This is a genomic window from Paenibacillus sp. BGI2013 (genome assembly GCF_002843485.1).
In the GTDB taxonomy this organism is placed as follows: domain Bacteria; phylum Bacillota; class Bacilli; order Paenibacillales; family Paenibacillaceae; genus Paenibacillus; species Paenibacillus amylolyticus.
Window position 1 is genome coordinate 288,358 of the sequence record NZ_PJFA01000007.1, and the last position, 57,671, is coordinate 346,028.

Sequence of the window (57,671 nt, forward strand, 5' to 3'; positions counted from 1 at the left end):
CATGGCCAGATACACCGGAGGAGTCCGTAAACCGAGCTTATGAAACGGTATTACAACAGGTGTATCGAGAGATTTACCGATTAGGCACACCAGAGACACGATACCAGATTGAACAAAGTACATGATAAGCACAAAGGAAAAGGAGCGCGATGACGAATGTATGCCATTCAAGATGCCAAAATACGCAGATTAACCGAGGTGGATGGATTGTCTTGTGCAGAGGTTGAAGTGCAGCCTGGAAATGCCGGAGATCCGTCGTTACTTGTATACGTGGCTTCAACACAGCCCGGAAATTCGCTGGAAGTTGTTCGAATTGTACGCAATCACTCCGATTCGGCGATCGACTGGTATAACAATAATATGCATACTGCGTTTGAAGAGGCGACAGATACCGCATTTGAGAACAGCGAAGGTATGACAGTAGAAGAAGATAAAGCTCGGTTTCAAAGTGAGTTGTTTTCCTTTGGTTTGCTTGGTCCAACACTTCAGCGTTATCTGATCGGGCAGGCTTAACAGGTAACGCTCCAGCAACACATGTGGCGGATAGTGGGATAGAGTTCGATGTTGAGCTACATGTAGATGTGACCTGTTGCTGTTGCTGGTTGCTCTGACTGTATCTGTAACTGGAAAAACCCGCCGTTGTTGAACGGCGGGTTTTGTTATGCGATGGTCAGATCAGGTGGAGATGTGATCAAGCATACTCGCGCAGCACTTGAATCCCTTTAACCACATTGTACACAAAGCTTAATCCGTAAATCACAAAGAATAGAATGACAAACCCAACGGCGGAACCCAGACTATGCGCAGTCACGAAGAAATAAAATAACGGAATGGCAGCGAGAAAGGGGAATACATGTGAGAATAAGGCGCGTTTTGCATGTCCCTCAATGTAATCATCCTTGGCAACAATCCATATAATGATCGGAAACAGGAACGGGGCAAAGAAAATACTGAAATAGGATAGGGCTGATAAAAGCTGTCTCATGACGATTCTCTCCTTCAATGGATCATTGAAATGTATGTATGCAAAAGATTACCCAGCAATTCTGACATTGAAAATGTCTGATGTTAATCTTACTCTAAATGTCCCAATCTCCTCAATATAACCTGGTTCAAGCTATCATATTCTCAAAGGGGCTGGATTATGAGAATAACACCGAAAAGTACATTTATCGCCTTTGATTACGAATGATGCCTAGTGGCATCATCAACATCGAATATGGAATTCAGCCGAAATAAGAGGATGCTTACGAAGGTTGTTTCCTTTGGAAACAATGTAGTTGCTCACGTAGTTTGCCTACGCTCCGCTACTCCATTTCTAGCTTTATTCCATCTTCTCGGTACTGAAAACCGGAGTTTTTGAACCCGCATTTAAGTATAATTATTAATTTTTTTATAAAACTATTGAAAAATATAGAAATCAGAGTATAATAAGAACCGCGCCGAAAATTTATTATACATATTTGTCTCAGTAGCTCAGCTGGATAGAGCAACGCCCTTCTAAGGCGTCGGTCGGGGGTTCGAATCCCTCCTGGGACGTATTAAAAGAAAACTTCCTTCGGGAAGTTTTTTTTGCGTTCAGGGGAAGAGAACCCCAATGGTTCGTCGGAGCATTCGCTTCGTTAGCGCTACTTCGCAGTCTCGACTGGAAGGAGAGCATCCCTCCTGGGACGTTTTAAAAAGAAACTTCCTTCGGGAAGTTTTTTGCGTTCAGAGGAAGTGTTCTATTGGTTATACCTATAAATAATATAGAATTTATATATTTAAAGAATAAACAATTCTATGCCACAATGAGGACATCAATAACGAAAGCGACGGTGGTATCTATGAAATCATTAAATCAATGGCAAGCAGATGAGTATGACAACAAACTGGCTTTTGTGTCCGGATACGGCAAAAACTTGATTTCGTGGCTTCAACCCCAAAAAGGGGAATACATCCTTGATCTGGGTTGCGGGACGGGGGATTTGACGCATGAAATTTCTCTGGCCGGAGCTGAAGTTATTGGCATGGATGCATCGACGGACATGATTCGCCGTGCGAGGGAGAAATTCCCTGAACTTGAGTTCGTGGAAGGAGACGGTCATCAGTTTGAGACGAATAGACTATATGATGCCATCTTCTCCAATGCAGCCCTGCACTGGATGCGAAGCCCGCGATTAGTGGTGGATAGTATATGGAAATCTTTGAAGCCTGGAGGACGTTTTGTCGCAGAATTTGGTGGTAAAGGGAACGTGCAGACCATTGTGAATGCATTAGAGCAGGTTATGGAGCGAAACACGGGCATTCGTGCATCGGAACGCAATCCTTGGTACTTTCCTTCGATCGGAGAATATAGCCATATTTTAGAGCAAAGTGGATTTATGGTGCGTCATGTCTATCACTACGACCGTCCTACCAGACTGGCAGATGGTGAGCAGGGTATAGTAGGCTGGTTGGCTCATTTTGGAGGCGACTATTTTGCAGGTCTCAGTCATGAAGAGATACAACAAATATGCCATGAAACCAGTCAGATCGTGATGTCTCACCTTTGGAAAGATGATGCGATGTATGCCGATTACAAGCGCCTGCGTATTGAAGCCGTGAAGCCAGAATAAAGTGAAATTTCGCGATAATTAGCAATTTTATCGATGTTAGACGAACTATCACGATCCTTTGTATACTAATCACGCTTCCCCTATATACCAGGAATCTCTTTCGGATAAAGAGGCTCTTGGTCTTTTTTTGATGCATTATTTCAAAAATGAAATATTCAAACGACAAATAATTACAAATGGATATTTTTATCATACTCAAGACCCATATAAGTAATTTCTATATCATATTTGTAAGTATTTAGAAGGAAAATGTGGTATTTTGATAGAATAATTTACCAAGGGTCAATCTTCTTGCAGATAGGCGGTGAAATTGGAGTGCGTATTGCAGTACGCACAAACACAGCAGGAACCCATCATTTGGTGACGTATTCACATTTAAAAGGAGGGGCAAAGCCTTGAGTAAACGATTGATATCCACGTTATTAAGTGTTCTGATGGTCTTTTCCATTATTCTCCCCGCGGCTGGAGCCGCTCCCGCAGATTCAGTTATTCAGCTTGACAACTTACCCAGTACAGCCGAAGCCAAACAATGGAGAGAGATTCTTGCAGGACGGGAAGCAAAACTTGCCGCAGATCCATTTTTGGATAAAAGCTTGGAAGGTCTGGGTGGCGAGAACACCCGAGTGATCGTTGAGCTTTCCAATAAACCTGTTGCAGTAGCGCAAGGTGAATCAACCCTCTCCGGAAAATCTTTTACCTCCTCTATGGAAACAAAGGCTGTGACTCAAGTTGAGCAACAACAACAGTCATTTGTACATAGCCTCACTCAGAAGAAAATCAAACATGAAGTATTGGAAGAATATGCATATGCCCTGAATGGTGTAGCGATTGAGCTTAAAGGAAACCAGGTGGGACAATTGCTTCAAATACCTGGCGTGGTCAGCGTATATCCAGACCTTGAAGTTACAATAGCGCCCGAGACAGATGAAGTGAACCCGTACATGAAAGACACAGCGCCTTTTATTGGTGCACCTGAAGTATGGGATCTGGGTTACAAAGGAAATGGCATTAAAGTCGGCGTCATTGATACAGGGATTGACTATGAACATCCTAATTTGCAAGAAGCCTACAAAGGTGGATGGGATTTTGTTGGAAACGACAATGATCCGTATGAAACAACATATCAAGAATGGAAAGGATCGGGCGAGCCTGAGCTTAACGAGCTTGGAAGCCCCTATTACACATCTCACGGTACACACGTAGCGGGTACCGTTGCTGCTCGCGAAGCGGGGGACTACGGTATTGTTGGTGTTGCTCCTGAAGCAGATATCTATGCTTACCGTGTACTTGGACCGTATGGTAGTGGTCAAACCTCATGGGTACTCGGCGGAATTGATCGTTCTGTTCAAGATGGCATGGACGTAATTAATCTCTCGTTAGGTAACGCCGCCAACGACCCGAGTTATATCACTTCGGTTGCCCTGAACAATGCGATGTTGTCTGGTGTGACAGCGGTTGTAGCAAGTGGTAACAGTGGACCTAACCGTTATACACTCGGTTCTCCGGGTGCGTCTGCAATGGCCATTACGGTAGGTAACTCTACAGGACCTAGCCAGCTGATTACAGCCGATACTCACTTCTGGATTGGTGAGGAAGGCGAAGAGGCACAACCTGAACAACAACCGGTGCCAGAGGTTGAACAATCTCCTGAACTGGGGACGGCACCTGGAACAGAAGCACCAGAAGTTTCAGAGCAAGTTGTACCCGCAATTGCTGATGAGGAAAGTGCAGCAGCTGTGGAGGACACAGTTTCTAACAAAGCTGAAGATCTGAATGTAGAAGAAGCTACAACGGAAGAAAATACTCCATCTGCATCACCTTCTGCACCCGTTGAAGCTTCTCCTGAAGCTGCTCCTGTGGAAGAAGAGTCTGTAATTGCTCCGACTGAAGCTCCACTGGCTATTACAGAGTCGGTTTACCGTCTGGATCTGATGGGATGGAGCCTGTCGGCAGACCCTGAAACTGTTTTGACAGGGAAATATGAGCTGGAATTTGCAGCACTGGGTAAGCCAACTGATTTTGAAGGTAAAGATTTTACAGGTAAAGTGGCATTAATACAGCGTGGTGAAATCGCATTTGTAGAGAAAATCGCCAATGCTAAAGCGGCCGGAGCCGTGGCTGTTATTGTATATAACAACATTCCTGGCCCAATTGGTGTAAGTCTGGGCGATAACTTTGAACTCATTCCAACACTGAGCATGTCCAAGGAAGATGGAGATGTGATCAAGGCTGAGCTGGACGCAGGCCAAGCCGTTGAAGTGAGCTTTAGTGATTTTGAACGTTCCCAAACTCCGGGCGATGAAATGAGTTCATCCAGTTCACGTGGACCTGCAAAGGTAACACTGGACATCAAACCGGATATTGTTGCACCAGGTACAAGCATTTTGTCTACGATTCCTGCCTACGGCAAGGATGAGCCAGACGCAGATTACGCACAAGCTTATGATCGTAAATCAGGTACAAGTATGGCTACACCTCATGTAGCTGGTTTGATTGCGTTGCTGATCGAGAAGCATCCCGAATGGACTCCATTTGATATCAAAGTTGCACTGATGAACAATAGTAAGGTGCTGGATACAACCAAGTTTGATGTATTTGATCAAGGCGCTGGCCGTATTCAGGCTGTAAATACCATTGATCCTGCTGCTTTTGTCAAAGTGCTTGATGTAACTCAATACACAGAAAGTGGCTCTGTTGTTGAAAAGGAGAATATCACCGGAAGTATCAACTACGGTAATTTCCTGAGCACAGATGAAAAGACGATTACCAAAACAATTAAAGTTGAAGCGCTGAATGGGAGTGGCGGGGATTACACCGTAAATGTGAATCCAACTCGTAATGTCGCTGGTGTATTCGTTGCCGTGGACAAGAGTTCCTTCACATTGAATGGTGAGGAAGAACTTGCAGTAACAATCACCGTTCCACGAGGGGTTACTGCAACTACAGAAGCACAAGGATACATTGAGTTCTCAAACGGAACCAATACTTTTACTGTGCCATATGTTGCTCATTTCAACGTTACGTTGAGTGGAGTTAAGTATATCGAAACCGTAAAAGGCACTGAGAAAAATCCATTCCACTATCCATTGAAGGCTGATGGTACGTTGGATACGCTGAATGTTGCGATGGAATTCTATAATCCGATGACATTTGCCCTGATTGAGATCTATGATGGTCTTAATCCGGAAGGTGGATATTATCAAGATGGTTATATCGGCTCCATCTTTGGTAACTATTTTAACTTCAATGCCAATGCAAGATACAACCTTGCTTGGGACGGCTCATATGCAGATTACACAACCGATGAAGTGACTGAGATTCCGGATGGTTTATATACCGTAGACATCACTACTATTGGTACGGACGGCAAAACCTATAAGGAAGACACTTCGCCATTTTTGGTGAAAAAGACAGCTCCGGCTGTAACTGCACCAGAAGCGTTGGAGTTCAAAGAGGATGAGTCTGCTGTCCTTAACGGTAGCGTGGAAGACTTGTACTTCCGTGTAGCTCCTGCGCTTGCCAGCGGATGGGACATCACGTTTGATCCGGCCGCTTCTCTGGAAGCAACGTATGTTGTGAAAAAAGAGGATGGATCGGTTTATAAAGAAGGAGTCTTTGAAGTACAAGCTGATGGTACCTTCAACCTTCCTTTGGAGGGAATTGAAGCAGGCGAGTATGCTGTTGAACTTACAGTAAAAGACCAACAGGGGCTTTCGGGTACAGCCAATACGGCACTGAAATTGGAAGCAGTGGAGACCGAACCTGAAACTCCGGCAACCAAGGCCCCAGGTACGCCTGTATTGTCTCACAATAACTGGGTAGGCAACGGCTTACCAGAGGGCGCGTATATCGTTACAATGAACCTGTGGTGGGGCGAGAACGCAACTAGCTACAAGTTATATGAGGACGGGGTTTTGGTAGATACGCAGAAGTTGACTTACAACGCGCCTTGGGCGCAGTTTGCTCAGACGAAGATCACGGGCAAAGCCAATGGCACGTATACGTACGTGGCTGAGCTGACCAACGACAAGGGAACAACGCGTAGTCAGACGTTGACTGTTCGGGTTACCAACGCAACGCCAGGCAAAGCGGTTATTTCTCACGATAACTGGGATGGCGACGGCCATTATAAGGTGACCATGAACCTATGGTGGGGGACCAACGCTACAGAGTATCGTCTCTATGAAAATGATAAGTTGATCGATACGCAAGAACTCCGTTCGGCTACACCTTATGCACAAAGTGCTGTGACTACACTGTCCGGGAAAACATCGGGCACGTATACGTATCGGGCAGAGTTAATTAACGCAGGCGGTGTTACCAGCACAGACACGATTAAGGTAAAAGTGAAGTAAGTTCATTCCTCATTGAAATTGATTAAAATGGATTCAATTAATGAAGGAATTGTTCTATGCATAAACGGCCTCCATCCTGATTTGCAGGATGGAGGCCGTTTTGTTTTTTTATAAATGAATTGTATGACTAACCGATCATTCTATTTTTGCTGGCCTGAATCCCTGCGATTAACAAAGCGATGGCCAGAATGACCTGTATTAGCAACGGCAGGGTCCATCCTTTTGTCCAGTCATGAAGCATACCGAACAGTAAAGGTCCAACTGCCGCTAGCATATATCCGAAGGACTGGGCCATACCGGACAGGCTGGCAGCTTGTCTGGCATCTTTTGTGCGAAGGACGAAGAACATTGTTACCATGCCAAATGAAGCTCCAGCACCTATTCCTGCCAACGTGACACCAATGGTAACGAGCGAAGCGATGCCACTTAACAATAAAGCATACCCGACAATTAAAGAAGAGCACGTTATCGCGGTTAGAACACGCTGATCTCGCGTTCGGCCGGCGAGGATTGGAACGATAAAGGTAGCTGGTACACTAACCATCTGCATCAGGGAGAGCATCCACCCTGCTGAGGTGGGGCTGAATCCTTGCTCAGCAAGAATTTCGGGAAGCCAGGTAATCGTTGTATAGAATATTAGAGATTGCAGACCCATAAATAAAGTAATGAACCAGGCCAGGGAAGAGGTCCGTAGACGTACAGGTGTCCCTTCACTCTGTGTGGCTATGAATAACATTCGCTGACGTCCTGCGGCGATCTGGGGGAGCCACAAGAGAAGCGCCAATATGGACAACAAGGCCCACATGCCTAACGAAGCACGCCAACCCATAGATGTGGCTCCTGCTACGGGCACACTCACACCTGAGGCGATGGCGCCAAATATGTTCATGGATACAGAGTATAATCCGGTGACGATACCTACCCGTAATGGAAAATCACGTTTGATCAAACTTGGCAAAAGCACGTTGCTTAATGCAATGCCGCACCCCAAAATTGCGGTTCCTGCATATAAGGAGAGAACGGAAGGCAACAAGCGTAAGGCCACCCCAATGGTTACGATCATAACAGCCAATAGCAGAGCAGATTCGAGTCCTAAACGTTTGGCAAGACGTGGTGCAAAAGGAGAGACTGCTGCAAAGGCGAGCAAAGGAAGTGAGGTCAGAAGCCCGACCATCGTATGGCCGATACCTGTATCTGAGCGGATCATCTCCACTACAGGTCCGGTTGCTGTAATCGGTGACCTCATGGTAGCGGCGATGACGATAATGCCTGCTAATAACAGGCCGAATCTTTTGGATGTCGAAGAATGTTCTTCCTCGGTATGGATCGATGAGTGTTGCTGTATTGAAGATGACATTGATAAAATCTCCTGTTTTCTAAGAAGTTAATATGTATGGATTGTTACATAATCCACTCCGTAAGCATAACATTCTATGTCAATATTGAGCAATGAAATGAAAAAACACCTAATGGACAATGGGTGCCTTGACTAGCCTGTGAACTCTAACGAATCCACGAGGTCTTATAATGGGTAAAATCGCTATTTTCAGATTCTAACGAACCTCAGCGACGTTAATCAGGCTATGAAGCGCAAATAAGTGAGTTAATACCCCGGAATGGTGAAATAAGCTCTCTAAGATTCGTTAGAATTCCACAATGCTGAATTGGGAGCAAATAAAGTGTCCTATGTTCGTTAGAACGTCGGTACTTTCAACGCGTTGCTTATAGAGTGAGCAAACGCGGACGCTCCAATGCAGCGACATAGAGCATGTAACGAAGCGAATGCTCCGACGAACTGTTGGGGTTCTCATCCCTAGAACGCAAAAAAAGCTTCCCGAAGGAAGCTTCTTTTTATACGTCCCAGGAGGGATACTCTCCTTGCAGTCGAGACTGCGAAGTGGTGCTAACGAAGCGAATGCTCCGACGAACCATTGGGTTTCTCATCCCTAGACGCAAAAAAAGCTTCCCGAAGGAAGCTTCTTTTAATACGTCCCAGGAGGGATTCGAACCCCCGACCGACGCCTTAGAAGGGCGTTGCTCTATCCAGCTGAGCTACTGAGACATGAATTTTTTCAAGCAAAATTGATTTTATCATATGCATACAGGAATATCAAGCGTTTTATTTTGAATTATTTTTCGTATATGATATTTAGCGGCAGTAACGTTTTTTTCATTATATTTAAGGTTATGTTAGAATATCAGGAGAACTCAGAAAATAGATCAACAATCGTTTTAATATATACATCTATTTATGTTGATTCCGACTGGAGATTCAGGATATAGAGGAGGTGCTCCCATTAAGGAATCCACGACCCCGGAAACCGAGCATAACAACAATATTGTGCTGTTTCCTAAGACGCTGGACTATTACCAGATTCAATTGACAGTTATGCTTGAAAATGAACGGTATGGTGAAGCGATGAAATTGCTTCACTTTTTGCTGCAATGTCAGGGACAGGAAGAGCGCCATTATGATGAATGGCGGGCTCTGCTCGAATGGCTTCAGGCTGCGTTTCCTCAATATGAAGAAACCTCGCCTGCCGTTCTTGAAGAACGAGAAGAGGAAGAAGAGATTAGTGAGGAAGACATGGCACGGCAACATGCCCGAATGAAGCTTGAACAGGATGATGGTTATGCAGATAAGATGCTTCGCACAGTAATGGAGGAGCCGCTGTCTGAACAGACGATGCTGGCTTTGGAGCAGCTGGCCTATCTTGATCTACCGAAGATTGACGAGGCACTTACGAGTTGGTTAAAAGATAAGTCGCTTCACCCTCTGCTTCAATTTCGGGTGTTGCAAACCTTGCGTCGACGAGGTGTTCAAGGTATGATCCTGTTTACGAGAGGCGAAGAGCAGGTTGAAGTCGAGATCGACACCGTGCCTCTTAGACCAGAGGAATTCCCGCTCCAAATCGTTCAGATTCTGGAACGAGTGGCAGATCAGACGGAGGTTCATGAACCTACGCTCTTTTATTTTGCCCAGGAACTGTGGATACAATATGTCATGGCGGTGTATGGAACCCGTGATTATGTATCGATGCTGGAAGAAAATGATTCCATGACAGATATATGGGCAGCAGCTCTACATATGACCGTTGCAGACAGTCTGGGTGGTTCGCATGATGAGGAAAATACCCGCTCAATGTATGCTGTGACAGGCGCGATGCGCTTTCGACTGGAGCAGGCTTATCGTTCCATGAAACAGTTTGTATCTGCCGGTTTGGATGGTTAATCGAGGCCGGAAACGTTTTCCTTAAACTGTATCAAGGGATTCCCCTTGAAAAAGAATCTAATCTTGTTTATACTAAAATGGTTATTTTGTACGTGATTGCCTACGTGAACATGTGAATTTTGGAGGGGAAAGTATACAATGAAAGCAACTTGGGAAAAGATAGAGAAGAACCTTGGGGTTCTTGAGGTTGAAGTGGATGCAGATCGTGTAACTGCAGCACTCGACAAAGCTTTTAATAAAGTGGTTAAACAAGCAAACGTACCTGGATTCCGTAAAGGTAAAGTACCACGTTCCATTTTCGAAGCACGTTTTGGTGTAGAGAGCCTTTATCAAGAAGCAATCGATATTTTGCTTCCTGAAGCTTATACAGAAGCAATCGACCAAACGGATATCTTCCCGGTTGATCGTCCTGACGTAGATGTTGAACAATTTGCTAAAGGACAAACATTCAAGTTCAAAGCAAAAGTAACTGTGAAACCAGAAGTTACTCTTGGTGAGTACAAAGGAATCGAAGTTGCTGTAGCAAAAGGCGAAGTAACTGACGCAGAAGTGACTGAAGAACTTGAGCGTCTTCAACAACGTCACGCTGAACTCGTTGTAATTGACGAAGGTTCCGCTGCTAACGGCGACGTTGCAGTAATCGACTTCGACGGTTCCGTTGATGGTGTACCTTTCGAAGGTGGACAAGCTGAGCGTTATTCCCTGGAACTGGGTTCCAACACATTCATTCCTGGATTTGAAGAACAAGTTGTGGGTCTGTCCACAGGTGACTTCAAAGACGTAGAAGTGACTTTCCCGGAGAGCTACCATGCAGCAGAACTTGCTGGCAAACAAGCGATATTCAAAGTGAAAATTCACGAAATCAAACGCAAACAACTTCCTGCATTGGATGATGAGTTTGCTAAAGATGTTAGCGAATTCGACACACTTGAAGAGTACAAAGCTGATCTGAAAACACAATTGGAATCCCGTAAAGCTGACGAAGCCAAAGCTGCTCAAGAAAATGCAGTTGTAGAAAAAGTGGCTGAGAACGCTGAAGTGGACATTCCTTCTGCAATGGTAGAGAGCGAAGTACAAAACATGATGCGTGATTTCGACAACCGTCTGCGTAACCAAGGTATGAACCTTGAAATGTTCCTGAGCTTCTCTGGCCAGACTCAAGCTGACCTGAGAGGGCAAATGCAAGAAGATGCTTCCAAACGTGTTCGCAACAACCTGGTGCTTGAAGCTGTAGGTAAAGCGGAAAACATTGAAGTATCTGATGAAGAAGTGAATCAAGAACTCGAGAAAATGGCTGAATCTTACAAGCGTCCTGCTGATGAGATCCGTGGCATCCTCGAAGGTAATGGTTCCTTGGACAGCCTTCGCGATGAAGTTAAACTGCGTAAAACGATTGACGTTCTCCTTGAGAACAGCACAGTTGTTGAACCGGTTGAAGCTCCAGCTGAAGAAGTTGTTGCAGAAGCTGACGAAAAATAAGACAAGCTGTTATCAACTTGTCAGTTGAATAAACGATAAGGCACGTGAATTATTGCGTGCCTTATTTTTAAATTATGACATCCATTTTATAGAAAATGAAGTAATTATATGGATGAACACTAATTTTATTGATCCGCGTACACTTTTTACATACCTATGTACTTCATGCAAATAAAAAACGGCAAGACGGCATAGGATGGCTTCAATTTGCACATACATAGAAAACATGGTTAAATATGATCAGGCTAAAAAAGTAAACAAATTGATGTCTCACCCCTCTTGTGAAAAATGACATTGTCACAGGAAAGTGTTAGAATGAATTTGGGTTTGCTTTACAGGTGGCCTATGTCTAATTACATGTAGAAAAGAGGTTGGTCTCATGAGTCTGGTGCCAATGGTTATAGAACAAACCAATCGAGGCGAGCGGTCTTACGATATATATTCACGTTTGCTGAAAGATCGCATTATCTTTCTAACCAGTGCGATTGATGACGATGTAGCCAATCTTGTCATAGCACAGCTTTTGTTTTTGGCAGCCGACGATCCTGAGAAGGATATCAGCTTGTACATTAACTCACCTGGTGGTTCTGTCACCGCAGGGATGGGTATATACGATACGATGCAATTTATCAAGCCGGATGTATCTACCATTTGCGTAGGGATGGCAGCAAGCATGGGCTCGTTATTGCTGACAGCCGGTGCACCTGGCAAGAGATATGCGCTGACAAATAGCGAAGTAATGATTCATCAGCCGCTTGGCGGCATTCAAGGACAGGCTGCGGATATTAAGATACACGCAGAATGGATTATTAAAACACGTCAGAAACTGAATCAAATATACGTCGATCGTACGGGTCAGCCTCTTGAGAAAATTGAGCGGGATACCGACCGTGACTTCTTCATGAGCGCTGAAGAAGCTAAGACGTACGGCATTATTGACCAGGTGCTCAGTAGACCGATCAATTCCTAAAGGGGTGGTTTCATGTTTAAATTTAACGATGAGAAAGGGCAGTTGAAATGCTCTTTTTGCGGTAAATCTCAGGAGCAGGTACGCAAGTTGGTCGCTGGACCAGGCGTGTACATCTGTGATGAATGTATCGAACTTTGCACCGAAATCGTTGAGGAAGAACTTGGTCATGATGAAGAAGTAGACCTGAAAGATATTCCGAAACCAAAAGAAATTCGTAATATTCTGGATCAATATGTTATTGGACAGGAACAAGCGAAAAAATCATTGTCTGTTGCGGTGTATAATCACTACAAACGGATCAACACGCAAAGCAAGATCGAAGACGTTGAATTGTCAAAGAGTAACATTTTGCTGTTAGGACCAACAGGTTCTGGTAAAACGTTGCTTGCGCAAACGATGGCAAAAATTTTGAATGTTCCTTTTGCTATTGCGGATGCTACGTCATTAACAGAAGCGGGTTATGTAGGTGAGGATGTAGAGAACATCCTGCTCAAACTTATTCAAGCTGCTGATTATGATGTGGAAAAAGCAGAGCGTGGCATTATTTATATCGATGAGATTGATAAAGTAGCGCGTAAATCCGAAAACCCATCCATTACTCGTGATGTATCGGGCGAAGGTGTGCAACAGGCTCTCTTGAAAATTCTTGAAGGAACTGTGGCTTCTGTACCACCACAAGGTGGCCGTAAACACCCTCATCAAGAATTCATTCAGATCGATACAACAAACATCCTGTTCATTTGCGGCGGTGCCTTTGATGGTCTGGAGCAAATGATCAAACGCCGGATCGGTAAAAAAGTCATTGGCTTTAATACCGTTTCTGAGCAAAAAGATCTGAAACCAGGTGAATACCTGGGTATGGTATTGCCGGAAGATTTGCTGAAATTTGGTCTGATTCCGGAATTTGTAGGCCGTCTGCCAGTCATCTCCACTTTGGAGCCGTTGGATGAAGATACGCTGGTACGGATTCTTTCCGAACCAAAAAACGCGCTTACCAAACAGTACCAAAAACTGCTTGAACTGGATAATGTGAATCTGGTCTTTGAACCAGCTGCATTGCTTGCGATTGCAAAAGAAGCAATTAAACGTAACACAGGTGCACGTGGATTGCGTGCCATCATTGAAGGTATCATGCTGGAAATCATGTATGAAGTGCCTTCACGTGAAGATGTTACGAACTGTGTCATTACCGAGGAAGTTGTTGAGAAAAGAGTCGTGCCTGAACTAAGCCAATCGAAGGACGATAAGCAGGAAGAGAGCGCCTGATATAGGCCTCAATCCCGTTGAACTCTGAAATATAGACTTGTCAGTTCTCCACTTTGGCAGAAGGCGAATTCATGTCTCTGTCAGGGTGGAGCTTTGACGTTGTGGGGAGAGAAATCACTCATGTATTTAAGACAGGATACACGTCCCGTGAAAGTGGGAAACGTAACGATCGGTGGCAGTAACGAAGTCATTATCCAAAGTATGTGTACAACCAAAACAGCAGACGTTGAAGCAACGGTTGCAGAGATTCTGCGGCTGGAAGAAGCGGGTTGTCAAGTGGTACGTGTAACGGTGAATAATGAGGAAGCTGCCGCAGCCATCAAGGAAATCAAAAAACGCATTAATATACCGCTCGTAGCGGACATTCATTTCAACTATAAGCTGGCTTTACTTGCGATTGAGAACGGCATTGATAAAGTTCGGATTAATCCAGGTAACATCGGTAAACGTGCTAAAGTGGAAGAAGTGGTTAAGGCTTGTAAAGACCGCGGTATTCCGATTCGGATTGGAGTAAATGCGGGGTCTTTGGAAAACCATCTCCTTGAGAAGTATGGGTATCCTACGGCAGATGCTATGGTAGAAAGTGCATTGTATCACATTGGTATTTTGGAAGAGCTTGATTTCCATGATATCATCGTGTCTCTCAAAGCATCGGATGTGCCGATGGCAATTGAGGCGTATACCAAAGCAGCTCAAATCATTCCGTATCCGTTGCATCTCGGGATTACCGAAGCGGGTACATTGTTCTCCGGTACGATCAAAAGCTCCGCAGGTATGGGAGCCTTATTGTCCATGGGTATTGGTTCTACGATGCGGATCTCACTGAGTGCGGACCCGGTAGAAGAAATCAAGGTCGCTCGTGATCTGCTCAAAACATTTGGACTGATTACAAATGCAGCTACATTGATCTCCTGCCCAACGTGTGGACGTTTGGATATCGACCTGTTCTCCATTGCCAACGAAGTGGAAGAGTATATCTCCAAACTGAAGGTGCCGATTAAAGTATCGGTGTTGGGTTGTGCGGTTAATGGTCCAGGTGAGGCCAAAGAAGCGGATATCGGCATAGCCGGTGCTCGTGGAGAAGGTCTTTTGTTCCGTCATGGTAAGATGATTCGTAAAGTGCCTGAAGAAATCATGGTTGAGGAATTAAAAAAAGAGATCGACAAAATCGTCGAAGCCTACGAAGAGACAGGTGTTATTCCTGGTCGTTCGCACTGATTGATTCATATCTTGTTACAACAAAAGCTCGCCAGCGATGGCGGGCTTTTTATTTTCTCGCATACAAATTCCGTATCGCCCGTTTACGTCGCGTTGAAAAGGCTATACTACCAAGTATTAGCATGATCTCATATGAGAATAGCGACAAAATAGGAGGATGTGAAGACATGGAATTTGGTATGGTCATCATGTTGATTCAGTTATTTTTTGGAGTGGTGATTGGTTTGTATTTCTGGAACCTGCTGCGTGGCCAGAAAACAAACCGCAGTGCCGTTGAGCGTGAATCTCGCAAGGAACTGGAGAAGCTGCGCAAGCTGCGTTCGATCTCACTCACCAAGCCGCTGTCGGAGAAGACGCGTCCAGCTACCATTAACGATATTGTTGGGCAAAAAGACGGGCTGCGTGCCCTTAAAGCTGCTTTGTGCAGTGCGAATCCGCAACATGTTATCATTTATGGCCCACCCGGAGTCGGGAAGACAGCTGCCGCAAGGGTCGTTTTGGAAGAAGCTAAGAAGAATCCAACATCGCCTTTCAAGCCAGACGCCAAATTCACGGAGCTGGATGCAACAACAGCCCGTTTTGATGAACGTGGTATTGCGGACCCCTTAATTGGTTCGGTTCATGATCCGATATATCAGGGAGCAGGAGCCATGGGTGTTGCAGGTATTCCCCAACCTAAACCGGGCGCTGTCACGAAAGCGCATGGGGGAATGCTTTTTATTGATGAGATTGGTGAATTACATTCGATTCAGATGAATAAGCTGTTGAAAGTGTTGGAGGATCGCAAGGTGTTTTTGGAGAGTGCGTACTATAACTCGGAAGACACGCATACTCCTGCTTATATCCACGATATTTTTCAAAATGGCCTGCCGGCCGATTTCCGCCTTGTTGGAGCAACGACACGTTCGCCTCATGAACTGCCACCAGCTCTGCGTTCCCGCTGCATGGAAGTTTATTTCCGTCCTCTGTTGCCTGAGGAGATTGGGCGAATTGCAGAGGATGCTGTTCAGAAAATAGGGTTCAGTCCATGTCCGGATGCCGTTGATGTGGTCAAGCGATATGCAACCAATGGACGTGAAGCGGTCAATATCATCCAGCTGGCTGCTGGACTTGCGCTGACAGAGAAGCGTGAGACGCTTCAGGCGTCTGATGTGGAGTGGGTGGCGGGTAGCAGCCAGATTCAGCCACGACCTGATCGGAAGGTCCCTACACAGCCGCAGGTGGGTTTTGTTAACGGCTTGGCGGTATACGGACCGAATATGGGAACCATTTTGGAGATCGAAGTGTCTGCTGTTCCGGCTCTTAAAGATCAAGGCCGAATCAACATTACAGGCGTTGTGGATGAAGAAGAGATTGGAGGCGGTTCGCGTACACTCCGGCGAAAAAGTATGGCCAAAGGCTCGGTTGAAAATGTGTTAACCGTATTAAAAGCCATGGGTATTCGTCCGAATGATTACGATTTACACGTGAATTTCCCAGGTGGGACGCCTATTGACGGTCCATCCGCCGGGATCGCCATGGCGACTGCCATTACATCAGCCATTCAGAGGCGTCCTGTGGATCATGAGACAGCGATGACTGGCGAGATCAGTATTCATGGTCGGGTTAAGCCTATCGGTGGCGTGCTAGCCAAGGTGGAGGCTGCCTTTCAGGCAGGAGCGAAGACCGTTATTATTCCTGCGGAGAACTGGCAGTCCATTTTTGAGAATCTGGATGGCTTGCGCGTTATCCCGGTAGATACGGTACAGGACGTATTCCGTGAAGTGTTCGCCTGGGTCCCGGAATCACAACAGATGGAACAAACGAAGCTTGCAGAGGAGACAGTTGCACCTGCACCGGAGATTTTTCCGCCGGCATCCGCTTCCTATTTGCGTGCGGACGTGCCTCGTCCAGGACAGGTTACAGATTCGGGAAGCTGCTAAGCGCTTCCCTTCATTGGTTTTTTATGTGAACATTTGATAGAATAATGAATGACTACAACCTGAGAGCCATTGGAGGTGCGAAAGCGATGGGACCGAGCAAAGCGAAAGGTCGTCGTTTTCCTTTACTGCCTTTAAGAGGACTTCTCGTCTACCCGAGTATGGTACTGCATCTCGATGTGGGCCGGGAGAAATCGGTCAAGGCTTTAGAAAAAGCGATGGTAGAAGAACATCTGATTCTCCTATGTTCCCAAGCCGAAGTAAATATTGAAGAACCAACACAAGAGGACATTTTCAGAATCGGAACCGTGGCCAAGGTCAGACAGATGCTGAAGCTTCCGAACGGTACGATTCGTGTACTCGTTGAAGGCTTGGAACGGGCTGAAATTATTGAATATACGGACAACGAGGAATATTATGAAGTACTGGCTAAAGAGCTGCCTGAAGAGGAGAATACCCATCCGGAGACGGATGCCTTGATGCGTACCGTTCTGAACCAGTTCGAGAATTATATTAATCTGTCCAAAAAAGTGACACCAGAGACACTCGCAGCGGTGTCTGACATCGAAGAACCAGGGCGTCTGGCCGATGTCATCACGAGTCACCTGTCCTTGAAGATCAAGGATAAACAGGAAATTCTGGAGACCATCGACGTTCGGGAACGTCTGGAGAAATTGCTGGATATCCTGAACAATGAGCGCGAAGTGCTGGAGCTTGAACGCAAGATCAGCCAACGTGTGAAGAAACAGATGGAGAAAACGCAGAAGGAATATTATTTGCGCGAGCAGATGAAAGCGATCCAGAAAGAACTGGGTGAAAAAGAAGGCCGTGCGGGTGAGGTCGAGGAACTTCGCACTCAGATGGAAGAACTCGGCTTGCCGGACAAGGTGAAAGAAAAGGTCGAGAAAGAAATTGATCGACTGGAGAAAATGCCTGCAAGTTCAGCCGAGGGCGGAGTCATTCGCAACTACGTGGATTGGCTGCTTGGCCTTCCTTGGAGTCAGATGACAGCGGATGATCTGGATATCCAAAAAGCCGAAGATGTGCTCAATGCAGATCATTACGGACTGGAAAAGCCGAAAGAACGTGTGCTTGAATATCTGGCTGTCCAGAAGCTCGTCAAGAAGCTCAAAGGGCCAATTCTCTGTCTGGTTGGACCTCCAGGGGTCGGTAAAACATCACTTGCTCGTTCGATCGCCAGATCGCTAGGTCGGGAGTTTGTAAGAATATCTCTTGGCGGCGTGCGGGATGAAGCCGAGATTCGTGGTCACCGACGAACCTATGTAGGGGCTATGCCTGGGCGTATCATCCAAGGGATGAAAACGGCAGGTTCACTCAATCCGGTATTCCTGCTGGACGAGATTGATAAGATGGCTTCAGACTTCCGCGGAGATCCTTCCGCAGCGTTACTTGAGGTACTTGATCCGGAACAAAATAATACGTTTAGTGATCATTTTGTAGAATTGCCGTTTGACTTATCCAACGTTATGTTTATAACAACTGCCAACACGGTACACAATATTCCGCGTCCATTGCTGGATCGGATGGAAATGCTCAACATCCCTGGTTATACGGAACTGGAGAAGCAACAAATTGCGAAAAACTATTTGTTGCCCAAACAGAAGCAGGACCATGGTTTGGAAGAAGAGCAATTGGAAATCCCGGATGACGCGTTGTTGCGTGTAATTCGTGAATATACACGGGAGTCAGGTGTGCGTAATCTGGAACAGCAGATGGCTTCGTTGTGCCGGAAAGCTGCCAAGAACATCGTATCGGGTGTGGAAGGTCAGATTAACATCTCATCCGATGAGATCAAAGACTACCTTGGACCTGGCAAGTTCCGTTATGGTATGGCCGAACTGGAAGATCAGATTGGTACCGTAACGGGTCTGGCGTGGACTGAAGTGGGTGGAGATACCCTTATCATTGAAGTGACTGTTGTGCCTGGAACAGGTAAATTGACTCTCACAGGTAAACTGGGGGATGTCATGAAGGAATCGGCACAAGCCGCATTCAGTTACACCCGTTCCAAAGCTACACAGCTTGGAATTTCGCCTGACTTCCATGAGAAGAACGATATCCATATCCACGTTCCGGAAGGAGCGATTCCGAAGGATGGTCCATCTGCCGGGATTACGATGGCAACAGCGTTAATCTCAGCCTTGACGAACAAACATGTGTCCAAGGATATCGCGATGACTGGTGAAATAACACTGCGTGGACGTGTGTTGCCGATTGGTGGTCTGAAAGAGAAATCACTGGCAGCCCATCGTGCCGGCTATAAAAAAATATTATTGCCTAAGGATAACGAACGGGACCTGCGTGACATTCCAGACAGCATCAAGGAAGATGTGGAGTTTGTCCCTGTAGCCCATATGGATCAGGTATTGCAGCATGCACTTGTTGAGCAGACAGGAATTCACCTGTAATCCACGTATCCGAAAGGTTCGTATGAAGATTAGACCGTTCTGCGGAGGCTTCGGCGTCCGCTGGAACGGTTTTTTTGGTATGATAGAACAATCCATGGCATAATACCTTCAACAGGTGATGCATAGCACAGGTTTTCAAGAGAGGAAAGATACAATATGAAAGTAAATCAATCTGAATTTATTATCAGTGCCGTTCGGCCTGAACAATACCCCGAGGACGGTCTGCCAGAGATTGCTTTGGCGGGACGCTCCAATGTGGGGAAATCTTCCCTGATCAACCGTTTGATCAATCGTAAAAATTTAGCTCGGACGAGCTCAACACCGGGTAAGACACAGCAACTCAACTATTATAAAATTAATCAGGATCTCTACTTCGTCGATTTCCCGGGATATGGCTACGCTAAAGTTTCCAAAGAGCAACGCTTTGCCTGGGGTAAAATGATGGAGAAATACTTGTTGGGACGCGAGGAATTGAAACTGGTCATGCAGATGGTTGATATGAGACATGAACCGTCCAAAGAGGACAAGATGATGAACGAATGGCTTCGTCATAATGGACTGCCTTTGGTTGTTGTAGCAACCAAGATGGACAAGATTCCAAAAACACGCAGAGCCAAATATATCAAAGTCATTAAGGAATCACTGGGTCTTCGTTCAGGGGATTTGTTTGTGCCGTTTTCATCCGAAGAGGGATTGGGGAAAGAAGAGTTATGGGACATCATTACCCGCCATGCCCGCATAGATAAGTATGCACCAGTGCTGGATGCAGAGGGTGCTTCTGATGAGGAAGAAACCAACGGAATTAACGGATAACCGAGATAGTATACCGTTTTAGTGCAGGAAAGTGAGCATGCTAAATGAATCTTTGATGAGATCCAGATTAATCCGGTTTTTTAAGGAATTTCGTGAGAATTCATCATCTGGGTCTGGAGAAAAATAACGTTAGGGTAGTGTATAATGAGCATAGGTGCATATTGCCAACAGTACCAAAATTACCGGCCATGCCGGCCTGAAGAATTTTGAGATGACTGCTACATGTGCAGGAAGGCAAAACAATCGGGAAAGAATTGAGGGATTTGTATGGCTCAGCGGTTAGCCACAGAGTACGTTAAGGCCACTATGAAATTGTCAGAACCCCAGATGCATCAGTTTTTGCGCATGACAGAAGACGGCAGGCTTCATCACCGGGTTAAGGTGTTGGACAATGGTTGTCAGGAGGTTGTGCTGGGGGATGTAAGTGGAGAAGAAGTGCATTTCCCTTTTGACCGCATAGAAGGGTTTTATATCTGTGAATTATCTTGCCGCCTGGTGAATCTGCATCTGACCAACGTTGTCCGGAAGCTCTTTGTGACTTTTAAGGGTGACGGGGTCGTTCATCGGATCTATAAAGGGTTCACCATGACGTATGTTTATGCTCAAGGCACTGTCCGCAAAATTGTGGAGAAGACCGGGGAGAACACCCGAGTGATCTATGAATACAAAAATACGTTGCTTGAATTGCAACATCTGTTCCAGGCCAGAGATGTAGAACGCGAAATCAACCGTGTGTATGCCGAGATCGATTCACTGCTGGACACTAGAAAAGATGCGACTGCTGATCAGCTCCATCAGATTGATGAGACCCTTGCTCGTCATCAAAAACGGTTGTTTGAGCTTGAAGCTTATTAGCTTAAAATTGTATGTTTATAAACGTATATGTATATAATGAATTCCCTTGTATCTTCCGTGCAGTGGCACTCGCCAATGTGGAGGTTGCAGGGGGATTTTTTGATGTGAGATGGAATATTCCGAATTGGAAATATTTATTTTACAATCTTATGGAAAAGGGTTGATTTCACTCTGATTCAATGTTATTTTTAATCTCGTTGAAAACAATATAGGAACCAGGATTCACTCAGGACATTATATGTTGCGAGAGATTTTTCCCTCGGGAAGTGAATGACGTAGGTCCTAGCGGATGAAATTTTTCAAACATTTTATTCCTAGGAAGGGGGAACCGAAGGATGGAATATTCAACTTTCGGAAGACACGTTGCTGTTGATACTTGGGGTGTCGACTTTAATCTACTGAACAATGCAGAGTATCTGGAAGCCCAAATGGTTGAAGCAGCGGAGGCATGTGGTGCGACAGTGATGTCCGTACAGTCCAAGCAGTTTGATCCACAGGGAGCGACCGTACTTGTACTATTGTCTGAGAGCCATCTCTCCATTCATACGTATCCTGAGAGAGGTTTTGCAGCGATTGATTGTTACACTTGTGGGGAGACTGTAGATCCACAGCTTGCTATTGACTACCTGGTATCCGTATTAAAGCCTGAAAAAACGTATGCAAAGAAGTTGGTACGTGGTTTGGGCGAATTGCAAGTTGAAACACCAGACATGAACAATCAGACTGAACGGGTTTAAATAAAAAGTATATTGCATACACAATGTTCACATATCGGGATGGACACATAACCTCCCAAACTCAAATAGTCATGGAATAATTCCATGGCTATTTGTTTTAATATGCGTATCGTTATGAATATTCATAATCGACACTTTTTAACGCATAACGGTGAACTTTGGTGAGACACTACAATAAATGACAGTGCATATGATGATGAACATGGTGATTTCATAAACATTTCATAAAAATGACCCGGTCATGGCTATGATGTGTGATATAATTAACCTTGTCAATCATAAATGGATAGACATATGCAGTAAGCACTTTGATTGGAAATTTATTAGGCAGGTGAACTTGCAATGCACATCGTTGTCGTTGGTTTGAATTATCGCACGGCGCCTGTAGAGGTTAGGGAACGATTCACATTTGCAGAAAAGGATTTGTCTGAAGCGCTGCAGCAGCTCAAGCTGACCAAGAGTGTATTGGAAGGTGTAATCGTAGCCACATGTAACCGTACCGAGTTGTATGTTGTGGTGGACCGTCTTCACATGTGTGGTTATTTTATTCGAACATTCATGGAACAATGGTTTAACGTACCACGGGAAGAATTTACGCAACACTTATATATATATGAAGATGATCAAGCCATGCGCCATTTGTTCCGCGTCATCTGCGGACTAGATTCCATGGTCATTGGTGAGACTCAGATTCTTGGACAGGTGAAACAGGCTTTTCTTAAAGCGCAAGAAGAGAAATCAACAGGTACCTGGTTTAATATGCTGTTCAAACAGGCAGTTACGCTGGGCAAACGGGCACATTCGGAGACTTCCATCGGGGAGAGCGCCGTATCTGTCAGTTATGCTGCTGTTGAACTCGGTAAGAGGATCTTTGGCATGTTTACAGACAAGAAGGTGCTCATTTTGGGTGCGGGCAAGATGAGTGAACTAACCGTGAAACATCTCTATGCCAACGGGGCATCCGAGGTCATCGTGGCGAATCGTACGCTCGCAAGAGCTGAAGAATTGGCAGCCAAGTTCCGGGGGACACCTTGTACGATGGAACAGGCATTAGATCGACTTAATGAAGTTGATATTGTGATTAGTTCGACTGGAGCTGAACGTTATGTCATGGATGCAGCAGTGGTACGGGAGAGCATGAAGCGTCGTCAATCTCGTCCATTGTTCCTGATTGATATTGCGGTTCCACGCGATATTGATCCGGCGATTGGTGAATTATCCAACGTATTTCTCTATGACATTGATGATCTGGAAGGAATCGTGGAGAGCAATCTGGAGATGCGTAAGGTGGAAGCTGCCAAAATTGAGAGAATGATTGAGCTTGAGATGGAGGATTATTACCATTGGCTCAAAACGTTAGGTGTTCGTCCCGTTATTCGCGCTTTGCAGGAAAAAGGTGTCTCCATTCATGAAGAAACGATGGATAGCCTGTTTAATAAGCTGCCTGAGCTGGATGAACATCAACGTAAAGTCATTCGTCGTTTGACCAAGAGTATTGTGAACCAAATGACGACAGATCCGATTAATCGGATTAAGGAAATGGCAGGCACGAAGCAAGGTGATGAAGCTCTGCGCATGTTTACTCAGATTTTCGCTCTGGAAGATGCAGTAGAGATGGCCGCTGAAAAAGTGAGTCAGAGTGATGCTACAGCTCTGGCGAAACCAGCCGCTCACCTTAACGAAAACCGGCAAGACCCCGTGCCGGCTTATGCTCCGGCAGGCGTATAAGGCGGGTGGGCAGCTTGACCCTTGCTGAACAAGTTTATGAAGCTCTAATCTATATGTATGCCCTGAGCCTACTGTTCTATTTCTCGGACTGCATTCGACGCAATGCGGGGGCGAAGCGGACAGGCACAGGGTTTCTTGTCGTTGTTTGGGGACTGCAGGTAACGCATGTCATATTGCGCATGTGGACTGAAGGCCATTTCCCCATCTATACCACCTTTGATTTTTTGTTTATATTTTCATTCAGTATTGTGCTGATGTCTCTCGTCATGACTCGCATCCAGCGTTCCGAATTTGTGATTTTGTTGCTGAATGTTGTAGGTTTTTCCGTTACGGTATTAAACCGACTGTGGTTTACGGCCGGAGAGATATCACTGCATAACTGGCAAACGGTACATGGATTACTCATTATGCATATTACCTTGGCGAATCTTGGTTTTGCGGCGTTAACCGTTGCTACGGTATTTGCCATGTTATATCTGTTCCTGCACCGTAAGTTGAAGAAAAAAAAGTGGAATGATACGATGCGACGGATGCCAAGCCTGGAAGTGATCGGCAAATACATGGATGGTGCTAATTTCATAGGTACACCGCTCCTTGGCGTTTCTGTGATGCTTGCCGTATTATCCATTGTGGCTGAAAGACGCTGGATTCTACTCTTGGATCTCAAAGTTATTGCGACAGGTCTTGCTATAGCCATCTATGTGGGGTACTTCGTATCCAAGAGAAGGAAACAGTTCTCTACAATTATCATGGCAAGATGGACACTGATTGGGTACGGATTTGTCATTATAAGTTTTTTATCCAATGCGTATTCAGCGTTTCATCGTTGGACGGGAGAGTGAAGGGGATGGACCGTTACACGCCGATATTTGTGTATACTTCAGGCAAAAAGTGCTGCGTGGTTGGTGGTGGACGTGTTGCCGAACGTAAAATTAAGGGATTGTTGCATGCTGAGGCACAGATTACGGTCATTAGTCCGGAGCTTACTCCCGTATTAAAACAACTGCATCATGAATCCCGAATTCAATGGATAGACCGGTCCTACCGCAATGGAGATTTGCGGGGGGCCTTTCTCGTATATGCAGCGACTGACCGTTCAGAGGTCAATTCAACTGTGGTTCGGGATGCTGAGGCTGCGGGCATACTGGTGAATAACGCGATGTCTTCGGAGCACAGCAGCTTTATTACACCAAGCGTGGTAAGGCGTGGGAGATTAAGTATAGCCATATCCACAGCAGGAGCGGGACCGGCAGCAGCTGCGGAGATACGTGCCACACTCGAACGACAGTTCGGTGATGAGTATGAGACGTACCTTGAGTTTTTGCACCAGATGAGGACTGAGGTGAAGTCACGCGTATCTTCTTCAAGTCTCAGAAGTACGTTGCTTCGGCAATTAACTGAAATGCACATATTAGAAGATATTCGTACAGGCCATTTTCGGTGGTGGACCGAAGAAGAAATCGGGGACTGGATATCCCGTAATGAGGAGGATGTGTAGATATGCGTACAATTAAAGTTGGAAGTAGACAGAGCGCGCTTGCGCTAACCCAGACAGGCCATGTCATTCAGGATTTACGCGATATTTGTGAGCGGGAAGGATTAGCTTTTGACTTTGAAGTACATAAGATTGTTACCAAGGGAGATCTCATTCTGGATGTAACGTTGTCAAAAGTGGGCGGCAAAGGTCTGTTTGTCAAAGAGATTGAACAGGCGATGCTTGATCGTACGATTGATATGGCTGTGCATAGCATGAAAGATATGCCTTCCGAGTTACCCGAAGGATTAATCAATGGTGCTATTCCTCGTCGTGCAGATCCACGGGATGCGCTGATCTCCAATGGTGGACTTACTCTGGATCAACTGCCAGAAGGAGCTAGAGTCGGAACAAGCAGTCTGCGCCGGTCGAGTCAATTAAAGGCCTATCGTCCAGATTTGCAATTGGAATCGATTCGCGGCAATATTGATTCCCGTTTGCGGAAGCTGGAGACCGAAGGATTCGATGCGATTATTCTGGCAGCTGCAGGATTGTACCGTATGGGCTGGGAAGACCGGATCACAGAGTACCTGACGGAAACAGCTTGCCTTCCGGCAGTGGGTCAAGGCGCGCTTGGTATCGAATGTCGTGAAGACGATGAGGAACTATTGCACTTGCTACAGCTGTATAACGATCCCGAGACAGCATTTCCTGTACAGGCGGAACGCCGTTTTCTCAGTGTATTGAATGGGGGCTGTCAGGTTCCGATCGGTGCTCATGCGGTGTGGGTGCCTCAGCAAGATGCAGATTCCCTGAATGGTGAAAACACGTTACAATTAACAGGTATGGTCGGCACGCCGGATGGTGGACTGATTCTTAAGGAAGCTATGATCGGCAAGGACCCGGTTCGTCTGGGTGAAGAAGTGGCGTGGAGATTGATCGAACGGGGAGCAGAGCAGATACTGGCAGAAGTTAGGGGATGAAGACATGGTGGGAAAGGTCTTTTTGGTAGGGGCAGGTCCTGGGGATGCAAAGCTGATTACGGTAAAAGGGTGGGAATCCATCGGGAAAGCCGATGCTGTAGTCTATGATCGTTTGGCAAGTCCGAGATTGTTGAAACAAATGAAACCCGGCGCAGTCAAGATTTACGTGGGCAAGCGCCCGGATCGGCATACGATGAAACAGGAAGAGATCAATCAACTGTTGGTTGATCTGGCTCTTGAAGGCAAGGTTGTGGTTCGGCTTAAGGGCGGCGATCCAACTATCTTTGGACGTGTGGGCGAAGAGGCGGGTTTGCTGCACAAAAACGGAATTCCGTTTGAGATTGTACCTGGGGTTACCGCTGCAATAAGTGTACCTGCGTATGCTGGAATTCCTGTGACTCACCGTGACTATGCATCTTCCATCTCTATTATTACGGGGCACGAGAGTCCGGACAAGCTTGATCGCAGTATCCATTGGGATAAAGTGACGAATGCAACGGGCACACTTGTATTTATGATGGGGGTTGCCAAAATTGGATATATCAGCGAACAATTGATTCGTCATGGTCGTCCAGCGCAAACACCGGTAGCTCTGATTCGTTGGGGAACACGAGCGGAACAGGATACCCTTACAGGTACCCTTGAAGATATAGAAGCGAAAGTGATCGCAGCCAATTTCCAACCACCAGCTGTTATTGTGGTGGGAGATGTCGTCAATCAGCGGGAACAATTGAAATGGGCAGAAGCGCTGCCGCTATTTGGCAAACGAATTCTGGTAACCCGTGCTCGCAGTCAGGCGAGTGAACTGGTGAATCGCATTGAGGAACTCGGCGGCGAACCGTATGAGTTTCCGGTTATTGAGACGGTCATGCCATCCAGTGAATCTGCCAAGCAAAGTGTCAAAGACGCCTTCAGTGCTTTAAATACCTATGACTGGGTGTTTTTCACAAGTGTGAACGGCGTGGAGTTTTTCTTCCGCCATCTGGAACAGGAAGGCAAGGATATTCGCTCGGTTCATCAAGCGAGAATTACTGCCGTAGGACCTTCCACAGCGGACGCTTTGCGCAAACATGGCATCGTAGCTGAAGTTGTCAAAGGTCCTTTCCAGGCCGAAGGCATGCTTGAGGCTTTTGAAAGCGAATTGAAGGAAGGTCAGAGAGTATTGCTTCCGCACGGTGATCTGGCACGTACGTGGTTACGTGATCAGTTGAGAGAACGAGGACTTCAGGTAACCGAAGCCATCACCTACGATACGATCCTTGCTGGTGAGGATGATGACGAACTGCTCAAGCTACTTGAAGAAGGTGGAATTCATGCGGTGACCTTTACAAGTTCATCGACGGTTACCAACTTCATGAGTATGTTGAAACGTATGGGGTTGCAAGACCCACTGCCTTTATTGAAAGATGTGGAGGTTGCGTGTATCGGGCCTGTTACAGCGAAAACGGCAGAAGCCGCTGGACTAAAGGTTACACTGATGGCAGAGGAAGCAACGATGGATAGCTTGATCACAGTGCTATGCGACTGGAAACGGACAGGCACCAAAGAAGGCGCTCTTCGAAATTAATACACATGTAATCATGTCAACATATGAAGCGTGCTGAATTCGATAGGATACCAGCGCGCTTCCCTTTTTGCTCTATTTAACTTTCAGGGAGGTTTTACACGTATGAGTTTTCCAATTGTACGGCATCGCCGTTTACGTCAATCCACAGGTATTCGCAATATGGTCAGAGAGACCCATCTAACCGTGGATGATTTTATTCAACCAATCTATGTTACGTATGGAGAAAATGTAAAATCTGAAATTAAATCCATGCCTGGCGTATTCCGCTTCTCGCTGGATCGTCTTCAGGAGGAAGTAACGGAAATTGCCGAGCTGGGAATTCCAGCCGTGTTATTGTTTGGTATTCCCGAGACTAAGGACAGTGTGGGTTCATCTGGCTTTGCTGAAGATGGCATTGTGCAGGAAGCGACGAGATTGATCAAATCCTGGTACCCGGAACTGCTGGTTGTTGCGGATACTTGTCTGTGTGAATTCACGGATCACGGTCACTGCGGTATGGTACACACCGTGGAGATTGACGGTCACATCTGCGGAGATGTGTTAAATGACGAATCACTGGATCTACTCGTGCAAACGGCAGTGTCTCAAGCCAAAGCAGGAGCGGACATTATTGCACCATCCAACATGATGGATGGATTTGTACAAGCGATCCGCGCGGGGCTGGATGAGAATGGATTCAGTCACATTCCGATTATGTCTTACTCTGTTAAATATGCATCCGCGTTCTATGGTCCATTCCGTGAAGCTGCGGATTCCACACCACAATTCGGAGACCGCAAGTCATATCAGATGGACCCGGCGAACGCGCGTGAAGCCTTGCGTGAAGCAGAGACGGATGTGCTCGAAGGAGCGGATATGCTAATGGTTAAACCTTCGCTGTCCTATCTTGATGTCATGCGTACGATTAAGGATCAATTTGATCTTCCGCTTGTTGCCTATAATGTAAGTGGCGAGTATGCCATGGTGAAGGCGGCGGCGATTCAAGGCTGGATCGATGAGAAAAAAGTTGCCATGGAAATCCTGCTCAGCATGAAACGCGCAGGTGCAGATATGATCATTACCTACTACGGAAAAGACGCTTCACGCTGGTTGGCTGAGAAATAAAATAAATTACATTGAGGAGGATATTCATGACTGCACAACAAGGTAATCGTCGCAATGATGAGCGCTCACGCAGCGCGTTTGAGGAAGCGAAGCAGTACATACCCGGGGGTGTGAACAGCCCTGTACGCGCATTCAAATCGGTGGGACTTACTCCGATCTATGCAGAACGTGGTGAAGGGTCCAAAATCTACGATATTGATGGCAATGTTTTTATTGACTATGTGGGATCCTGGGGCCCACTCATTATGGGACATGCACACCCTGACGTTGTAGAAGCTTTGCGTGAGACAGCCCTCAAAGGAACAAGCTTTGGTGCGCCTACCTTGCTGGAGACCGAGATGGCAAAACTGGTCTGTGAGCGTGTACCTTCTATCGATATCGTGCGGATGGTTAATTCTGGAACTGAAGCAACGATGAGTGCCATTCGACTGGCACGCGGGGTAACCGGACGCAGTAAAATTCTGAAGTTTGAAGGATCATATCATGGACATGCAGACAGCTTGCTGATCAAGGCTGGCTCAGGTGTTGCAACGCTGGGTCTTCCAGATAGTCCAGGCGTGCCTGAAGGCGTAGCTGTGAATACCATTACGGTGCCTTATAACGATCTGGAGTCCGTGAGACTTGCTTTTGAACGTTATGGTGAAGAACTGGCCGCTGTTATTGTGGAGCCTGTGGCAGGTAACATGGGGGTTGTTCCTCCGGCTTCCGGTTTCCTTGAAGGGCTGCGCAGTTTGACGACCCAATATGGCAGCCTGCTTATTTTTGACGAAGTCATGACCGGTTTCCGCGTAGGGTTGAACTGTGCTCAGGGACGGTATGGGGTTACACCTGACCTGACTTGTCTGGGTAAAGTTATCGGTGGCGGCCTCCCGGTTGGCGCTTATGGTGGTCGTCGGGATCTGATGGAACAGATTGCTCCAACAGGACCAATCTATCAGGCAGGTACATTGAGCGGGAATCCGCTGGCTATGGCAGCAGGGTATACAACGCTCAAATTGTTAACACCAGAGGTCTATGACCGTCTGGAGACATTGTCTGCACGTCTGCAAGCCGGATTCGAGAAAAATGCAGCTGAGACGGGTATTGCGATAACCATTAACCGTGTGGGTTCCATGGTTTGTCCATTCTTCAGTGCCGTTCCAGTAACCAATTATGATATTGCCAAAGAAAGCAATCTGGATCAATTCCGTCGTTATTTTGCGGCCATGATTGATCAAGGTGTGAGTGTTGCGCCTTCGCAATACGAAGGTATGTTTGTCTCTGGTGTGCACACGGAGCAGGATATTGACGATACGATTGAGGCGAATCGTAAAGCTCTTCAATCGCTATGACAATCAAAAGTTGGAAACGCCGCGGGGAATGGCTTGAGCTGATGCCAGGGAAAGCCGTAACAGGCAGCTCGGACAAACCGATGGCTGCAGAGCAATGGTTATTGTCTGAGCTTCAGTTTCCGGAGAAACTGCTCCGTCAGCTAAAAGCAAACCAAGGAATACAACTTGCAGGGGACCGGCTTCGGCTGGCCCTTTTTGCGTCCCAGCCAATCGATGTTGAGCCACGCTGGGCTGATGTGGATGTATTATATGAGGATGATTTCTGTCTGGTTATGCACAAACCTGCAGGCATGAAACTGCATCCAGATGGAAGCCGTACCGATCAGGCGATCACGCTGGATCATGTGGTTGCCTCTTATTATGAAATGAACGGAATACAGGCGAGCGTACGCCATGTTCATCGACTGGATGAGGATACAACGGGACCTGTCCTATATGCCAAAAATGCTTTTGCCCTCGCCAAACTGGATGAAGCGATGCGTCGTAAAGAGATTGGTCGCCATTATGTAGCTATTGCAGGTGGACAAATTCCCCTTGAACTCCACAAAATTGATGCTCCGATTGGCAAGGATAGACATCACAAGCAGCGCAGACGTGTCTCGGAAGGTGGACAGGAAGCTGTTACTCATGTGGAGACCGTCGAAGTGTGGGAAAGAGCAACCCTTGTACGATTAAAGCTGGATACAGGACGAACACACCAAATTCGTGTACACCTGAGTTACGCGGGACACCCGCTCATTGGTGATTCGTTGTATGGTGGTAGAGCGGATGCCATTGGGCGACAAGCACTTCATGGAGAGATGCTTAAGTTTAGTCATCCGTTAACCGGAGCGATGATTGAAGTGAACGACCGTTGGCCATCCGACTTCACACAATTGGCAGAGCGAGAGGGGTCTTACTAGTACACTATATAAGTTCGACTAACTATTTACACGAAAACGGAAAGGACAGAAACAACCAGAAGAAGTAAAGCGTTCGCCTAAAAGCTTTCTGAAAGAAAGCTACTTCGGAAGCATAAGCTATCCCCGGTTTTTCCCTTTGAAGAAGGGAATCAAAAAAAATCTGGGGATAACAGTGATCGGAAGGTTGTTCTGTCATTGGAGTGACAGTGTAAATAACCATGAGTTGAACATATATAGCAAGGTTTTTCAAAAGGTGGCATGCTCCTCTCATTCAAGGCATATAGATGGGGTAACGAAGGATTTGGACCATGGATCAGTCCCATGAGAAGGATCATGGTGAACATATGCCGAAAGGAGGACGCCACCTTTGTTGAATCAACCTTATGGTTTGCGGTTCGATATTTATGAGCGCGTTCATTTGTCTGAGGGAGTCCCTGCGATTGAGGAACTGGAGGAGATTGAACTATACCCGCGCATTCAAGTCATAGGGCAGGATGATCATGCCACGTTAAGAGGACATCTTTTACTTACAGGTGCGTACAGAGGAGAGAATGAGGCTTCAGAGGAGCTCAAACATTTCATTCCCGTGGAGATCACAGTGCCGCTGAACCGGGTCAGATCGATTGAGGATATTTCCATCGAGATCGAAAATTTTGACGTGGATCTGTTATCCAATCGCAGTCTGAACATTACAGGCGTGTTGTCGCTACGAGGTATCGAAGGTTTTCCTGTTGAAGAGCCACAAGTGTGGTCAGCAGATGAGTTTACAGTTGTTCATTCACCTGATGCTCAGCAATCCAACCGTTCCGATGAATCAGCACAGGCAGGTAGCGATCCCAACACATTTGCACAAGAGTACCTGCTCCAGCGGAGTGAGGAAGAGAGACTTACGAATGCAGCAGAACTTGCATATGGTGCTCCGGAATTCGCTGACCTGTCCACACGGGAAGAGACATTAAGGAATAGCGAAGAATGGCAGCAGGATTATGCGAATGCGTCATCCGCAGGGCCACTTCAATCTGAGGAGCTAAGTGCGGAGTACGTTAACGAAAACAGACAACCTGATGCAAATGAAGATCCCGCATCTCTGACAGCGAATGGAGATGAATTGGCATCTCATGAGCAATACAGCGAACCTTCTCCGATCTCGTCATTTATGGCTGAGACCGCAGATCGATTAGCTTCTTACCCTGAGTCGGAACCATTGTTGCCTCTGGAAGATGAGTCTTCGGGTTGGTCCGAGCCTTCCGTGGATGCATTGCCTGCGAACTCGAGAAGTGCAGATCAAGCAGTCTCAGAGCCTACTGCTCAATCATCTAATGAGTTGGCAGCACAGGATGTACCGGACGCACCAGAGGTATGGCACTTCGAATCAGCGAGATCTGTACCTCAGCAGGAGAATCAGGCAGTTGCCGATGTCCCGGTTGAATCACAGGCGGAGAACTGGCAAGGTGTATTTGCTTCGTCCGAACCAGGCAACGCTGAGGAAGATCGACCGTCTTTTGAAGCGACTGGGGTAGACGAGTTCGTACAGAACGAAGCATTTGTTCCTGAACCTGTGGCTGAGACGGAAGACAAGCCGGAGCTGAAGGTTGCTTTTGGCAGCAAAAAAGAATCCGCACCACGGCAAGAAGAGGGCGTAGGTATCTCTTCCTTGTTATCCTCCGGTAGAGCGGCACGCGATGCTGAAGTGGAGCGAGGCGATGAGGTTCCTGCGGGTGTAGTACAGGAAGAAACGTATCCAGCGGATGATGTGGAATGGAAGAACCTGTTCCTGGGAACGATCGTGGACCAGACCCCATTCCGCAAGGTGAAACTGTGCATTGTTCAGCGAGAAGATACACTGGATGCCATTGCAGATCGATATCAATTGAGCACGAGGGAACTTCAGTTGTATAACCGATTATCTGAGCAGGTTGTGGAAGAAGGTCAGATATTGTACATCCCTTAATCCGTAGTTAAAGCCTTCGTTACGACCCGTGATCCCCTTGAGGATTGCGGGTTTTTGCATAATTCGTCCTAAACCTGCATTCTAGCGCTCTTTATCCGCTGTTGTCAGGTTGACTATCGCGCACGAGCAAGGTATGATGTGTGTAGGTTTTTTGAAGAACAACGTGGAACGGGAGTAGTAGACAGTATGACCTTTCAGAGAGTGGAATTGCAGCGCTGTGAGATTCCGCAGGAACCAACTGATCGAAGTCGCCCGGGAGTTGCCTGTTTGAATACAAGGGATGAATGAGATTTATCGTCATTTATTACTGAGGTAGGATGGGCCGGTAGCAGCCGTTATCTGCTTGAAGTGTCACGTCATGTACAGAGGGTGAAGTCTATCTTGCTGTAGGCGTGAAACAAAGGTGGTACCGCGAAAGCTAACCTTTCGTCCTTTGATGGATGAAAGGTTTTTTTGTTTTTTTGGCGAAGATGATGAAGTAACGGAGGAATGACATATGTCTGAGGAAAAAAAATCAGCTGCAACAGAAATGCCGACCACTTACGATCCTAAGGCGGCAGAGGATAAATGGTACTCCACCTGGATGGAACGTGGATATTTCAAAGCCGGTCAACGTAAAGATGCCGAGCCGTATACGATTGTAATTCCACCCCCAAATGTGACCGGGATGCTGCACATTGGGCATGCGCTTGATTTTACACTGCAGGATATTCTGATCCGCACCAAACGGATGCAAGGTTATGACGCACTGTGGCTTCCGGGTTCCGACCATGCAGGTATTGCTACCCAAACCAAAGTGGAGCAGAAGCTGCGTGAAGAAGGTCTGACTCGTTATGATCTGGGACGTGAGAAGTTTCTGGAGAAGGTATGGGACTGGAAAGATCAATATGCCACTACCATTCGTCAGCAATGGGGCAAAATGGGATTGTCGCTTGATTACTCACGTGAACGTTTTACGCTGGATGAAGGTCTGTCCCAAGCGGTTCGTAAAGTATTTGTTCAACTGTATGAAAAAGGCCTTATTTACCGAGGCAAACGTATCATTAACTGGGACCCGGTGAACCGGACAGCTCTGTCCGACATTGAGGTTGAATATAAAGAGGTTCAGGGTCACCTGTACCATCTGCGGTACCCGCTCAAAGACGGAAGTGGCTACGTTACAGTGGCAACAACGCGTCCTGAAACGATGCTGGGTGATACAGCGGTTGCTGTTCATCCGAAGGATGAGCGTTATGCAGATATGATTGGTAAAGTACTTGTACTGCCTATCATTGGACGCGAAATTCCAATTATCGCTGATGATTATGTGGATAAAGAGTTTGGAAGTGGTGCAGTTAAAATCACGCCTGCGCATGATCCAAATGACTTTGAAGTAGGTCTTCGTCATGATCTGCCTCAGATTACGGTAATGGATGAGAGCGGCACTATGAATGCTGAGGCAGGCAAGTATCAGGGACTGGATCGCAGTGACTGCCGCAAGCAGATTGTTGCTGACTTGAAAGAGCAGGGCGTATTGATCAACATTGAGGATCACACGCATCAGGTTGGACACAGTGAACGTACCGGAGCTGTTGTTGAGCCGTATCTGTCTACACAGTGGTTCGTTGAGATGAAGCCACTTGCAGAGAGAGCGATCAAGAAACAACAGAGCGGCGAAGGGGTTAATTTTGTTCCAGATCGTTTTGAGAAAACCTATCTGAACTGGATCGAGAACGTTCGTGACTGGTGTATTTCCCGTCAACTGTGGTGGGGACATCGTATTCCTGCCTGGTATGATGAAGAAACGGGTGAAATCATCGTATCTGCTGAAGATCCAACAACGCTGCCAGAGTATGCTGGGCGCAAGCTCAGACAGGACGAAGACGTACTCGATACTTGGTTTAGCTCCGGCTTATGGCCATTCTCCACACTAGGCTGGCCGGAAGATACGGAAGACCTGAAACGTTATTATCCGACAAGTGTACTTGTGACAGGGTATGACATCATATATTTCTGGGTTGCACGTATGATTTTCACTGCATTGGAATTCACCGATGAGATTCCGTTCAAGGATGTGCTGATGCATGGTCTTGTTCGTGATGCAGATGGACGCAAAATGTCCAAATCACTGGGCAACGGTGTAGATCCGCTGGATGTGATTGAGAAATACGGCGCAGATGCAATGCGTTACATGATCTCAACCAGCAGCACGCCAGGTCAGGATCTCCGTTTCCGTTGGGAACGGGTGGAACAGGCTCGTAATTTCGCCAACAAGATCTGGAATGCTTCGCGCTTTGCATTGATGAATCTGGAAGGATTCACCTATGAGGAACGTGACATCAGCGGAGAGCTTGGTACAGCGGATTATTGGATTTTGCACCGTCTTAACGAAACTTCCCGCGATATTACGCGTCTAATCGAAGCGTATGAATTTGGGGAAACGGGTCGTGTGTTATATAACTTTATCTGGGATGACCTGTGTGACTGGTACATCGAGTTTGCTAAGCTGTCCTTCTATGGGGAAGATCCGGTTGCCAAGAAGAAAACGCAATCCGTGCTTGCTTATGTGCTGGATCAGACCATGCGCCTGATTCATCCGTTTATGCCATACATCTCGGAAGAGATCTGGCAGCATCTGCCGCATGAAGGTGAGACGATTACGCTGGCATCATGGCCGGTATATGATCCTGCTCTTGAGAACCCAGAGGCTGTTGCCGAGATGAACCTGCTCATGGATACCATTCGTGCAGTTCGAAACATTCGTGCAGAAGTTAACGTGCCGATGAGCAAAAAGATCGAGTTGATGGTCAAAGCAAACAGTCCTGAGACGTCCAGCATCATTGAGCGTAACAGTCACTACATCAAACGTTTCTGTAATACGTCCGAGTTCGATAGTGGGCTGGATTTAAACTCACCGGATAAGGCAATGACTGCGATCATTACGGGGGCAGAACTATACTTGCCGCTCGCAGGTCTTATTGATATCGAGCAGGAAGTGGCACGTTTGGAGAAAGAGTTGGAGAACCTTGAGGGCGAAGTTCTCCGTGTAGAGAAAAAGCTGGCGAACCAAGGCTTTGTAGCCAAAGCTCCTGCCAAAGTTATTGAGGAAGAGCGCGCCAAGCAAGCAGATTATTCCGATAAACGGGATAAAGTGATTGCACGAATCAAGGAACTTAAAGGTTAATATATGTGGGTCGGATGGAGAGCCATTATGCCATCCGGCCGCTTTTTTCACTCAATCTCGGGACCGAAGGTGAATCAGATGACGGAATTAGACGGGACAGATGCAGCAGCTCCTTTACTTACGTACAACGAGGCCGTGGACTGGATCAATGGCCTTATTCCTTTTGGCATCCGACCTGGATTGGAACGAATCGAGAGTCTGATGTCCATGTTAGGCAATCCACACCAACGTCTCAAATTTATTCATGTCGCGGGAACGAACGGCAAAGGTTCGACTTGCGCTTTTTTGACGTCAGTGCTTCTTCAGGCTGGATATGATGTGGGTACCTTTACGTCGCCTTATATCACCAAGTTTACAAACCGTTTTCAATACAACGGTGAGGATATTCCTGAAGAAATCCTGCTTAAGCTCTCGAACCGATTACATCCACTAGTCATGGAAATGGCCTCCACTCCGCTTGGATCACCCACGATGTTTGAGGTGTCCACGGCTCTGGCGCTTCTGTACTATGCAGAGGAGTGTTACCCTGACGTTGTGGTATGGGAGACGGGGCTAGGGGGAAGGATGGACGTAACGAATATTGTCGCACCTGTTGTGTCCGTCATCACCAACATTGGTATGGATCATACGGATGTACTTGGAGATACGATTGAGCAGATTGCTGGAGAAAAGGCAGGTATTATCAAGCCGGGAGTACCCGTTGTGACTTGCGCGACTCAACCCGAAGCTGTGAAGGTGATTCAGGAGAAAGCACAGCAGCTTCAATCAAGCGTGTATTTGGCTGGAGATCAATTCTCTTATCATAGACTGGACAGCAATGAGAACGGACAATCTTTTCATTTTACAGGCCCGTTCCGTGATCTGGACGTTCGCATACGCATGCAGGGCTCACATCAATGTGACAATGCAGCGGCCGCACTTATGGTGCTTGAATTGCTTAGACAATACATGGCATTTATGCTGGATGACAACGATATTGTACTTGGACTGGAGAATGCTTTCTGGGCAGGAAGATTCGAAAAAGTCGTCGATGAACCCCGAATTGTGCTTGATGGAGCACATAATCCGGAAGGGGCAGAGTCACTGGCCAAGAGCATTATGGATGTCTATCCGCACAACAAGTTAATTTTGATGATGGGTATGTTGGCAAATAAGCATCACGAAGCGTATTTGCAGCATATACTGCCACTAGTGGATACGCTGATCCTGACCGAGCCAGATTTCCGACGCAAAATGGATGCAGCCGAATTGCTGCAGATTGTCGAACGGGTACGTCCCGCCATTGCGAAGCAGGAACTGGAAATCATCGTCGAGCCCGAATGGGCAAAGGCACTTGATCTATTGAAGTCACGGACGGAAGCGGAAGATCTGGGGGTGGTCTCCGGCACACTGTACCTGATTGCGGATGTGCGGGCAGCCCTTTTGCATCAAACCGATTCTGAAAAAGGTTGGTGAAAGTTTTGTTAAATACATCGGAACACGTTCATTTTATAGGGATTGGCGGATATGGCATGAGTGCCATCGCAAGAGTTATGTTGGAAATGGGATACACCGTTACCGGATCGGATGTCGCTTCACAGGAGTTGACCGAGAAGTTGGCAGCCAAGGGAGCGAAAATATATATCGGACATACGGCAGAGCACGTCACTGGAGCAGATCTGGTTGTCTACTCTACGGCAGCGCCTGCTGATAATGTGGAACGGGTAGCAGCTGCAGAGCTGAACATTCCGATTCTGCATCGTTCCCAGATGCTTGCACGTTTGTTGAACGAACGTAAAGGCGTGGCTGTAGCTGGGGCTCATGGTAAAACAACCACTTCATCCATGATTGCACTTGTTATGGATAAATGTGATACAGATCCGACATACATTATTGGCGGAGAAATCATGAATGTGGGTACCAACGCGAAGGCCGGTCAAGGAGACTGGGTAGTCGCTGAAGCGGACGAGAGCGATGGTTCGTTTTTGCAGTACCATCCATGGCTCGGTATTGTAACCAATATTGAGGCAGATCATCTGGAGAATTACAACAGTGATTTTGAGGAGCTCAAAAGGGCTTATGTGCAGTTCCTGAGCCAGATTCGTCCGGAAGGAACAGCGATTGTGTGTTCTGACGACGAGAATGTTCAAGCGATTTTGCCAGAACTCAAGTCACGGATTACAACCTATGGTATTGATCGTGCTGCAGATTATACGGCAACGGATATTGTATTGGGCGATCGCCGTATCTCCTTTACGATGAATCATCAGGGTGCTGCTATGGGCACGGTGGAATTATCAGTGCCGGGTAAGCATAACGTTTATAATGCAATGGCTACTGTGATTACCTGTTTGGAAGCGGGCATTCCATTTGAGAAGATTGTAGCAGCCATCATCCAATTCCACGGAGCCAAACGCAGATTCCAGGTATTGGGCGAGGCGCGCGATATGCTGATCATCGATGATTATGCTCATCACCCGACTGAGATTGAAGCTACCATTAGTGCGGCCAAAGCAACGGGCAAACGCATTATTGCGGTATTCCAGCCACAGCGTTATACGCGGACATTCTTCCTGCTGGATGCGTTCAGTCGTGCTTTCGCGGAAGCGGATGAGGTGCTTATTACGGACATCTATTCTCCTGCGGGCGAAAAACAGATCGAAGGGGTAACCTCAGCCCGACTGGTTGAACTGATCGTTCAAAACAGTAATGCTTCTGCACGTTACCTTCCTACAAAAGAAGAAGTGGTAGCTGATCTGCAACATCGTCTGCAGCCAGGAGATCTTGTGATTACGATGGGCGCAGGTGATATTTGGAAAGTCGGCGATACACTTGCCAAAGGTTTGAAATAGATCAATTGAGAAATCGCCTGTCTTCGATACGAAGCAGGCGTTTTTTGCGTTATATGGAATGTATTCTCCAGTCTCTGCATATAGCTTATATAAATGGGACAAAGGAGAGGGTACGGGTGAGCAATGCTAGAATGACGTTTCGCTTCGGGGATCATGAGTCGGACAAGCCTGAAAACAAGAGGATATCTGCGTCCAGTCCATTGGTGACGTTAAGTGAAGAATTACCGCATAATCAACCGCTAACGCCTAAGATGGATACAACCCCATCATGGACGCCTGAGGATATCCCCGGAGACTGGGGAGAGACGGTGCTGACAAGCTCTACTGTACCTGAACCTGACGAGCGGGTGAGTCATGATTCGAACTTGAACTTGGATGAGGGCCATTATTTTGGGAACCGTTCCGGTTACGGTTATGTTAATCACACTGATAATCCGGAGGAAGAGCGTCGTGATCTGTCCAATGCCCATGATGATCAGGGCCACGACTGGCTTGCAGATTCGGAGAACTATTCCTATAAACGCAATCGCCCTCCAAGGGGCTGGAAAATGATTGGTTCTGTCACTGGTGCACTTGTTACCGGAGCACTTTTTGGTATGGTTATTCTTTCATTTTTTAATAAAGAAGGAGCCGCGAAGCCAGGCGATCTTCTGCCCGTCAATCAGGCAGTTTCCACTGTGACGGGTCAGGAGGGGGCTGCAGGTACAGAGCAGCAGCTTCAGACAGCGGCGACTGGCAGTACGTATTATGCACTTCAATACGGCGTGTTCAGTTCTCCTGAACGAGCTGAGCAGGCTAAGCTTGAACTGGCTCAGGCAGGTATAGCCGCAGGTTCTGATCCTGAAGATGGCAATCGAGTATATGCAGGCATTTCGGCTGATCGTGAAGAGGCCAAGCTACTTAGCTCCAGGTTAAAAGCCCAGGGAGTTGAACTGTATGTCAAGGAGATTGTGAACCCTGAGATCAACCCGGCTATATTCGGTGGCAAACAAGAGGATGTGCAGCTTTTCTTCACAAACAGTTCTGCACTGGTGGAACAATTATCTACTTTGTCCATTCAGCAGCTGGGACAGTCTGCTCCGGCAGCAGTCTCTACAGAAACGATGACCGCGATTCAGAATAAGCACGAGTCATGGCTGACGGGATTGAATAGTCTTACACCTGGCTTGACCGCAGATGTACAACCTATTGTTGGTGGAATGGAGAAATCAATGAACAGTGCAATTACGGCTATAGCGGAGTACAACAAAAACCCGGATGATGTACACATGTGGTCCGTGCAGTCCGATCTGATGGAATATGTACTGCAGCAGAAAAAATGGCTCGAAGCGATAAAGCAGTAACATGCTCTTTCCCATAACAACGCTTGGAAATACCCATCCGGCAAGGAACTGGAAATAGTTCCCCTTGCCGGATTTGTGTTTGTATTGACGTACAAAACCCCGTATAATAATGTGGGTGTCAAAAAATGGCGAGGGAAGATTACCGATGAAAAAAAACTTCGGCATGTTATTGCTGTTTCTGCTGCTCGGCTGGATGGCCGGAGCGTGGATCGCCAAGGCACTGCAGCCTGTAAAGGCAGTAGCCTTTCTTACGAAAGCCACGACCATACGTTGGTCGCCACAGGCTGATCTGGATATTATCAGTTATGATATTTCACTTCAATTTCAAATGAGCCTTCTGAGTCTGATCGGTATGATTGCCGCTGTGTGGCTTTATCGCAGACTGTAGGAGAATGACGAGTTATGACGAAAAAAATTAAACCAGTGACATCTATTATCGTGATCCGGACAGGATGTTGCCGTGGCATAAGGAGCCGTTCATTTTGGATAACACACAACAGCGCCCTATTATTCTGGCCTCCACATCGCCTCGGCGCAAAGAACTGATCGCATCACTCCACCTAGCGTTTGATGTAATACCAAGTCATGCCAATGAAGATACACCACCAGAGTGGACACCTGAACAGACGGTACAGGAACTTGCTTTGCGCAAGGCGCTTGCCGTGTATCGCGGGCTTGAAGGCCGCGAGCAGGAAGCCATTATTGTTGGTAGTGACACCGTTGTTGTTCTGGATGGTGAGATTCTAGGCAAACCCTTAGACGAAGCGGATGCTGAACGTATGTTATCAAGGCTGCAGGGCCGCGTACATCGGGTGTTCACGGGTGTCGCTTGTATTGATGCGGGCAATGGACAGTCGTTAGTTCATTACCGCCAGACCGATGTAACGATGAAAGAGCTGTCGGATGCGACCATCCGTGCTTATGTGCAGACAGGTGAGCCTTCAGATAAGGCAGGATCATATGCCATTCAGGGCATTGGTGCTTCACTGATCGACCGCATTGAAGGATGTTACTTTAATGTGGTTGGCTTGCCGCTATCTTTGCTAAGTGATATGTTGGACGGGTTCGGCGTACATGTGTTGCCACGAACATGAATGAAGCCAAATGTTGTGAAATGAAAAGAGGGAACATATGGAGTCGCCTCAATACATGATGCGCGACATCCCCCAGGAAGAACGCCCGAGAGAACGCATGATGGAATACGGGGCGGGCGCCTTAAGCCATGCTGAATTGCTGGCAATTTTACTTCGAACAGGCACAAGACAGGAATCCGCGGTGCATATGGCACAGCGGATTCTGGCCGAAGCGGGTGGCATTCGCTCGTTGATGGATTTGAGTCTGGAAGAACTGACCGCGATGAAAGGGATCGGCAATGCCAAGGCTGTGCAATTAAAAGCTGGCATTGAGCTGGGTCATCGGATTGCCAAGAGCAGACTAACTCAGTCGACTTCAATTCGTACACCGCGTGATGCAGCTGATATCCTGATGGAACAATTGCGTTATTTGCAAAAAGAACATTTTGTGTGTCTCTTTCTGAATAGCAAAAATCATATTATTGCCCAGGAAACACTCTCCATGGGCAGCCTTAACGCTTCGATTGTACATCCACGTGAAGTGTTCCGGGCTGCCATCAAATGCAGCAGCGCATCGATTGTGTGCGCACACAACCATCCGAGTGGTGATCCTACGCCCAGTCCGGAGGATATCCAAATAACCAAGAGACTGATTGAAGCAGGCGCTATTGTTGGCATTGACGTGCTTGATCATATTATTATCGGAGATGGAACGTACGTAAGTTTGAAGGAGAAGGGCTTAGTATAATATAATGGTTGGCGTTGATGTTTTCCTATGAATGTTAACGGCGTTGTCCGTAAAAGATAGGTTCACTTTACAAATGCAAAAAAACAAATGCGAATATTAGCTCCACGTATTGCGTGGGAATATAATTATTACGCTCTGGATCAGAATGGAGCGGCTATATGAGGCAGAAAAGGAGATTATGTTATGTTTGGTGGTTTTACGAAAGATTTGGGTATTGACTTGGGGACAGCAAATACGTTGGTTTATGTACGAGGAAAAGGAATTGTGGTGCGAGAACCTTCGGTTGTCGCTATACGGACAGATACAAATAGCATCGAGGCAGTAGGTGAAGCCGCCAAAAAAATGATTGGACGTACACCAGGGAACATTCGTGCCATTCGTCCAATGAAAGATGGCGTTATTGCCGATTTTGATACAACGGCAACGATGATCAAATATTTCATCCGTGAGGCGCAAAAACAACGCTCTATGTTCCAGCGTCATCCAAACGTGATGGTATGTGTACCATCCGGGATCACAGCAGTAGAACAACGTGCGGTTGAAGATGCAACCAAACAGGCTGGAGCACGTGAAGCCTATACGATTGAAGAGCCTTTTGCTGCTGCAATCGGTGCAGATCTGCCTGTATGGGAACCAACGGGTAGTATGGTTGTCGATATTGGTGGCGGTACAACGGAAGTGGCTGTTATCTCTCTTGGTGGTATTGTAACGAGCCGTTCGGTTCGTGTAGCAGGTGACGAGATGGATGAATCCGTTATCCAGTACATCAAACGCCAATACAATCTCATGATCGGTGAGCGTACATCGGAGCAATTGAAGATGGACATCGGATCAGCAATGCCATTGGAACAAGTAGAAACGATGGAAATTCGTGGACGTGACCTTGTAACAGGTCTGCCGAAGACCATTACGATTACTTCGGACGAGATCAGTGAAGCGCTGGCTGATACGGTGAATGCAATTGTTGAAGCGGTAAAAGTAACACTGGAAAAATGCCCGCCTGAACTTGCAGCCGATATCATGGATCGGGGTATCGTTCTTACAGGTGGTGGGGCGTTGCTTCGCAACCTGGACAAGCTTCTCGCTGGTGAGACAGGAATGCCTGTCATTGTGGCTGAGAACCCGCTGGATTGTGTAGCAATCGGAACAGGTAAAGCGCTAGAGAATATTCATTTGTTCAAAAGCAGAAGCAGTTCTGCAGTTCGTTCCAAACGTTAATTGGTATTTGCCTAACTTGGCATAGCGACCAAGTGGCAAGATATCTTTATAGAGGACCCGGTTAACCCCGGGGATGAGCTATTACCCGCTTAACAGGGGAGGATCGGCTGATATTCTCGCAGGGACTACAGGTCTGACAGTCTCCCCGCCGGGCATGGCTCGGAAGAGAATATGGATGTTAGAGGGTGTTCGAACTGTTTAAACTGCTAGGCAACAAAAGACTTTTTGTTTTGCTGGTGGGCCTTGTTACATTTATCGCGTTAATGGGCTTTACGCTCAGTCCGCGAACCACTCTATCCTGGCCGGAGAAATTCCTGAAGGATTCAGTTGGATTTGTACAATACGTATTTTACAAGCCCGCTTCCTATGTAGCGGGCTTTTTCAAAGATGTAGCGAACATGCGTACGGTATATGAAGAGAATGAAGAGCTCCGCATCGCGATGGGTCACTATACCCGGGATCGACTGAAGTACAATGATATGGAGCAAGTGAATGAGCAGCTTCAGAAAGCGCTCAATTTCACAGAAGAACAGAAGAATCGCTATAATTACGGTTCACGAATTGCTCAGGTTATCAGTGCCAATTCGGATCCAAACAGCAGAACCATTAACATTGATATCGGTGAAAATGCGGGAATCAAGCCGGGGATGGCCGTTACCTCCCAGGAAGGGCTGGTCGGCGTGATCAGTCATGTCAGCTCATATACATCAACGGTTAATCTGTTAACGTCCATGGACGCCAATGATCCAACATCCAATGCCATTGCAGCAACGGCAGTAGGTAAGGAGAAAGTATTTGGTATGATTGAGAGTTATGATCCGAAGACGGGCATGCTCAAAATGACCAAGATCTCGGAGGATTCTAATATCAAAGAGGATGATGAGATTATCTCCTCCGGAATTATTAACAATTTTCCGAAGTACATGCGGATTGGTGAAGTGGAAAAGGTTGAAGTTGGGGAGTACGGTTTAACGCGAACTGCGATTATCAAACCATACGCAAGCTTCCTTGATTGGAAAGAGCTGATTGTCATTATCCCGCCTGAGGTAAAAGAATAATGGTAACACGTAAGCAAGTTTTGTTCCTGTTACTATTCCTTTTGTTCATTGCGGAAGGCACAATTTTGCCGCTGCTCATCCCTTCTGGCTGGCAGATGCGTATTTCTGCCAATCTGGTCTATATCGTAATTTTGTTTATCGCTGTATATCATCATCGTCACACGGCACTAGTACTCGGTATATTTTTTGGACTATTGCATGACGTTGTATTCTACGGCGAGATGATTGGACCTTATGGATTCTCCATGGGATTATCGGCATATATGATGGGACTCATTTTTCAAGCACCACGTGCACCACTGCCGGTTATGGTATCGGTTGTCATTTTGGGAAGTCTGCTTAATGACACCATGCTATTTTTCCTGTACAAGCTCTTCCAACTTAACCACGTGACCTTTGACTGGGCGTTGATTGAATACATGATTCCTAATTTGTTCATTCATTTTGTGTTTGCCTTGATCATTTATGTCCCGCTTCGGAAACAACTGGAGCGGATCGGCAAGAGACGGAGCAAGACAGAAGAAGCTTCCTAAATACATTTATGGAGCGCAAAGCAGGAACTTGGGGCCCCGGGCACGAAATGTAATGAGATGGGAGGGACAGGCTTATGACGGTAAAATCGAATCACGTAACGATTAAAGGCATCCGAGACGGCCTGGTTTTCCTGTTGGACGATCAATGTGAATTCGAGGAATTGCTCTATGAGCTCCGCTATAAGCTGGAACACAGCCATCAAAATATTTTGACCGGACCGATTGTTCATGTGGATATCAAGTTGGGTGCCCGCGAAGTGACAGAGGACCAGAAAGAAGCAATCCTCGATATATTGAAGCAAAAAGGGAATTTGCTTATTCGATCCATCGACTCACCTGCACTCCAACCGGAGGTTAAAGGACCACCGCCGATTGTAACCATGTGTGGTATGGTGCGTTCAGGTCAGGTGCTTCATCATGAAGGAAATCTCCTGTTTCTTGGGGATATCAATCCGGGGGGCACAGTGACGTGTACCGGAGATATATATGTGTTGGGTTCACTCAGAGGTATGGCTCATGCCGGAATTGGCGGGGACGAGGAAGCGATCATTGCCGCTTCGGTATTTGCACCGACGCAGCTACGGATTGCGGATATCATCAGTCGTCCTCCCGATGAATGGGAGAGCCGAGAGACCGGAATGGAATTTGCTTACTTACAGGACAATCAGATGCAGATAGACAAAATGAGCAATATCGTTCGGTTACGCCGAGATTTTAATGTGTTTAAAGGAGTGTAGCTCATGGGAGAGGCGATCGTGATCACTTCGGGTAAAGGCGGCGTGGGTAAAACAACCACCTCGGCAAACATCGGGACAGCGCTGGCGCTGCTCGGCAAAAAGGTTTGTCTGGTAGATACCGATATCGGCCTTCGTAATTTGGATGTCGTGATGGGACTCGAAAACCGTATTATTTACGATCTGTGCGACGTTGCGGACGGCCGCTGCCGTCTGAATCAGGCTTTGGTCAAAGACAAGCGTTTCGAAGAATTATATATGTTGCCTGCGGCGCAGACGAGAGACAAAAACTCAGTGTCGCCAGAACAGGTCAAGGATATTATCCTTGAATTGAAAAAAGATTTTGAATACGTCATTATTGATTGCCCAGCCGGCATAGAGCAGGGTTTCAAAAATGCGGTAGCAGGAGCAGATCAGGCCATCGTGGTCACTACACCGGAAAATGCTGCAGTACGTGATGCGGATCGTGTCATCGGCCTGCTGGAGAGTTCGCACATTCAATCACCAAAGCTGGTGGTGAATCGAATTCGTAATAATATGGTTAAATCGGGTGACATGTTAGATATCGATGGTATTTTACAAGTACTTAATATTGACCTGATTGGCATCGTACCTGATGATGAACTGGTCATCAAAGCGGCCAATTCAGGAGAACCTACGGTCATGAATCCGGATTCACTTGCGGCAATTGCGTATCGCAACATTGCACGACGCATTCTGGGAGATACGGTCCCATTGATGCAGCTGGAGCAGAAAAAGGGTGCTTTTACTCGTTTCAAAAAGTTCTTGGGAATGGGTTAACTCATTTAAATGGACTTATTCATTATCTGATTACATGACAGCCGTGGCTTATAGCCCGGCTTTTTTTGTTACCTGCGGGCAGGCTTGTTCATATTATCAACCACCTCTTCATAGGATGTAGTAAACAAGCCTCGGCGGGAGGACATTCCATGAACACGAAACTCAGAATCAAGCAGAGACGAGAAGAACGTATCCGGCGACTGATGGATGGTGCCACTGTGGAGGTCTTACAGGAGCAGAAATTAGGTTCACTGTTGGACAAGAATGAGATCATACACCCAAAACCATTTACGCCGCCTAGTGAGGGGACACAGGAAAGAGATCCGGAATGGTTGTGGAAAAAAGAGAATGGTCATTTCGTTCCAGGGGGGCATTCGAGATTCAACCTGTTCAAGTCACTTCTCAAACGGACGGTTATTAGCGCTTTGATATTTGGCGGAGTATGGGGTCTATTTCAGTTGGATACATCGTGGACGACATCACCCAAAACAGTAATTGCGGATGCACTCCATCGGGATATGGATTTTGCCTCAGCATCGGCTTGGTATGAACGGCATTTTGGAGGAACGCCTTCGTTTCTTCCGGTCCTCGGACATACGACGGATGCCGTGAACGGATTGAAAGTAAGGCAGTTACTGGGCAAACCGATCTCAGGCACAGTGGTTCAGCCATTCGCGCTGAGCATGAAGGGAATTGAGATCGTTCCGGATGCCGCAGGTGCAGAACTTATACAGGTCGCAAGTTCTGATGCTGGGCGTGTCATGGAGGTTATCGGCGATGCAGCAAGTGGATTCACAGTTGTCATCCAACATACAGGCAATGTCACGGCAATATACGGTCGGCTGAACGAAAGTGAAGTGAGCGTGAATGATTGGGTGGAAGCGGGGAATCCAGTGGGGAGTCTCAAGGCTACGGGTGGTGAACAACCGGCCACGCTCTATTTTGCAGTCAAAGAGGGGGAGGAGTACGTAGACCCGGCGGAAGTTGTTGCCCTTGATTAGGGTGTGGGGAGTCCATATTACGTTTCATCCGTTTTTTGTAATTATCATGATGGCCTCCCTTCTGACTGGACATTTTATTGAGCTTATTACGTTGTTTGCCATCGTATTCATTCATGAATGTGGACATGCTGCGGCGGCAGCACTTCTGGGCTATCGTGTCTTGTCGATCCAGATGCTTCCTTTTGGAGGAGTTGCGGTTATCGAAGATGGAGGTACGATCACGGCTTACCGGGAAATCATGATTGCTCTGGCTGGTCCATTACAAAACATCCTGATGGTTGGCGTGGTTATGCTGTTGCAGTATGGCAATCTGGGCGATCCGGTATTTCTCAACTATATCATTCAGGGGAACCTGCTCATTGCCCTATTTAATCTGCTGCCTGTACTTCCTCTGGACGGAGGTAAAGTTGTTCAGGCACTTGTCAGTCTGTGGGCACCTTACTATACAACATTAATGTGGACTTACAGAATTAGCATTCTGTGTAGCGTAGGGGTTATTTTATATGCTATCAGCCGATGGTTTACTGGAGACTACGGCCTACCGCTCAACATTCTGTTAATCGGCCTTTTTTTGTTCTATTCCAACGTAACGGATTACCGAAATGTGCCCTATCGCTTTATTCGTTTTCTGATGAATCGAGAGGGTGCGTTTGCTCGTCACGCGGCTACTGGCAGTTTGGCGCAGCCAATAATCTCATTCCCGGCGAAACCTTTGGACACTATTTTGCGTCTATTAAAGAGAGAAAGATACCATATGGTATACGTGATGAACAGACAGGGTCGAATTATGGCCGTATTGCCTGAGCAACGGATTATCGGTTCCTATTTTCAACAAAATGGTAATAAATTGTAGTGTTCTGGTGGACCTGTTCTGAAATGGGTTAATATATGTACAATGAGAATTGAAAAGATACTGAAATGGATGTGGATGATTTGAATTGTCTTCTAGAGGTGAAGCCATGAAACAAATGATAGTACATAATGAACATAACCTCATGCAAATGGCGCTTCTGGAAGAAGGCAAAGCTGTGGAATTTACGGCAGAGCGTACACGTGATCGTGGACTGCTGGGTTCCTTTTTCAAGGGACGGGTCGTGAATGTGTTACCAGGTATGCAAGCTGCTTTTGTGGATATTGGTCAGAAAAAGAATGCGTTTCTCTATGTGGACGATGTGTTGCATCCCCATCTGGAGAAACAGCCCAAGGTGAAGCCTTCCATCTCGGAGTTGCTTCGTCCGGGTCAGGAAGTCATTGTTCAGGTTCTGAAAGAACCGGTTGGAGGCAAGGGAGCCCGGGTGACGACTCATTATTCACTCCCGGGCCGTTGGCTTGTCTACATGCCTGTTGCTGACTATGTAGCGGTATCCAAGAAAATTGCCCGTGAAGGGGATCGTTCCCGTCTTAAGGCACTTGGGGAGCAACTGAGGCGGGATGAAGAAGGACTTATTATTCGGACCGTATCTGGAGAAGAGCAGCATGAAGCCATTAAGTCGGACTTGGAAACATTACGCGCGCAGTGGTATCTGATTCGTGAAAAAGCGGACAGTTTGCCTTCACCAAGCCTCTTGCATCGGGATCATAGCATGGTACAGCGAATCATCAGAGATGTGTATACGCCAGGGAGTGACGAAGTCATCACTGATAGTGAAGGACAAGCCCGTGAGGTAAAAGCATTGCTCGAAGAGATTAGTCCTGGTCATCAACCCAAAGTACAGGTGTATCGGGGAACAGAATCCATCTTTGCTGCCTATGGTGTGCAGGAACAGTTGAATAAGGATTTTGCTCGGAAAGTATGGTTGCCCGGAGGCGGATACATTGTCATTGATCATACCGAAGCTCTGACTGTAGTGGATGTGAACACAGGCAAATATACGGGAGCTGGCGGTGACAGTCTGGAAGAGACCGTGACAGAGACCAACATACAGGCAGCAGTGGAGATTGCTCGTCTGATGCGCCTGCGAGATATCGGTGGCATGATTATTGTCGACTTTATTGATATGGAGGAAGCTTCGAATCGGCATGAAGTCGCGGCAACCTTGGAGGGTGAGCTCAAGAAGGATCGGACCAAAGCGTTTGTAATGGGTTGGACCAAGCTGGGTTTGCTCGAACTTACCCGTAAGAAAGTGCGGGAAGAAAGTACGTTGCCCTATGTGGAACCGTGTTCTTCCTGTCATGGTACGGGAAAAAGATATATTTCACCATTGCATTGATTTTTGATATATTGCGTGATATAATCTTCAAGTATGTGTTTAGCCTAATGGTCTTGCACATGCTGTAACCGCACTGGCCGGGTATAAGAACAGTTCCGCAAGGACACTGTCACCTGAGAACGGGCGAGTCTGAGACATGAGGAGGTGCAAGGCAAATGTACGCAATTATTGAAACAGGCGGCAAACAGTACAAAGTCCAAGAGGGCGATGTTCTGTTCATCGAGAAATTGACTGCGAACGATGGCGAAAGCGTAACGTTCGACCGTGTCCTGGCTGTATCTAACGATCAAGGTTTGACAGCAGGTACACCATTGATTTCCGGAGCTACTGTAACGGCTAAAGTGGAGAAACATGGCAAAGGACAAAAGGTTATCGTATACAAATACAAACCTAAAAAGAACTACCATGTGAAGCAAGGTCACCGTCAACCGTACACTAAAGTAACTATCGAAACAATCAAAGCGTAAAGAAGGTGCGATAAGTGATTATCGTTCAAATCTTTCGTGATGAGGACGGGAACATCGAACGTTTTTCCATTGAAGGGCATGCTAATTTTGCCAAGCGGGGAGAAGACATCGTATGTGCCGGGGTATCCGCTGTTACAGTGGGTACGGTGAACTCGATTGAAACATTGACCGGTGTCGAAATGGATGCCAAGATGAAGAATGGCTTTTTAAGTGGTTCTTTACCTTTGTTAGAGAGAGGGGAAACTTGGTCCCAGGTACAATTGTTACTCGAATCCATGGTGGTTATGCTCTCTAATATTGCAGAGTCATACGGGAAGTATATTAAAATACAGCAATTCAAATAAGCAAAGAAGGAGGACAACCAATCATGTTGAAATTAAATCTTCAGTTATTCGCATCGAAAAAAGGTGTAGGTTCCACGAAGAACGGACGTGACAGTAATGCTCAACGTCTGGGTGTTAAACGTGCTGATGGTCAAACTGTAACTGGTGGTAGCATTCTCGTTCGCCAACGCGGAACGAAAATTCACCCAGGAACTAACGTTGGCATCGGTAAAGATGACACTTTGTTCGCGAAAATCGACGGCGTTGTAAAATTCGAACGTTGGGGACGCGATCGCAAAAAAGTAAGCATCTACCCTGTTAATGTTGCTCCTGTAGCAGCAGCAGTAGAAGCGTAATATCGGCATTCCGCCTAAGGAGCCTTCGGCATTTTTGCCGAAGGTTTTTTGTATTCAACGGTTATTCGATAATGAACTGGCAGAAAAGACATGTTATACTTGGTTACGGTGGGTGTAGACCAACCGAGTTTTGTAGAACGGGGAGAAGCCATGAAATCTTGGAAAAGAGTGCCGTGGATTGCGGCATGTTCACTTCTGATTCCTTTGGTTTTCGTTATGTTGTATCCGGCGATGATCTCAAGCGTCGTGTGCGCATTGTGGTCCGTCGCAGTATTGCTCATTTCTGTGAATGCGATGAAGAAACAGGCGGAGGCGGAACGCAGAGCCATCATACAATCCATGGAAAAGACAGCAATTGCTTCATTAAATCATCATCGACACGACTGGATGAACGACCTTCAGGTGTTATATGGATATCTTCGGCTGGGCAAACTTGATAAATCCTTGCAATGTGTGGAAAGAATAAAAGAGCGGGTTACAGAAGAAAGCCGAATCTCCAGATTAGGCATTCCTTCCCTCGTATTTTATCTTCAGTCTTTTCGCGCCAGTGGAATTGCGCTGGACTTGCATGTGGAAATAGAAGATGAGTTGCAGCTTAGTGCTCTGGTCTCTCCCGAGGATGGCGAGTCACTTACCGGGGCGATTGCTGATGCAATCAGGGCCTATCAATATGGCGGCGGCCGGTCTTCTTGGGGAGAGGTTCGCAAACTGACCTTAAACTTCGGACAGGACCATGGAGATGTGGTTGTCCGACTGGATGGGGATCAAACACCCGATCCGGAAACACTGCGGCAGCTTACTGCCGTACTCAAAGGAAAAAAAGTCAGAACGGAGCAGTTTCCGTCTGAGGATACGTTTATACAATTCAGAATGCCGTGTGGAATATAGGAAGAAGGGGTTAACCAATGTTTGTAGATAAAGCGAAGATTTATGTAAAAGCCGGAGATGGAGGGGACGGAATTATTTCGTTCCGTCGTGAGAAGTATGTACCAAACGGCGGACCTGCTGGGGGCGATGGAGGCAGAGGAGCTGACATCATTTTCCGCGTGGATGAAGGTTTGCGTACGTTGATGGATTTTCGTTACCAGCGTCACTTTAAGGCCCCACGTGGTGAGAAGGGACGTAACAAAAGTCAGCATGGTGCAAACGCGGAGAACATGATTGTGCGCATTCCACCAGGAACTATCATCTTGGATGAAGACAGTGGAGAAGTACTGGCGGATATGACACGTCACGGTCAACAGGTTGTTATTGCTCGTGGTGGTCGGGGCGGACGAGGTAACATCCGATTTGCTACACCGAACAATCCTGCACCTGAACTTGCTGAGAACGGTGAAGAAGGACAAGAGCGTTACATCGTACTCGAACTGAAAGTTATGGCAGATGTTGGTCTGGTTGGTTTCCCGAGTGTCGGGAAATCCACATTGCTTTCTGTCGTTTCGTCAGCCAAGCCAAAGATCGGTGCATACCATTTCACAACCATTACACCGAATCTGGGTGTAGTCGGTGTAGGAGAAGGCCGAAGCTTTGTCATGGCTGATCTGCCTGGACTGATTGAAGGTGCGCATGAAGGAGTCGGACTGGGACATGAGTTCCTGCGTCATGTCGAGCGTACTCGTATTATTGTTCATGTCGTAGATATGTCGGGTTCGGAAGGACGCGATCCTTTTGAAGACTGGCAGAAAATCAATGACGAATTGAAGTTGTACAATCCGCTTCTCGCCGAGAGAACGCAAGTTGTAGCAGCTAACAAGATGGATATGCCAGACTCTGAAGCGAACCTGGAGCAATTTTTACAGCAAGTTCGTGAAGTGCAACCTGATATTGAAGTGATGCCAATTTCATCCTTGACTCGTAAAGGGATTCAAGAACTTCTGTATCGTGCAGCTGATCTGCTGGATCAGGCTCCAGACGAGCGAGTGGTTGAAGAGGTAGCAGATGTATCTGAACGTAAAGTATACAGTCTGGACAAAAAAGAAGACGATGGTTTCAAAATTGTGCGTGAGAATGAAATGTTCGTTGTCGAAAGTGCCAAGATTGACCGCATGATGAAACGGATGCAACTGAACTCGCACGAGGCTATACTGAAACTCGCACGTACACTGCGTTATATGGGTGTGGATGCTGAGTTGCGTAAGCGCGGAGCTGTAGAAGGCACCATCGTTCGTATTGGAGACTTTGAATTCGAATTCGTGGAAGGTAGCAGTTACTACTAAGTAGCCGTCTTCCGTGGAGAGACAGATTGATATAGGAACGCAGAGAAGTGGGAAGTTGACCCGCAACTCTGCGTTTTTTTTTGTTTTTTCCTGACATGGGAGAGGGATAAACTTGTATACTGTGAGGAACGTATTTCAAAAAATAGGCGTGTCATGTATTGCCCTTTTGTCATAGATCCTATATAATGTCCACTATATGAATACATGAGTCTTTGAGGAGAGGACGTTCTGTGAACGAACGCTATTACTTAGTACGGGAAGATATTTTACCAGAGGCAGTGGTGAAGACCATGCAGGTAAAAGAACTACTGGCTTCTGGGGATGTTAAAACAGTGCATGAGGCGGTTGAACAGGTCGGATTAAGCCGGAGTGCCTTTTACAAGTACAAAGATGGAATTCATCTGATCAACCAGCTTGAGCGCGAGAGAATTGTAACGATCTCCATTGATCTGGAGCATCAGTCGGGGATCTTGTCTCGTGTGCTTGGACATGTAGCTGGTTATGGAGCTAATGTACTCACGATTAATCAGAGTATCCCGCTTCAAGGAAGAGCCAATGTTGTCATTTCGGTGGAAACGACACATCTTCATGGCGAAATTGGTGAAATGCTGGATCGAATGCAAGATATGCCTGGAGTAAGACGTACACGTATTGTAGGCCAAGGGTAATTAGGCTTTAACATACAGGACTGACGGACAAGAATAGACATTAGGGGGTAGATCGTTAGTGAAACCGGTAAAAGTCGGATTGTTGGGTCTGGGAACTGTCGGAACGGGAGTCGTTCGCATTGTGGAAGGGAATCAGGAGGATCTGAGCAGTCAGGTTGGATCGCCGATTGTCATCGAGAAGATCGCAGTGAAAAATACAGAGAAAGAACGTGTTATTGCTGTAGACCGTGCCAAGCTTACGGAAGATCCTTGGGAAGTCATTCGTCATCCGGATATTGATGTCATCGTTGAAGTCATGGGCGGCATTGATCAGACGAAGGAGTATATTCTTGAAGCGTTGGAACGTGGGAAGCATATCGTAACAGCAAACAAAGATCTCATGGCACTGCATGGTACAGAGATTTTGGCGAAGGCACAGGAAAAACAATGTGACGTGTTCTATGAGGCGAGTGTTGCTGGAGGGATTCCGATCATTCGTACGCTGATTGAAGGTTTCTCTTCTGATCGGATTACCCGCATTATGGGGATTGTGAACGGAACAACGAACTTTATTCTGACCAAAATGAGTCAGGAAGGTGCATCCTATGAAGAAGTACTGGCTGAAGCACAGGCTCTGGGATACGCCGAATCCGATCCAACTTCCGATGTGGAGGGACTTGACGCAGCTCGCAAAATGGCGATATTGAGTACACTCGGTTTCCGCACCAATGTGGAGTTGAAGGATGTAACCGTTAAAGGAATATCCTCCGTAACTCGTGAAGACATTATGTATGCCAAAAGATTGGGCTATGAGATGAAGTTACTTGGTATTGCGGACCGTATTGGCGATGAGATCACGATCAGCGTTCAGCCGACAATGGTTAGACAGAATCACCCGATTGCTTCAGTCAACGGTGTGTTCAACGCAGTATATGTACACGGTGAAGCTGTAGGGGAGACAATGTTCTACGGTGCGGGTGCGGGAGAACTCCCAACGGCAACTTCGGTTGTAGCTGACATTGTGGCGGTTACCAAAAACCTTAAACTTGGCGTGAACGGTCTCAAAGCAATTGTGCCTTATAAGATTAAGCGACTACAAAGCGACGAGCAGATCGTGTCGAAAAACTTTATTTTACTACACGTAGACGACAAAGCCGGTGTATTGGCACAAATCACACAAATTTTCGCAGAATATGATGTCAGTCTGGCGTCGGTTGTTCAACAGCCGAATGAGCACAACCCGGATGCCGAGATCATTATCGTTACACATAATGCAAGTAAGGCAAGCATGGATAAAGTGTTAAAACATTTTGAATCACTCAGCGTCATTCGCCGCATTAAGAGTGTCTACCGGGTCGAAGGATAATTGTCCTTATCCCATACGGCATCTCAATTATTTCAGTTATAACGTACAAGTTAATCATATCCGGTTCAACAGGTCATCATTTCAGATTATTAAAACATAAAGGAGTTTACCCACAATGAGATATCAAGGACTTTTGCAAACGTACAGAGAGCACCTTCCAGTTAATGAAAATACACCCCTTCTTACGCTTCAGGAAGGAAATACACCGTTGATTCATGCAGAGAATCTGTCTGAGGAACTCGGTTTGAATGTTTACTTCAAATACGAAGGTTTGAACCCTACTGGATCTTTCAAAGACCGCGGTATGGTTATGGCTGTTGCCAAAGCTATGGAAGAGGGCAGCCGTACGATCATGTGTGCATCCACAGGTAATACGTCAGCAGCTGCAGCGGCCTACGCCGCACGTGGTGGCCTCAATTGTATCGTACTGATCCCGAATAACAACATTGCACTGGGTAAACTGGCCCAAGCCATGATCTATGGAGCTAAGGTGATCGCGATTAATGGTAACTTTGACCGTGCACTGGAGATTGTGCGTGAGATCACAGCCAAACATCCGATCACGCTTGTAAACTCTGTGAATCCGTTCCGGATTGAAGGACAGAAGACAGCAGCGTTTGAAGTAATTGAACAACTTGGCGAAGCGCCTGACGTTCTGGCTATTCCAGTCGGTAATGCGGGTAATATCTCGGCTTATTGGAAAGGTTTCAAAGAATATAAAGAGGCAGGCAAGTCCAGCACGCTTCCACGTATGGTTGGTTTCGAAGCAGAAGGTGCGATGGCCATTGTCAAAGGTGAGCCGATCCTTGAACCTGAAACGGTAGCAACAGCAATTCGAATCGGTAATCCGGCGAGCTGGAAAACGGCGGTAGCTGCAGCTGAGGAATCTGGTGGACAGATCAACTATGTAACGGATGAACAAATTCTGACAGCGTATCGTACACTTGCTTCTCGGGAAGGAATCTTTGCTGAACCTGCTTCTGCGGCTTCCCTTGCCGGTGTATACAAACTGAAGAGTGAAGGGTACTTTAAAGGCGGAGAGACTGTCGTTTGTGTACTGACAGGTAATGGCCTGAAAGATCCTAATATTGCGATCAAAACAGTAGCGACTGAGCCACTTGTTGTTGAAGATACGGAAGAAGCAGTAATGGCGGCTATTGCACAACTGGAGCAGCAATCTGTATGAGTTTGCGTGAAAAGGTAACCGTAAAAATACCTGCAAGCACAGCCAATCTCGGTCCGGGGTTTGATACTCTGGGCATGGCATTGTCTTTGTATGCCTGGTTGGAAATGAAACCTGCCGAGCAGACGTCATTTCATCTTCACGGCAATCATTTGACAGGCCTGCCAACAGATAAATCGAATTTGATTTACGAAGTGGCACAGATGGTATTCAATGAAGCTGGGGTATCCATCCCTGAATTGGAGATTTCCATGTATTCCGATATTCCGCTTACGCGGGGACTCGGGAGCAGTGCATCAGCCATCGTTGGTGCATTGGCAGCAGCGAATGCATTAATTGGTTCTCCTTTATCCGATGCGAAGCTTCTGGATATGGCCACATCCCTCGAGAAGCATCCTGATAATGTGGGAGCATCTCTGTATGGCGGTATTATTACGGCTGTATGGAATGGTCAACAGGTAGATCATATACGTATTGAACCACACCAGGATCTGCAGGCTTTGGTTATTGTACCTGAATTCCAGCTGTCTACTTCAAAAGCAAGGAATGTAATTCCAGAGCAATTTGGCATGTCTGATGTGGTGTATAACATTAGCAGATCTTCACTGCTTGTTGCCGTTTTGGCGAGTGGACGACTGGATATGATTCAGAAGGCGATGTCAGATCGAATTCACCAACCATATCGGGCATCATTGGTGCCAGGCATGGCTGAGATATTGGAACATGCTGTTGATCATGGAGCGTTGGGAGCTGCCTTGAGCGGAGCTGGCCCGACCGTATTGACTTTGGTAGATCGTCATGACACCCGGAAAGCGGGATTGGAACAATATTTGCTGGACACTATGGAGCGGGAGGGCATATCTGCTTCTGCACTGTGGCTCGATCCGGATTTGGACGGTGTAACCGTGCTGCCTGATCAAGACGAACGTCCTTTTCTGGACAGAATCAAAGGGGAAGTTAATGCATGAAACGAATTGCAGTATTACCTGAAGGCTCAGTCTCTCATGAGGCAATTGATTTCCTTTTCAACGGGGAACCATTAGATTTGCTTCATTCCAAGCTGATTTCGGATGTGTTTAGAGCAACGGATAGCGGGAATGCACAATACAGTGTCATTCCGATTGAAAATACCATTGAGGGTTCCGTTAGTCTTCATATGGACTGGCTTGTAAATGAAGTGGATATTCCAATGCAAGCGGAGTGGGTATACCCATCCATCCAGAATGTGATTGGACATGGTTCGGAATTTAAGACAGAGAGTGGCGATTATGACTTTGGTAGAATCACCAAGATTATGTCTCACCCTGTGGCTATTCCGCAGTGTCAGAATTTTATTCGGTTGCATTCACCCGGGGCGGATCTTGAAGGTGTGAACAGTACAGCCGAAGCTGTAGAAATTGTGAAAAAAAATCCAGGTAAGGGCTGGGTAGCGATTGGTACCAAACTTGCTGCTCAGAAGCATGGTCTGGACATTATGGCTGAACGGGTTA

At 46.7% G+C, this 57,671-nt stretch carries 50 protein-coding genes, 2 tRNA genes and 2 other annotated features (2 of these 54 only partly in view); of the genes, 49 read left to right on the forward strand and 3 right to left on the reverse strand.

Going from position 1 to position 57,671, the window contains the following annotated elements; genetic code table 11:
- Together CXK86_RS19280 and CXK86_RS19285 are read left to right on the forward strand one after the other, a co-directional pair.
- Positions 1 to 125 carry the 3' portion of a hypothetical protein gene (locus CXK86_RS19280; RefSeq protein WP_017692581.1) on the forward strand. 175 nt of this gene lie to the left of the window's left edge, so 125 of the gene's 300 nt are visible here — the last part of the coding sequence; its start codon lies beyond the left edge, outside the window; the stop codon is at positions 123 to 125.
- Positions 126 to 156: 31 nt separating this feature from the next.
- A complete protein-coding gene (locus CXK86_RS19285; protein WP_036605881.1) occupies positions 157 to 513 on the forward strand; it encodes a hypothetical protein in 357 nt (118 codons plus the stop codon).
- A gap of 178 nt (positions 514 to 691) precedes the next feature.
- Here the strand turns inward: CXK86_RS19285 and CXK86_RS19290 are convergent, their stop codons facing one another.
- Positions 692 to 985: a magnetosome magnetite crystal formation protein family gene (locus CXK86_RS19290; RefSeq protein WP_017692583.1), complete on the reverse strand. Its 294-nt coding sequence runs from the start codon at positions 983 to 985 to the stop codon at positions 692 to 694.
- Between the two features lie 480 nt (positions 986 to 1,465).
- Between CXK86_RS19290 and CXK86_RS19295 the strand changes: the two genes are divergently transcribed.
- The 3 genes from CXK86_RS19295 (at position 1,466) to CXK86_RS19305 (ending at position 6,952) form a co-directional block, all read left to right on the forward strand.
- Positions 1,466 to 1,539, forward strand: a tRNA-Arg gene (locus tag CXK86_RS19295).
- Positions 1,540 to 1,826: 287 nt separating this feature from the next.
- Complete coding sequence (locus CXK86_RS19300) at positions 1,827 to 2,597, forward strand: class I SAM-dependent methyltransferase (RefSeq protein WP_076253315.1); 771 nt, start codon at positions 1,827 to 1,829, stop codon at positions 2,595 to 2,597.
- Between the two features lie 395 nt (positions 2,598 to 2,992).
- Complete coding sequence (locus CXK86_RS19305; protein WP_076253316.1) at positions 2,993 to 6,952, forward strand: S8 family serine peptidase; 3,960 nt, start codon at positions 2,993 to 2,995, stop codon at positions 6,950 to 6,952.
- Positions 6,953 to 7,079: 127 nt separating this feature from the next.
- Here the strand turns inward: CXK86_RS19305 and CXK86_RS19310 are convergent, their stop codons facing one another.
- Together CXK86_RS19310 and CXK86_RS19315 are read right to left on the reverse strand one after the other, a co-directional pair.
- Positions 7,080 to 8,309: a CynX/NimT family MFS transporter gene (locus CXK86_RS19310; protein ID WP_036605884.1), complete on the reverse strand. Its 1,230-nt coding sequence runs from the start codon at positions 8,307 to 8,309 to the stop codon at positions 7,080 to 7,082.
- A gap of 631 nt (positions 8,310 to 8,940) precedes the next feature.
- Positions 8,941 to 9,014 (reverse strand) — tRNA-Arg (locus tag CXK86_RS19315).
- Between the two features lie 189 nt (positions 9,015 to 9,203).
- Here CXK86_RS19315 and CXK86_RS19320 point away from each other — a divergent pair.
- The 44 genes from CXK86_RS19320 to pheA form a co-directional block, all read left to right on the forward strand.
- The gene (locus CXK86_RS19320) at positions 9,204 to 10,184 is read left to right on the forward strand and encodes a hypothetical protein (protein ID WP_370511445.1); all 981 of its coding nucleotides are present in this window, start codon (positions 9,204 to 9,206) and stop codon (positions 10,182 to 10,184) included.
- A 138-nt stretch (positions 10,185 to 10,322) separates the two neighbouring features.
- Positions 10,323 to 11,663 (forward strand): trigger factor, encoded by a 1,341-nt coding sequence (gene tig, locus CXK86_RS19325; protein ID WP_076253317.1) that lies wholly within the window; start codon positions 10,323 to 10,325, stop codon positions 11,661 to 11,663.
- A 379-nt stretch (positions 11,664 to 12,042) separates the two neighbouring features.
- Complete coding sequence (clpP, locus tag CXK86_RS19330) at positions 12,043 to 12,633, forward strand: ATP-dependent Clp endopeptidase proteolytic subunit ClpP (protein WP_036605886.1); 591 nt, start codon at positions 12,043 to 12,045, stop codon at positions 12,631 to 12,633.
- A 12-nt stretch (positions 12,634 to 12,645) separates the two neighbouring features.
- Positions 12,646 to 13,899 carry an ATP-dependent protease ATP-binding subunit ClpX gene (clpX, locus tag CXK86_RS19335; protein WP_036605887.1) on the forward strand — a complete coding sequence of 418 codons (1,254 nt, stop codon included), beginning with the start codon at positions 12,646 to 12,648 and terminating at the stop codon, positions 13,897 to 13,899.
- A 120-nt stretch (positions 13,900 to 14,019) separates the two neighbouring features.
- Positions 14,020 to 15,117: a flavodoxin-dependent (E)-4-hydroxy-3-methylbut-2-enyl-diphosphate synthase gene (gene ispG, locus CXK86_RS19340; RefSeq protein WP_017692591.1), complete on the forward strand. Its 1,098-nt coding sequence runs from the start codon at positions 14,020 to 14,022 to the stop codon at positions 15,115 to 15,117.
- Between the two features lie 167 nt (positions 15,118 to 15,284).
- Positions 15,285 to 17,039, forward strand: a complete 1,755-nt coding sequence (gene lonB, locus CXK86_RS19345) for an ATP-dependent protease LonB (protein ID WP_036605888.1) — start codon at positions 15,285 to 15,287, stop codon at positions 17,037 to 17,039.
- A gap of 86 nt (positions 17,040 to 17,125) precedes the next feature.
- Positions 17,126 to 19,465 carry an endopeptidase La gene (gene lon / locus CXK86_RS19350; RefSeq protein WP_036605889.1) on the forward strand — a complete coding sequence of 780 codons (2,340 nt, stop codon included), beginning with the start codon at positions 17,126 to 17,128 and terminating at the stop codon, positions 19,463 to 19,465.
- Between the two features lie 156 nt (positions 19,466 to 19,621).
- Complete coding sequence (yihA, locus tag CXK86_RS19355) at positions 19,622 to 20,278, forward strand: ribosome biogenesis GTP-binding protein YihA/YsxC (protein ID WP_036605890.1); 657 nt, start codon at positions 19,622 to 19,624, stop codon at positions 20,276 to 20,278.
- 267 nt (positions 20,279 to 20,545) lie between these two features.
- On the forward strand, positions 20,546 to 21,133 hold the full coding sequence (locus tag CXK86_RS19360; protein WP_036605891.1) for a hypothetical protein: 588 nt from the start codon (positions 20,546 to 20,548) through the stop codon (positions 21,131 to 21,133).
- Positions 21,134 to 21,468: 335 nt separating this feature from the next.
- Positions 21,469 to 21,870 carry an adenosylmethionine decarboxylase gene (speD, locus tag CXK86_RS19365; protein ID WP_036673526.1) on the forward strand — a complete coding sequence of 134 codons (402 nt, stop codon included), beginning with the start codon at positions 21,469 to 21,471 and terminating at the stop codon, positions 21,868 to 21,870.
- Between the two features lie 342 nt (positions 21,871 to 22,212).
- The gene (hemA, locus tag CXK86_RS19370; RefSeq protein ID WP_036605893.1) at positions 22,213 to 23,598 is read left to right on the forward strand and encodes a glutamyl-tRNA reductase; all 1,386 of its coding nucleotides are present in this window, start codon (positions 22,213 to 22,215) and stop codon (positions 23,596 to 23,598) included.
- A gap of 14 nt (positions 23,599 to 23,612) precedes the next feature.
- Positions 23,613 to 24,440, forward strand: coding sequence for a cytochrome c biogenesis protein CcsA (gene ccsA, locus CXK86_RS19375; protein WP_036605894.1), 828 nt, complete (start codon positions 23,613 to 23,615; stop codon positions 24,438 to 24,440).
- A gap of 5 nt (positions 24,441 to 24,445) precedes the next feature.
- The gene (locus CXK86_RS19380) at positions 24,446 to 25,096 is read left to right on the forward strand and encodes a precorrin-2 dehydrogenase/sirohydrochlorin ferrochelatase family protein (RefSeq protein ID WP_076253318.1); all 651 of its coding nucleotides are present in this window, start codon (positions 24,446 to 24,448) and stop codon (positions 25,094 to 25,096) included.
- 2 nt (positions 25,097 to 25,098) lie between these two features.
- A complete protein-coding gene (gene hemC / locus CXK86_RS19385; RefSeq protein ID WP_036605896.1) occupies positions 25,099 to 26,055 on the forward strand; it encodes a hydroxymethylbilane synthase in 957 nt (318 codons plus the stop codon).
- 4 nt (positions 26,056 to 26,059) lie between these two features.
- Positions 26,060 to 27,622: a uroporphyrinogen-III C-methyltransferase gene (gene cobA, locus CXK86_RS19390; protein WP_076253319.1), complete on the forward strand. Its 1,563-nt coding sequence runs from the start codon at positions 26,060 to 26,062 to the stop codon at positions 27,620 to 27,622.
- 102 nt (positions 27,623 to 27,724) lie between these two features.
- Positions 27,725 to 28,726, forward strand: a complete 1,002-nt coding sequence (gene hemB / locus CXK86_RS19395) for a porphobilinogen synthase (protein ID WP_017692601.1) — start codon at positions 27,725 to 27,727, stop codon at positions 28,724 to 28,726.
- Between the two features lie 26 nt (positions 28,727 to 28,752).
- A complete protein-coding gene (gene hemL / locus CXK86_RS19400; protein ID WP_036605898.1) occupies positions 28,753 to 30,057 on the forward strand; it encodes a glutamate-1-semialdehyde 2,1-aminomutase in 1,305 nt (434 codons plus the stop codon).
- Positions 30,054 to 30,959 carry an RluA family pseudouridine synthase gene (locus tag CXK86_RS19405; RefSeq protein ID WP_101314283.1) on the forward strand — a complete coding sequence of 302 codons (906 nt, stop codon included), beginning with the start codon at positions 30,054 to 30,056 and terminating at the stop codon, positions 30,957 to 30,959. Before hemL ends, CXK86_RS19405 begins: the two co-directional genes overlap by 4 nt.
- 367 nt (positions 30,960 to 31,326) lie before the next feature.
- Complete coding sequence (locus tag CXK86_RS19415; RefSeq protein ID WP_076253322.1) at positions 31,327 to 32,910, forward strand: LysM peptidoglycan-binding domain-containing protein; 1,584 nt, start codon at positions 31,327 to 31,329, stop codon at positions 32,908 to 32,910.
- Positions 32,911 to 33,065: 155 nt separating this feature from the next.
- Positions 33,066 to 33,347: a binding site (T-box leader), on the forward strand.
- Positions 33,348 to 33,406: 59 nt separating this feature from the next.
- Entirely contained in the window at positions 33,407 to 36,073 is a 2,667-nt protein-coding gene (locus tag CXK86_RS19420; RefSeq protein ID WP_076253323.1) for a valine--tRNA ligase, read from the forward strand.
- 78 nt (positions 36,074 to 36,151) lie between these two features.
- Positions 36,152 to 37,528 (forward strand): bifunctional folylpolyglutamate synthase/dihydrofolate synthase, encoded by a 1,377-nt coding sequence (locus CXK86_RS19425; RefSeq protein ID WP_076253344.1) that lies wholly within the window; start codon positions 36,152 to 36,154, stop codon positions 37,526 to 37,528.
- 56 nt (positions 37,529 to 37,584) lie between these two features.
- Entirely contained in the window at positions 37,585 to 38,904 is a 1,320-nt protein-coding gene (gene murC / locus CXK86_RS19430) for a UDP-N-acetylmuramate--L-alanine ligase (RefSeq protein ID WP_047841184.1), read from the forward strand.
- A gap of 116 nt (positions 38,905 to 39,020) precedes the next feature.
- Positions 39,021 to 40,247 (forward strand): SPOR domain-containing protein, encoded by a 1,227-nt coding sequence (locus CXK86_RS19435; protein WP_076253324.1) that lies wholly within the window; start codon positions 39,021 to 39,023, stop codon positions 40,245 to 40,247.
- A gap of 145 nt (positions 40,248 to 40,392) precedes the next feature.
- Positions 40,393 to 40,635 (forward strand): DUF4321 domain-containing protein, encoded by a 243-nt coding sequence (locus CXK86_RS19440; RefSeq protein ID WP_047841183.1) that lies wholly within the window; start codon positions 40,393 to 40,395, stop codon positions 40,633 to 40,635.
- A 94-nt stretch (positions 40,636 to 40,729) separates the two neighbouring features.
- Positions 40,730 to 41,341 carry a Maf family protein gene (locus CXK86_RS19445; protein WP_036673538.1) on the forward strand — a complete coding sequence of 204 codons (612 nt, stop codon included), beginning with the start codon at positions 40,730 to 40,732 and terminating at the stop codon, positions 41,339 to 41,341.
- Positions 41,342 to 41,378: 37 nt separating this feature from the next.
- The gene (radC, locus tag CXK86_RS19450; protein WP_036673540.1) at positions 41,379 to 42,068 is read left to right on the forward strand and encodes a RadC family protein; all 690 of its coding nucleotides are present in this window, start codon (positions 41,379 to 41,381) and stop codon (positions 42,066 to 42,068) included.
- Positions 42,069 to 42,251: 183 nt separating this feature from the next.
- Complete coding sequence (locus CXK86_RS19455) at positions 42,252 to 43,286, forward strand: rod shape-determining protein (RefSeq protein ID WP_017692612.1); 1,035 nt, start codon at positions 42,252 to 42,254, stop codon at positions 43,284 to 43,286.
- A 185-nt stretch (positions 43,287 to 43,471) separates the two neighbouring features.
- The gene (gene mreC / locus CXK86_RS19460; RefSeq protein WP_076253325.1) at positions 43,472 to 44,344 is read left to right on the forward strand and encodes a rod shape-determining protein MreC; all 873 of its coding nucleotides are present in this window, start codon (positions 43,472 to 43,474) and stop codon (positions 44,342 to 44,344) included.
- Complete coding sequence (gene mreD, locus CXK86_RS19465; protein WP_036673543.1) at positions 44,344 to 44,877, forward strand: rod shape-determining protein MreD; 534 nt, start codon at positions 44,344 to 44,346, stop codon at positions 44,875 to 44,877. The genes mreC and mreD overlap by 1 nt, the downstream gene beginning before the upstream one ends.
- A gap of 74 nt (positions 44,878 to 44,951) precedes the next feature.
- Positions 44,952 to 45,614: a septum site-determining protein MinC gene (minC, locus tag CXK86_RS19470; protein WP_017692615.1), complete on the forward strand. Its 663-nt coding sequence runs from the start codon at positions 44,952 to 44,954 to the stop codon at positions 45,612 to 45,614.
- A gap of 3 nt (positions 45,615 to 45,617) precedes the next feature.
- Positions 45,618 to 46,412: a septum site-determining protein MinD gene (gene minD, locus CXK86_RS19475; RefSeq protein WP_017692616.1), complete on the forward strand. Its 795-nt coding sequence runs from the start codon at positions 45,618 to 45,620 to the stop codon at positions 46,410 to 46,412.
- 149 nt (positions 46,413 to 46,561) lie between these two features.
- Entirely contained in the window at positions 46,562 to 47,413 is an 852-nt protein-coding gene (locus CXK86_RS19480) for a M23 family metallopeptidase (RefSeq protein ID WP_076253326.1), read from the forward strand.
- The gene (locus tag CXK86_RS19485; RefSeq protein ID WP_036605910.1) at positions 47,406 to 48,266 is read left to right on the forward strand and encodes a M50 family metallopeptidase; all 861 of its coding nucleotides are present in this window, start codon (positions 47,406 to 47,408) and stop codon (positions 48,264 to 48,266) included. Before CXK86_RS19480 ends, CXK86_RS19485 begins: the two co-directional genes overlap by 8 nt.
- Positions 48,267 to 48,372: 106 nt before the next feature.
- The gene (locus CXK86_RS19490) at positions 48,373 to 49,623 is read left to right on the forward strand and encodes an Rne/Rng family ribonuclease (RefSeq protein WP_036605911.1); all 1,251 of its coding nucleotides are present in this window, start codon (positions 48,373 to 48,375) and stop codon (positions 49,621 to 49,623) included.
- A 56-nt stretch (positions 49,624 to 49,679) separates the two neighbouring features.
- Positions 49,680 to 49,764, forward strand: a sequence feature (ribosomal protein L21 leader region).
- A gap of 14 nt (positions 49,765 to 49,778) precedes the next feature.
- Entirely contained in the window at positions 49,779 to 50,090 is a 312-nt protein-coding gene (gene rplU, locus CXK86_RS19495; protein WP_017692620.1) for a 50S ribosomal protein L21, read from the forward strand.
- Between the two features lie 14 nt (positions 50,091 to 50,104).
- On the forward strand, positions 50,105 to 50,434 hold the full coding sequence (locus CXK86_RS19500) for a ribosomal-processing cysteine protease Prp (RefSeq protein ID WP_036605912.1): 330 nt from the start codon (positions 50,105 to 50,107) through the stop codon (positions 50,432 to 50,434).
- Between the two features lie 23 nt (positions 50,435 to 50,457).
- Complete coding sequence (gene rpmA / locus CXK86_RS19505) at positions 50,458 to 50,769, forward strand: 50S ribosomal protein L27 (protein ID WP_017692622.1); 312 nt, start codon at positions 50,458 to 50,460, stop codon at positions 50,767 to 50,769.
- Positions 50,770 to 50,859: 90 nt separating this feature from the next.
- Positions 50,860 to 51,657 carry a Spo0B domain-containing protein gene (locus tag CXK86_RS19510; RefSeq protein WP_235193928.1) on the forward strand — a complete coding sequence of 266 codons (798 nt, stop codon included), beginning with the start codon at positions 50,860 to 50,862 and terminating at the stop codon, positions 51,655 to 51,657.
- A gap of 17 nt (positions 51,658 to 51,674) precedes the next feature.
- The gene (gene obgE, locus CXK86_RS19515) at positions 51,675 to 52,985 is read left to right on the forward strand and encodes a GTPase ObgE (protein ID WP_036673545.1); all 1,311 of its coding nucleotides are present in this window, start codon (positions 51,675 to 51,677) and stop codon (positions 52,983 to 52,985) included.
- Between the two features lie 230 nt (positions 52,986 to 53,215).
- Entirely contained in the window at positions 53,216 to 53,653 is a 438-nt protein-coding gene (locus tag CXK86_RS19520) for an ACT domain-containing protein (protein WP_017692625.1), read from the forward strand.
- A gap of 58 nt (positions 53,654 to 53,711) precedes the next feature.
- The gene (locus tag CXK86_RS19525) at positions 53,712 to 54,998 is read left to right on the forward strand and encodes a homoserine dehydrogenase (RefSeq protein WP_017692626.1); all 1,287 of its coding nucleotides are present in this window, start codon (positions 53,712 to 53,714) and stop codon (positions 54,996 to 54,998) included.
- Between the two features lie 115 nt (positions 54,999 to 55,113).
- A complete protein-coding gene (gene thrC / locus CXK86_RS19530; RefSeq protein ID WP_036673546.1) occupies positions 55,114 to 56,184 on the forward strand; it encodes a threonine synthase in 1,071 nt (356 codons plus the stop codon).
- The gene (thrB, locus tag CXK86_RS19535; protein ID WP_101314285.1) at positions 56,181 to 57,149 is read left to right on the forward strand and encodes a homoserine kinase; all 969 of its coding nucleotides are present in this window, start codon (positions 56,181 to 56,183) and stop codon (positions 57,147 to 57,149) included. The genes thrC and thrB overlap by 4 nt, the downstream gene beginning before the upstream one ends.
- Positions 57,146 to 57,671: the 5' portion of a prephenate dehydratase gene (pheA, locus tag CXK86_RS19540; RefSeq protein WP_101314286.1), read on the forward strand. Its footprint extends 347 nt past the window's final position; only the first 526 of its 873 coding nucleotides appear in the window; the start codon lies at positions 57,146 to 57,148; its stop codon lies off the right edge, out of view. Before thrB ends, pheA begins: the two co-directional genes overlap by 4 nt.

Coding starts and splice junctions, on each gene's coding strand:
- CXK86_RS19285 (WP_036605881.1), top strand. CDS start 157: ATGTATGCCATTCAAGATGCCAAAATACGCAGATTAACCGAGGTGGAT.
- CXK86_RS19290 (WP_017692583.1), bottom strand. CDS start 985: ATGAGACAGCTTTTATCAGCCCTATCCTATTTCAGTATTTTCTTTGCC.
- CXK86_RS19300 (WP_076253315.1), top strand. CDS start 1,827: ATGAAATCATTAAATCAATGGCAAGCAGATGAGTATGACAACAAACTG.
- CXK86_RS19310 (WP_036605884.1), bottom strand. CDS start 8,309: ATGTCATCTTCAATACAGCAACACTCATCGATCCATACCGAGGAAGAA.
- CXK86_RS19320 (WP_370511445.1), top strand. CDS start 9,204: ATGTTGATTCCGACTGGAGATTCAGGATATAGAGGAGGTGCTCCCATT.
- tig (WP_076253317.1), top strand. CDS start 10,323: ATGAAAGCAACTTGGGAAAAGATAGAGAAGAACCTTGGGGTTCTTGAG.
- clpP (WP_036605886.1), top strand. CDS start 12,043: ATGAGTCTGGTGCCAATGGTTATAGAACAAACCAATCGAGGCGAGCGG.
- clpX (WP_036605887.1), top strand. CDS start 12,646: ATGTTTAAATTTAACGATGAGAAAGGGCAGTTGAAATGCTCTTTTTGC.
- ispG (WP_017692591.1), top strand. CDS start 14,020: ATGTATTTAAGACAGGATACACGTCCCGTGAAAGTGGGAAACGTAACG.
- lonB (WP_036605888.1), top strand. CDS start 15,285: ATGGAATTTGGTATGGTCATCATGTTGATTCAGTTATTTTTTGGAGTG.
- lon (WP_036605889.1), top strand. CDS start 17,126: ATGGGACCGAGCAAAGCGAAAGGTCGTCGTTTTCCTTTACTGCCTTTA.
- yihA (WP_036605890.1), top strand. CDS start 19,622: ATGAAAGTAAATCAATCTGAATTTATTATCAGTGCCGTTCGGCCTGAA.
- CXK86_RS19360 (WP_036605891.1), top strand. CDS start 20,546: ATGGCTCAGCGGTTAGCCACAGAGTACGTTAAGGCCACTATGAAATTG.
- speD (WP_036673526.1), top strand. CDS start 21,469: ATGGAATATTCAACTTTCGGAAGACACGTTGCTGTTGATACTTGGGGT.
- hemA (WP_036605893.1), top strand. CDS start 22,213: ATGCACATCGTTGTCGTTGGTTTGAATTATCGCACGGCGCCTGTAGAG.
- CXK86_RS19380 (WP_076253318.1), top strand. CDS start 24,446: ATGGACCGTTACACGCCGATATTTGTGTATACTTCAGGCAAAAAGTGC.
- hemC (WP_036605896.1), top strand. CDS start 25,099: ATGCGTACAATTAAAGTTGGAAGTAGACAGAGCGCGCTTGCGCTAACC.
- cobA (WP_076253319.1), top strand. CDS start 26,060: ATGGTGGGAAAGGTCTTTTTGGTAGGGGCAGGTCCTGGGGATGCAAAG.
- hemB (WP_017692601.1), top strand. CDS start 27,725: ATGAGTTTTCCAATTGTACGGCATCGCCGTTTACGTCAATCCACAGGT.
- hemL (WP_036605898.1), top strand. CDS start 28,753: ATGACTGCACAACAAGGTAATCGTCGCAATGATGAGCGCTCACGCAGC.
- CXK86_RS19405 (WP_101314283.1), top strand. CDS start 30,054: ATGACAATCAAAAGTTGGAAACGCCGCGGGGAATGGCTTGAGCTGATG.
- CXK86_RS19420 (WP_076253323.1), top strand. CDS start 33,407: ATGTCTGAGGAAAAAAAATCAGCTGCAACAGAAATGCCGACCACTTAC.
- CXK86_RS19425 (WP_076253344.1), top strand. CDS start 36,152: ATGACGGAATTAGACGGGACAGATGCAGCAGCTCCTTTACTTACGTAC.
- murC (WP_047841184.1), top strand. CDS start 37,585: ATGAGTGCCATCGCAAGAGTTATGTTGGAAATGGGATACACCGTTACC.
- CXK86_RS19440 (WP_047841183.1), top strand. CDS start 40,393: ATGAAAAAAAACTTCGGCATGTTATTGCTGTTTCTGCTGCTCGGCTGG.
- radC (WP_036673540.1), top strand. CDS start 41,379: ATGGAGTCGCCTCAATACATGATGCGCGACATCCCCCAGGAAGAACGC.
- CXK86_RS19455 (WP_017692612.1), top strand. CDS start 42,252: ATGTTTGGTGGTTTTACGAAAGATTTGGGTATTGACTTGGGGACAGCA.
- mreD (WP_036673543.1), top strand. CDS start 44,344: ATGGTAACACGTAAGCAAGTTTTGTTCCTGTTACTATTCCTTTTGTTC.
- minC (WP_017692615.1), top strand. CDS start 44,952: ATGACGGTAAAATCGAATCACGTAACGATTAAAGGCATCCGAGACGGC.
- minD (WP_017692616.1), top strand. CDS start 45,618: ATGGGAGAGGCGATCGTGATCACTTCGGGTAAAGGCGGCGTGGGTAAA.
- CXK86_RS19480 (WP_076253326.1), top strand. CDS start 46,562: ATGAACACGAAACTCAGAATCAAGCAGAGACGAGAAGAACGTATCCGG.
- CXK86_RS19490 (WP_036605911.1), top strand. CDS start 48,373: ATGAAACAAATGATAGTACATAATGAACATAACCTCATGCAAATGGCG.
- rplU (WP_017692620.1), top strand. CDS start 49,779: ATGTACGCAATTATTGAAACAGGCGGCAAACAGTACAAAGTCCAAGAG.
- rpmA (WP_017692622.1), top strand. CDS start 50,458: ATGTTGAAATTAAATCTTCAGTTATTCGCATCGAAAAAAGGTGTAGGT.
- CXK86_RS19510 (WP_235193928.1), top strand. CDS start 50,860: ATGTTATACTTGGTTACGGTGGGTGTAGACCAACCGAGTTTTGTAGAA.
- obgE (WP_036673545.1), top strand. CDS start 51,675: ATGTTTGTAGATAAAGCGAAGATTTATGTAAAAGCCGGAGATGGAGGG.
- thrC (WP_036673546.1), top strand. CDS start 55,114: ATGAGATATCAAGGACTTTTGCAAACGTACAGAGAGCACCTTCCAGTT.
- thrB (WP_101314285.1), top strand. CDS start 56,181: ATGAGTTTGCGTGAAAAGGTAACCGTAAAAATACCTGCAAGCACAGCC.